Annotated in this window: 49 protein-coding genes (2 of these 49 only partly in view); 15 read left to right on the top strand and 34 right to left on the bottom strand. The window is 68.0% G+C overall.

The annotated features are described in order from the left end of the window. The 8 genes from AC0VYL_RS27690 to AC0VYL_RS27655 all read right to left on the bottom strand — a co-directional run. Positions 1 to 328 carry the beginning of a polyphosphate polymerase domain-containing protein gene (locus tag AC0VYL_RS27690; protein ID WP_475481927.1) on the bottom strand. It extends 509 nt beyond the left edge of the window, so the window shows 328 of its 837 coding nt (coding positions 1–328); the start codon lies at positions 326 to 328; its stop codon lies off the left edge, out of view. Then, on the bottom strand, positions 325 to 933 hold the full coding sequence (locus tag AC0VYL_RS27685) for a DUF4956 domain-containing protein (RefSeq protein WP_475457443.1): 609 nt from the start codon (positions 931 to 933) through the stop codon (positions 325 to 327). The genes AC0VYL_RS27690 and AC0VYL_RS27685 overlap by 4 nt, the downstream gene beginning before the upstream one ends. Positions 934 to 1089: 156 nt before the next feature. Continuing rightward, complete coding sequence (locus AC0VYL_RS27680; RefSeq protein WP_378735522.1) at positions 1090 to 1749, bottom strand: response regulator transcription factor; 660 nt, start codon at positions 1747 to 1749, stop codon at positions 1090 to 1092. After that, positions 1746 to 3446, bottom strand: a complete 1701-nt coding sequence (locus tag AC0VYL_RS27675) for a sensor histidine kinase (protein WP_475481926.1) — start codon at positions 3444 to 3446, stop codon at positions 1746 to 1748. The genes AC0VYL_RS27680 and AC0VYL_RS27675 overlap by 4 nt, the downstream gene beginning before the upstream one ends. After that, on the bottom strand, positions 3436 to 3840 hold the full coding sequence (locus tag AC0VYL_RS27670; protein WP_475481925.1) for a hypothetical protein: 405 nt from the start codon (positions 3838 to 3840) through the stop codon (positions 3436 to 3438). Before AC0VYL_RS27670 ends, AC0VYL_RS27675 begins: the two co-directional genes overlap by 11 nt. A gap of 200 nt (positions 3841 to 4040) precedes the next feature. Continuing rightward, complete coding sequence (locus AC0VYL_RS27665; RefSeq protein ID WP_475481924.1) at positions 4041 to 7310, bottom strand: efflux RND transporter permease subunit; 3270 nt, start codon at positions 7308 to 7310, stop codon at positions 4041 to 4043. A gap of 245 nt (positions 7311 to 7555) precedes the next feature. Continuing rightward, positions 7556 to 8542 carry an aldo/keto reductase gene (locus tag AC0VYL_RS27660; protein ID WP_475481923.1) on the bottom strand — a complete coding sequence of 329 codons (987 nt, stop codon included), beginning with the start codon at positions 8540 to 8542 and terminating at the stop codon, positions 7556 to 7558. 98 nt (positions 8543 to 8640) lie between these two features. Beyond that, complete coding sequence (locus AC0VYL_RS27655) at positions 8641 to 9216, bottom strand: dTDP-4-dehydrorhamnose 3,5-epimerase family protein (RefSeq protein WP_475481922.1); 576 nt, start codon at positions 9214 to 9216, stop codon at positions 8641 to 8643. A gap of 189 nt (positions 9217 to 9405) precedes the next feature. Here AC0VYL_RS27655 and rfbD point away from each other — a divergent pair, with 189 nt between their 5' ends. Next, complete coding sequence (gene rfbD / locus AC0VYL_RS27650; protein WP_475481921.1) at positions 9406 to 10272, top strand: dTDP-4-dehydrorhamnose reductase; 867 nt, start codon at positions 9406 to 9408, stop codon at positions 10270 to 10272. Positions 10273 to 10307: 35 nt separating this feature from the next. On the opposite strand, the gene AC0VYL_RS27645 is transcribed toward rfbD, so the two are convergent. Continuing rightward, positions 10308 to 11054 (bottom strand): SDR family oxidoreductase, encoded by a 747-nt coding sequence (locus AC0VYL_RS27645; RefSeq protein ID WP_475481920.1) that lies wholly within the window; start codon positions 11052 to 11054, stop codon positions 10308 to 10310. Between the two features lie 327 nt (positions 11055 to 11381). Between AC0VYL_RS27645 and AC0VYL_RS27640 the strand changes: the two genes are divergently transcribed. Continuing rightward, the gene (locus AC0VYL_RS27640; RefSeq protein ID WP_475481919.1) at positions 11382 to 11876 is read left to right on the top strand and encodes a GNAT family N-acetyltransferase; all 495 of its coding nucleotides are present in this window, start codon (positions 11382 to 11384) and stop codon (positions 11874 to 11876) included. Positions 11877 to 11972: 96 nt separating this feature from the next. Beyond that, on the top strand, positions 11973 to 12263 hold the full coding sequence (locus tag AC0VYL_RS27635) for a hypothetical protein (RefSeq protein WP_475457424.1): 291 nt from the start codon (positions 11973 to 11975) through the stop codon (positions 12261 to 12263). 17 nt (positions 12264 to 12280) lie between these two features. Here the strand turns inward: AC0VYL_RS27635 and AC0VYL_RS27630 are convergent, their stop codons facing one another. Then, a complete protein-coding gene (locus tag AC0VYL_RS27630) occupies positions 12281 to 13552 on the bottom strand; it encodes a nucleotide disphospho-sugar-binding domain-containing protein (RefSeq protein WP_475457422.1) in 1272 nt (423 codons plus the stop codon). 26 nt (positions 13553 to 13578) lie between these two features. Next, entirely contained in the window at positions 13579 to 14847 is a 1269-nt protein-coding gene (locus AC0VYL_RS27625; RefSeq protein ID WP_475481918.1) for an activator-dependent family glycosyltransferase, read from the bottom strand. A 306-nt stretch (positions 14848 to 15153) separates the two neighbouring features. Here AC0VYL_RS27625 and AC0VYL_RS27620 point away from each other — a divergent pair, with 306 nt between their 5' ends. The 4 genes from AC0VYL_RS27620 (at position 15154) to AC0VYL_RS27605 (ending at position 19782) form a co-directional block, all read left to right on the top strand. Continuing rightward, positions 15154 to 15771: an LmbU family transcriptional regulator gene (locus AC0VYL_RS27620; RefSeq protein ID WP_475457417.1), complete on the top strand. Its 618-nt coding sequence runs from the start codon at positions 15154 to 15156 to the stop codon at positions 15769 to 15771. A gap of 116 nt (positions 15772 to 15887) precedes the next feature. Continuing rightward, positions 15888 to 17000: a DegT/DnrJ/EryC1/StrS family aminotransferase gene (locus AC0VYL_RS27615; RefSeq protein ID WP_475457415.1), complete on the top strand. Its 1113-nt coding sequence runs from the start codon at positions 15888 to 15890 to the stop codon at positions 16998 to 17000. Continuing rightward, positions 16997 to 18367: an NDP-hexose 2,3-dehydratase family protein gene (locus AC0VYL_RS27610; RefSeq protein WP_475481917.1), complete on the top strand. Its 1371-nt coding sequence runs from the start codon at positions 16997 to 16999 to the stop codon at positions 18365 to 18367. Before AC0VYL_RS27615 ends, AC0VYL_RS27610 begins: the two co-directional genes overlap by 4 nt. Before the next feature lie 113 nt (positions 18368 to 18480). Continuing rightward, on the top strand, positions 18481 to 19782 hold the full coding sequence (locus AC0VYL_RS27605; RefSeq protein ID WP_475457410.1) for a nucleotide disphospho-sugar-binding domain-containing protein: 1302 nt from the start codon (positions 18481 to 18483) through the stop codon (positions 19780 to 19782). A 36-nt stretch (positions 19783 to 19818) separates the two neighbouring features. Here AC0VYL_RS27605 and AC0VYL_RS27600 read toward each other — a convergent pair whose 3' ends face one another. The 5 genes from AC0VYL_RS27600 to AC0VYL_RS27580 form a co-directional block, all read right to left on the bottom strand. Then, positions 19819 to 21045, bottom strand: a complete 1227-nt coding sequence (locus tag AC0VYL_RS27600) for a methyltransferase domain-containing protein (protein ID WP_475457408.1) — start codon at positions 21043 to 21045, stop codon at positions 19819 to 19821. 62 nt (positions 21046 to 21107) lie between these two features. Then, positions 21108 to 22094: an NAD-dependent epimerase/dehydratase family protein gene (locus AC0VYL_RS27595; protein ID WP_475457406.1), complete on the bottom strand. Its 987-nt coding sequence runs from the start codon at positions 22092 to 22094 to the stop codon at positions 21108 to 21110. Positions 22095 to 22099: 5 nt separating this feature from the next. Then, positions 22100 to 23452, bottom strand: coding sequence for a nucleotide sugar dehydrogenase (locus AC0VYL_RS27590; RefSeq protein WP_475457404.1), 1353 nt, complete (start codon positions 23450 to 23452; stop codon positions 22100 to 22102). A gap of 1000 nt (positions 23453 to 24452) precedes the next feature. Continuing rightward, positions 24453 to 26510, bottom strand: coding sequence for an AfsR/SARP family transcriptional regulator (locus AC0VYL_RS27585; protein ID WP_475481916.1), 2058 nt, complete (start codon positions 26508 to 26510; stop codon positions 24453 to 24455). Positions 26511 to 26723: 213 nt separating this feature from the next. Next, positions 26724 to 28007: an activator-dependent family glycosyltransferase gene (locus tag AC0VYL_RS27580; RefSeq protein WP_475481915.1), complete on the bottom strand. Its 1284-nt coding sequence runs from the start codon at positions 28005 to 28007 to the stop codon at positions 26724 to 26726. Positions 28008 to 28249: 242 nt separating this feature from the next. On the opposite strand from AC0VYL_RS27580, the gene AC0VYL_RS27575 reads away from it, so the two are divergent. From AC0VYL_RS27575 to AC0VYL_RS27560, 4 genes are all read left to right on the top strand, one after another. Beyond that, the gene (locus AC0VYL_RS27575; RefSeq protein ID WP_475481914.1) at positions 28250 to 29560 is read left to right on the top strand and encodes an activator-dependent family glycosyltransferase; all 1311 of its coding nucleotides are present in this window, start codon (positions 28250 to 28252) and stop codon (positions 29558 to 29560) included. A gap of 218 nt (positions 29561 to 29778) precedes the next feature. Then, on the top strand, positions 29779 to 30651 hold the full coding sequence (locus AC0VYL_RS27570; RefSeq protein ID WP_475457396.1) for an ABC transporter ATP-binding protein: 873 nt from the start codon (positions 29779 to 29781) through the stop codon (positions 30649 to 30651). Between the two features lie 7 nt (positions 30652 to 30658). After that, on the top strand, positions 30659 to 31825 hold the full coding sequence (locus AC0VYL_RS27565) for an ABC transporter permease (protein WP_475481913.1): 1167 nt from the start codon (positions 30659 to 30661) through the stop codon (positions 31823 to 31825). Beyond that, a complete protein-coding gene (locus AC0VYL_RS27560) occupies positions 31822 to 32982 on the top strand; it encodes an ABC transporter permease (protein WP_475481912.1) in 1161 nt (386 codons plus the stop codon). Before AC0VYL_RS27565 ends, AC0VYL_RS27560 begins: the two co-directional genes overlap by 4 nt. Positions 32983 to 33051: 69 nt before the next feature. Here AC0VYL_RS27560 and AC0VYL_RS27555 read toward each other — a convergent pair whose 3' ends face one another. The 11 genes from AC0VYL_RS27555 to rfbA form a co-directional block, all read right to left on the bottom strand. Then, complete coding sequence (locus tag AC0VYL_RS27555; protein ID WP_475457390.1) at positions 33052 to 33924, bottom strand: ABC transporter permease; 873 nt, start codon at positions 33922 to 33924, stop codon at positions 33052 to 33054. Next, on the bottom strand, positions 33921 to 34466 hold the full coding sequence (locus AC0VYL_RS27550) for a GNAT family N-acetyltransferase (RefSeq protein ID WP_475481911.1): 546 nt from the start codon (positions 34464 to 34466) through the stop codon (positions 33921 to 33923). The genes AC0VYL_RS27555 and AC0VYL_RS27550 overlap by 4 nt, the downstream gene beginning before the upstream one ends. Before the next feature lie 58 nt (positions 34467 to 34524). Then, positions 34525 to 34788, bottom strand: a complete 264-nt coding sequence (locus tag AC0VYL_RS27545) for an acyl carrier protein (RefSeq protein ID WP_475457386.1) — start codon at positions 34786 to 34788, stop codon at positions 34525 to 34527. Continuing rightward, a complete protein-coding gene (locus AC0VYL_RS27540) occupies positions 34785 to 36275 on the bottom strand; it encodes an amino acid adenylation domain-containing protein (protein ID WP_475481910.1) in 1491 nt (496 codons plus the stop codon). The genes AC0VYL_RS27545 and AC0VYL_RS27540 overlap by 4 nt, the downstream gene beginning before the upstream one ends. Continuing rightward, on the bottom strand, positions 36272 to 37411 hold the full coding sequence (locus tag AC0VYL_RS27535) for an acyl-CoA dehydrogenase family protein (RefSeq protein WP_475481909.1): 1140 nt from the start codon (positions 37409 to 37411) through the stop codon (positions 36272 to 36274). Before AC0VYL_RS27535 ends, AC0VYL_RS27540 begins: the two co-directional genes overlap by 4 nt. A 5-nt stretch (positions 37412 to 37416) precedes the next feature. Next, the gene (locus AC0VYL_RS27530; protein WP_475481908.1) at positions 37417 to 38463 is read right to left on the bottom strand and encodes a ketoacyl-ACP synthase III family protein; all 1047 of its coding nucleotides are present in this window, start codon (positions 38461 to 38463) and stop codon (positions 37417 to 37419) included. Positions 38464 to 38514: 51 nt separating this feature from the next. Continuing rightward, the gene (locus tag AC0VYL_RS27525) at positions 38515 to 39405 is read right to left on the bottom strand and encodes an SAM-dependent methyltransferase (RefSeq protein WP_475481907.1); all 891 of its coding nucleotides are present in this window, start codon (positions 39403 to 39405) and stop codon (positions 38515 to 38517) included. A gap of 24 nt (positions 39406 to 39429) precedes the next feature. Continuing rightward, entirely contained in the window at positions 39430 to 40968 is a 1539-nt protein-coding gene (locus AC0VYL_RS27520; RefSeq protein ID WP_475481906.1) for an aromatic amino acid lyase, read from the bottom strand. 31 nt (positions 40969 to 40999) lie between these two features. Then, positions 41000 to 42079 (bottom strand): class I adenylate-forming enzyme family protein, encoded by a 1080-nt coding sequence (locus tag AC0VYL_RS27515; protein WP_475457372.1) that lies wholly within the window; start codon positions 42077 to 42079, stop codon positions 41000 to 41002. Positions 42080 to 42191: 112 nt separating this feature from the next. Continuing rightward, positions 42192 to 43202 carry a dTDP-glucose 4,6-dehydratase gene (gene rfbB, locus AC0VYL_RS27510; RefSeq protein WP_475481905.1) on the bottom strand — a complete coding sequence of 337 codons (1011 nt, stop codon included), beginning with the start codon at positions 43200 to 43202 and terminating at the stop codon, positions 42192 to 42194. A gap of 15 nt (positions 43203 to 43217) precedes the next feature. After that, entirely contained in the window at positions 43218 to 44096 is an 879-nt protein-coding gene (gene rfbA, locus AC0VYL_RS27505; RefSeq protein ID WP_475457368.1) for a glucose-1-phosphate thymidylyltransferase RfbA, read from the bottom strand. A 338-nt stretch (positions 44097 to 44434) separates the two neighbouring features. Here rfbA and AC0VYL_RS27500 point away from each other — a divergent pair, with 338 nt between their 5' ends. Together AC0VYL_RS27500 and AC0VYL_RS27495 are read left to right on the top strand one after the other, a co-directional pair. Next, positions 44435 to 45682, top strand: coding sequence for a nucleotide disphospho-sugar-binding domain-containing protein (locus AC0VYL_RS27500; protein ID WP_475457366.1), 1248 nt, complete (start codon positions 44435 to 44437; stop codon positions 45680 to 45682). Between the two features lie 48 nt (positions 45683 to 45730). Beyond that, positions 45731 to 46987 carry an activator-dependent family glycosyltransferase gene (locus tag AC0VYL_RS27495; RefSeq protein ID WP_475481904.1) on the top strand — a complete coding sequence of 419 codons (1257 nt, stop codon included), beginning with the start codon at positions 45731 to 45733 and terminating at the stop codon, positions 46985 to 46987. A 14-nt stretch (positions 46988 to 47001) separates the two neighbouring features. Here AC0VYL_RS27495 and AC0VYL_RS27490 read toward each other — a convergent pair whose 3' ends face one another. The 4 genes from AC0VYL_RS27490 to AC0VYL_RS27475 all read right to left on the bottom strand — a co-directional run bounded on the left by AC0VYL_RS27490 (position 47002) and on the right by AC0VYL_RS27475 (position 50670). Continuing rightward, positions 47002 to 48273, bottom strand: coding sequence for an activator-dependent family glycosyltransferase (locus AC0VYL_RS27490; protein WP_475481903.1), 1272 nt, complete (start codon positions 48271 to 48273; stop codon positions 47002 to 47004). Positions 48274 to 48416: 143 nt separating this feature from the next. Then, positions 48417 to 49379, bottom strand: a complete 963-nt coding sequence (locus AC0VYL_RS27485) for an ATP-binding cassette domain-containing protein (protein WP_475457360.1) — start codon at positions 49377 to 49379, stop codon at positions 48417 to 48419. Continuing rightward, entirely contained in the window at positions 49376 to 50206 is an 831-nt protein-coding gene (locus AC0VYL_RS27480; RefSeq protein WP_475457358.1) for a TylF/MycF family methyltransferase, read from the bottom strand. Before AC0VYL_RS27480 ends, AC0VYL_RS27485 begins: the two co-directional genes overlap by 4 nt. Then, the gene (locus AC0VYL_RS27475) at positions 50203 to 50670 is read right to left on the bottom strand and encodes a GNAT family N-acetyltransferase (protein ID WP_475481902.1); all 468 of its coding nucleotides are present in this window, start codon (positions 50668 to 50670) and stop codon (positions 50203 to 50205) included. The genes AC0VYL_RS27480 and AC0VYL_RS27475 overlap by 4 nt, the downstream gene beginning before the upstream one ends. Positions 50671 to 51122: 452 nt before the next feature. Between AC0VYL_RS27475 and AC0VYL_RS27470 the strand changes: the two genes are divergently transcribed. After that, positions 51123 to 52505 carry a radical SAM protein gene (locus AC0VYL_RS27470; protein ID WP_475481901.1) on the top strand — a complete coding sequence of 461 codons (1383 nt, stop codon included), beginning with the start codon at positions 51123 to 51125 and terminating at the stop codon, positions 52503 to 52505. Between the two features lie 23 nt (positions 52506 to 52528). Beyond that, positions 52529 to 53467 carry a hypothetical protein gene (locus AC0VYL_RS27465; RefSeq protein ID WP_475481900.1) on the top strand — a complete coding sequence of 313 codons (939 nt, stop codon included), beginning with the start codon at positions 52529 to 52531 and terminating at the stop codon, positions 53465 to 53467. A gap of 1078 nt (positions 53468 to 54545) precedes the next feature. On the opposite strand, the gene AC0VYL_RS27460 is transcribed toward AC0VYL_RS27465, so the two are convergent. From AC0VYL_RS27460 to AC0VYL_RS27450, 3 genes are all read right to left on the bottom strand, one after another. Next, complete coding sequence (locus AC0VYL_RS27460) at positions 54546 to 55892, bottom strand: NAD(P)/FAD-dependent oxidoreductase (RefSeq protein WP_475481899.1); 1347 nt, start codon at positions 55890 to 55892, stop codon at positions 54546 to 54548. 147 nt (positions 55893 to 56039) lie between these two features. Beyond that, a complete protein-coding gene (locus AC0VYL_RS27455; RefSeq protein ID WP_475481898.1) occupies positions 56040 to 57326 on the bottom strand; it encodes a cation:proton antiporter in 1287 nt (428 codons plus the stop codon). Positions 57327 to 57440: 114 nt separating this feature from the next. Continuing rightward, positions 57441 to 57671 carry the final stretch of a JmjC domain-containing protein gene (locus AC0VYL_RS27450; RefSeq protein WP_475481897.1) on the bottom strand. 624 nt of this gene lie beyond the right edge of the window, so only the last 231 of its 855 coding nucleotides appear in the window; the start codon falls outside the window, past its right edge — the gene reads right to left on this strand; the stop codon is at positions 57441 to 57443.

Here is a 57671-nt window from a genome sequence, read left to right as displayed (position 1 = left end):
CGGTGTCCACGTAGGAGCGGGTGCGCACCTTGTAGCGCAGCCGCCGCCCCTGCCGGTGGTCGTGGAAGGTCCGCAGCTCCGGGGTGTCCAGGTAGGTGGACGAGTACAGGAACGACGTCCGGCCGTCGATCTCCAGCACCCCGAAGGCGCTCTCGGCGCCGTCGAACAGGGCGGGCACCAGGTCGGCGGGGAGCAGGTACTTGCGGCAGGTGCGGGTGACGAGGGCGGCGCGCTCGTTGATCTCGGCCAGGGAGACCGGGTGCAGCCGGTCCAGCCCGGGCGGCGCCGCGGCGGGGGAGAGGGTGGGGGTGGGGGAGGGGAGTCTCAACGTCCACCCCGCATGGAGGCCAGCGGCTGGCGGCGTCCGGCGGGACGCCCCGGGACCTCGGTCGGCTTCGGTTCCTGGAAACGCACGTCCACCACCATGAGGTCGCGTACGTAGTCCACCTCGGTGACGTCCACGTGCCGCACCCGGCCGCGCAGCCGCCGCTCCAGGTCCTGCCGGAGCGCCAACGGGTCCTCGTGCACCACGTCCAGGGTCATGACCCGGCGCTGGGTGCGGGCCAGCAGCTTCGGGTGCCCGGCCACGTACAGGGAGGACAGCAGGAGCGCGTTCAGGCCGAGCAGCAGCCACGGCGCCGGAGCGGCCACCGCGTTCACCAGGCCGAGGGCGATCGCGATGAAGTAGTAGCCGATCTCCCCCTGGCTGATGAGGTCGGAGCGCAGCCGCAGGATCGACAGCACGCCGAACAGTCCGAAGCCGACCGCCAGGCCGACCTCCTGCTGGGCCAGCATCGACACGACCGCGAAGATACCGACGTTGAGCGCCACGTAGGCGAGCACCAGGTCCCGCCGGCCGTGCCTGCGGAAGTAGAGGACGTAGGACAACAACGTGATCGCGGTCAGGTCGACCGCAAGTGCGAACCAGAACATGTCGACCATAGTGGGCAGCCCCGGTGAGGCGATCATGAGCGCCGCATGAGGGAACCCTCATGTTCGGCCGAGGCTCCCGCACAGGCGTCCCGACCCCGGACGCACGAGGGCCGACCGGCCGAGGAGCTCGGCAGGTCGGCCCACGGGGCGGTCACCTCAGCCGGTCAGCCGGTACCCCATGCCCCGCACCGTGAGGATGCGCTCCGGGCCCACCTTGCGGCGCAGCGCCCGCACGAACACGTCCACCACGTTGGACCCGGGGTCGTAGTCGTAGCCCCACACGTGCGACAGCATCTGCTGACGGGTCATCACCTGCCCCTGGTGCCGCATGAGCAGTTCCAACAGTGCGAACTCCCGGGCGGTGAGGTCCACCGAGTCCTCGCCCACCGCCACCCGGCGGGTCCGCAGGTCCAGGCGGAGCCCGCCCGCGTGCAGCACCGTCAGGTCCGGGGCGCGCTCCGTGCGCATCCGCAGCCGGACCCTGGCCAGCAGCTCCTCGAACCGGAACGGCTTGGTGACGTAGTCGTCCGCGCCGATCTCCAGGCCCGTCACGGTGTCCCGCACCCCGTCCCGGGCGGTCAGGATCACCACGGGGACGTCCACCCCCAGGGCGCGCACCCTGCGGAGCACGTCGAACCCGTCGGTGTCCGGGAGTCCGAGGTCCAGCAGCATGAGGTCGAAGCCGCCGGTGACGGCGTAGTCGACCGCCTCCGCCCCGGTGCCCACCACCGTGGTGGTGAACCCACTGGCGGTCAGTCCCTTCTGGACGAAGGAGGCGATCCGCTCCTCGTCCTCGACGATGAGTACACGGCTCACAGGTGTTCCCTTCCGACGCGGCCGTCAACGGGGGTCAGGGGGATGACGAGGGTGAAGGTGGAGCCCGCGCCGGGCGCCGAGACCAGGTCCACCCGGCCGTGGTGCGCCTCCGCGATGGCGCGGACGATGGCCAGGCCCAGCCCGGCGCCCCGGTCGCCGCGCTCGGTGCGGCCGCCCCGGGAGAAGCGCTCGAAGATGCGGCCGTGCTCCACGGCGGGGATGCCGGGGCCGTGGTCGGCCACCCACAGGCGCACCTCGGAGCCGCTGACGCGCGAACCGGTGCGCAGGGTGGACCCGGGGGCGGTGTGCCGTACGGCGTTGGCGGCCAGCTGCACCATCGCCTGGGTGACGCGCTGGGGGTCCAGGCGCACGGTCTCCTCCGCCAGCGACTCCAGCCGCCAGTCGCGGTCCCCAAGCTGGCGCACCTTGGCGTCGATGTCGCTGCTGAGCTCGGCCAGGGAGACGGGTTCGGCGCGGACGAAGTCGGGCTGCTGAGCCTTGGCGAGCAGCAGCAGGTCCTCCACGATCCGGCCCATCCGGTCCAGCTCGTCGGTGACCAGCCGGACCACCTCGCGGCGCTCCTCGGGGTCGTCGCCCATGAGCTCCAGGTGGCCGCGCACGATCGTGATGGGGGTGCGCAGCTCGTGCCCGGCGTCGTCGACGAACCTGCGCTGCTCGGTGAAGGCGCCCTCCAACCGGTCCAGCATGCTGTTGAACTGCTCGGCCAGCGCCGCGATGTCGTCCCGTCCGGACACCTCGATCCGCTGGGTGAGGTCCTCCTCGGAGATCTGGGCGGCGGTCTGCCGGACCAGCCGGACGGGGGCGAGGATACGGCCCGCCACCCACCAGGCGGCGGTGGCGGCGGCGAGCAGTCCGACCACGCTGACCAGGGCGAGGGTGCCCATGGTCCCGGCGGAGGTGTCGTCGTCGTGGGCGGTGAAGTAGCCGATCACGAACCAGCCCGCCGGGCCGCCGTCGCCCTCCGGGGGCAGCGCGCGGATCTTCTCCCACTCGACCGGACCGGCGGGGGTCTCCAGGACGCCCCGGGCGTCGGGGGTGTCCAGGACCGCCTCGACCATCTCGGGGTCGGCGGACAGGTCGTACGGGGGCTCCTGCCCCTGCCGGATGCGGCCGGTGACGGTCTCGGCCGATCCCCGGTTTCCACGGGAGGCCGACCCCTCGGCGCCCGTCGCGTCCGACTCCGGCTCGTCGACCCAGCCGAAGAGGATCTCGGAGTCCTCGGGGAACTGGCGCTCCAGGTGGACCCGGATGAGGGAGGAGACGTCGGTGAAGGCGGTTCCGGTGCCGGGGTCGACCCCCACCGCCGCGAACTCCTGGAACTCCGCGATCTCCTGGTCCAGGGCGCGGTCCACCCGCTCGTCGGTCCGTGCGGTCAGCGCGCTCCACGTGACCACGTTGACCAGCACGAGGACGCCGGCCATGAGCAGGACCACCCACGCCATGATGAGCAGACGGGCGGGCACCCGGCGGCGCTGGGGGAGTTCGGGCTGGGGGCCGCGCAGCACGAGGGTCGGGAACACGGAGGTGCCGCCCGAGGAGGGGGACCCTCCCGGGGGCGGTGCGTCGTACGCGGGGTCCACGGGTCTGGACCGGCCCGGCGGGACGTTGACGGTGGTGGCGTCGGGATCGGCCGGTCCGTCCGAGCCGTCCGCCCCCCGCTGACGGTCAGTCGTCATCGTCGTCGTCCCCGTTCTCGTACCGCCCGCTCATGCAGGACTCCCACCAGAGCTCCCACTGCTCCTCGCCCCAGGTCTCGTGCCCGGAGCCCCCGTCGAGGCAGTCGAAGGGGAAGCCGGTCGGCGGCTCGGGCGAGGGGCTGGGTGAGGGCTCGGGCTCGGGCGAGGGATCCTCGGAGCCCTCTCCGTCCCGGTCGGTGACCGGGGGAGGAGGGCTGACCACACCGTCGTCGGGGTCGGCGGAGGCGGCGGCCTCGGGGGATTCGCCGAGCACCACCTCGGAGGCGACCCCGGGGTCGGGGTCGCGCAGGAACAGCGCCCACAGCAGGGCGGCGACCGAGACGGCGACGAATGTCAGCGCCCCGACCGCCAGCGGCACCAGAGGTGATCTCATGAGGTCGAGCTTCCCCGAGAGAGACGGCGTCCTGATGAAGCGGACATGAGGAAGTCTTCATTCTCGCAGGTGCGTGGGGACTCGACCGCTCGCACCCAGACCGGCGCCGCGGGTGCCGACGGGACTCCCCGCACACGGAGGCGGAGGGCCCTCGTTCGAGGACCCTCCGCCGTTGACACGTCCTGTCGGGAGACCCGTTCCTAGTCCGCGTCGCCCTCAGGGGTGTGGTCGCTGCCTTCCTTCCCGGCGCCGGAGGCCTCGGCCCTGACGGATCGACGTTCCTCCCGCCGCCGGGTCCTGGCGGCACGTCGTTCCTGCCGACGCTCCGCCTTCGCCTGCCGCCGCTGCGGCTTCGTCGCCCGTCGCTCCGCCCGCCGAAGCTTGCGGTTCTCGACGATGGTGTAGAGGACGGGGACGAAGACCAGGGTCAGGACCGTCGAGGAGACCAGCCCGCCGATGGTGACCACGGCCAGGGGCTGGGTCATGAACGCACCGGCGCTGTCGGTCATCTCCAGGGCCAACGGGAGCAGAGCCGCGATGGTGGACACCGCGGTCATCACGATCGGCCTGAGCCGGTGGATCGAGCCCTCGATGACTGCCTCGCGGAGCTCCATGCCGCCCGCACGATACTGGTTGACCAGGTCCATCAGCACGATGGCGTTGGTGATGACGATGCCGATGAGCATCAGCAGACCGATGAGCGCGGGAACGCCCAGGGGGATGCCGGTGATCAGCAGCAGGCCGATGGACCCGGTCGCCGCGAAGGGCACCGACACCATCAGGACCAGCGGTTGGGCCATGCTGCGGAAGGTCACCACGAGGACCATGTAGGCGATGGCCAGCGCCGCGATCATGGCGTAGAACATCTGCTCGAACGCCTCGTCCTGTTCGGCGCTGACGCCGCCCATCTCGGTCGTGACCCCGTGCGGCAGGTCGAGCGCGTCAAGCTCGTCGGAGATCCGGGCGGTCAGTTGGCCCAGGTCGTCGCCGGTCGGGGAACTCGTGACGGTGACGGTCGCGACGTTGTCGACCCGGAGGCGCTCGGACGGAGTGGTGGTCTCCTCAACGGACGCGACGGTGGAGAGGCGTACCGTCCCGCCTGCGGGTGTGGCGATCCGGATGTCCTCGACGTCGGCCAGGGTGCTCGGTTCGTCGTCCAGGTACAGGAAGATGTCGCGGGTGACGTGGTCGATCGTGGCGCTGCCGACCTCGATCCCCTGGAACGCCTGGTAGACCTCCTGGCCGACGGCTCCCTCCGTCAGACCCCGTTCGGCCGCTTCCTCGCCGTCGACCACGACTTCGTAGGACCTGACGGTCTCGCTCGTGTTGCTGCGCGTGTTCGTCAGGCCGTCGATCCCTTCGAGGGCCTCGACGACCTGTTTCGACGCCTCCTCGGCGATTTCGGGGTCGAGTGCGCTGACGTTGACGGACACCCCGGTGGTGCCGTCCCCGCTGCCGTCGTCCAGGACGACGGGGTACTCGGTGTCCACCGCCGTGAACAGGTCCTCCAGCTGGTCCCAGTACGCTTCCTGGTCTCCGTCGGGGTTCGTGGTGATGTTGTAGGTGGTGTCTCCGGCACCGGCCCCGCCCAGCGAGGCGATCACGGTGTTCCCTCCTACCGTGACCTGGTACGACTCGATCCATGCGGCCCTGGCGAGTTGCTCCTCAACCTTGGCCGCCTCCTCGTCGGCCTCTTCCAGAGTGGCCTCCGCGGGCATTTCCTGGACGGCCTGGTAGGTGTTCGAGGTCTCCTGTCCGATGAAGTCGGTCTTCAGCCAGGGGGACACGGAGATACCGATGGTCAGGGCGACCAGCAGCACCCCGGCCGCCACGGTGAGCGCCCGGTGCGACACGGACCAGACGATGATCGCCCGGTAGGCGCGCTGGAACGGCGTCAGGCGTACGGCGAAGGGCTCCGGTTCGGCGCCCTCGGCTCCGGGTTCCCCCGAGGACCGCGGGACCCGCTTGAGGAAGAAGAGAGCCAGCACGGGGATGACGGTGAGGGCCACCAGGAGGGAGGCGATCAGGGCGAGGATCACGACCGCCGCGAAGGGCCTGAAGACCTCACCGGTGATCCCGGTGACGAACAGCAGTGGGAGGAAGACCAGGAGGGTGACCACGGTGGAGGAGGCCACGGCCGTCGTGATCTCCAGCGTTCCGTCGCGCACCGCGCGGAGTCTGTCCTGCCCTGAGGCCAGATGGCGCTTGATGTTCTCCAGGACGACGATCGAGTCGTCCACCAACCGTCCGACCGTGACCGCGATGGCGCCCAGGGTGACGAGATTCAGGGAGTACCCGATCAGGTGCGTCCCGCCGACGGCCAGCAGCAGGGCCAGGGGGATGGAGACCGCCACGACCACGGTCGAGCGGACGGACAGCAGGAAGAGCAGGATGACGACGAGCGCGAAGGCGATGCCCAGCGCTCCCTCCTCGATCACCGAGGAGACGGAGTCGAGGATCTGGGGCGCCTGGTCGAAGACCACCGTGATCTGCGCGCCTTCGCCCAGGAACGACTCCAACTCGTCGATCTGGTCCCGCACGGCGTCGGAGATCTCGATGGTGTTGCCCTCGGGCGTCTTGGTGATGATCACGCCGAGGCTGGGGGCGCCGTTGGTCCGCGTCAGCGTGGTCTCCGCGTCCGTGACCATATCGACCTCGGCCACGTCACTGAGCCGGACCGGGTCCGGGACGTCGTTCTCCCCGGAGAAGGCGGAGGACGAGATCGCGCTCTGCGGAGTGATCCAGACGTCCTCCACCTCTTCGACCGCGTTCAGGGAGGAGTTCGCGGTGAGGTTGAACGTGCCTCCGTCCTCCTGGATCGGCCCGCCCGGGGTGCTGAGGCCGTTGTCCACAAGCGAGGAGAGCACGTCCGAGGGGTCGAGGTCCGCGTCGTCGAGCGCGTCGGGGTCCACCGTCACCGCGAGGCTCTGGTCCCTGATCCCGTTGACGGTCACCGAACGCACGCCGGGAATGGCTTCCAGCTCGGGGACGACCTGGTGCTCCAGCGGCTGGGCGAGTTCCTGCCCGTCCTCATCGCCGCTGACAGCGAGCATGACGATGGGGATGTCCACGGCGCTGAAGGACTGTGAGAAGGCCTCGACGTCGTCCGGCAGGGTGGACGCGGCCTGGTCGGTCGCCCTCTGGATGCTCTGGAGCACTTCCGCGCTGGACTCGCCGAACTCGAACTCCGCGGTGATCCGCGAGTGTCCCTCGGAGGAGCTGGAGCTGATGGAGCTGACGGTCGGCACCTCGCGGATCGCCTGCTCCAGCGGGATGGTGACCTCCTTCTCCACCGCCTGGGGAGAAGCCCCCGGGTAATGAGCGTCCACCATGACCATGGGCATTTCCATGGACGGCATCAGCTCGCGCTTGGCGGTGTTCACGGAAACGAGTCCGAAAATGACCGCGGTAATCGCCAGCATGATGATGGCGGACTTGTGGCGGATTGAGAAATGGACGAGGCTTTTCACGAGGGGCGCACCTCGCCCGGGATTCTTGGTCCGCAGGTTGTGGCGACCGCTGTCGCTCCTGTCCTCTTTGTCCTTTGTGTCATGGGGTTTCGCTGAGTCCTCTTCGGGGCGGGGGGCTTCTTGCGCGTCCCTGGCTATTCCGGCACGTCAAGCGGATAGGAGATTTTACTCGCACATCGCGGGTGAAACTGTAATAAGGAGAATCCCTGGCGGGCGGCGCGGTACCCGGAAGCCCGTGGGCGGCTTCACCAGGCCCAGGCCTCGGGGCCGGGTCCCCCGTTGCCGACCGGCGGGAACAGCTGCTCCAACTCGTGCGTCAACGCGGGGTCCTGTTCCGCCTGCAGGGTGCGCAGGGCGCTCCTCAGGTGCTTGGAGGTCCGGGGGCCGATGACCGTCGACGTCACGCCCGGACGGGAGAGCACCCACCCCATGGCGACGTCCGCTGGCTCCTGGCCGTGCGCGTCGCAGAGCCTCTCGTACTCCGCGATGGTCGGTCGCAGGGTGGGCAGCGCGTCCATGGCCCGCCCCCGCGCCGTCTTCACCGCGGTCCCCTCCGCCAGTTTGCGCAGGGCACCCCCGAGGAGCCCTCCGTGCAACGGCGACCACGTGACGACGCCGATGCCGTAGGCCTGGGCGGCCGGGATCAGCTCCAGCTCCACGTGGCGGCGTACGAGGTTGTAGCAGGACTGTTCGGAGACGATCCCCAGGAAGTGGCGACGGTTCGCCGCCTCCTGCGCCGCGACAAGGTGCCAACCGGCGAAGTTGGAGGAGCCGACGTAGCGGATCTTGCCCTGTTGGACGAGGGTCTCCATCGCCTGCCACACCTCCTCCCAGGGGGCGTTCCTGTCCACGTGGTGCATCTGGTAGAGGTCGATCCAGTCCGTCCCCAGGCGCCGGAGAGAGGCCTCGCAGGCCGTGATGATGTGCCGGGCCGAGAGGCCGCCGTCGTTCGGCCAGTCGCTCATGGGGGTGAATACCTTGGTGCCCAGCACCACCTTCTCCCGTCGACCGCCCCCCAGGGCGAACCACTCCCCGAGCAGCTCCTCGGTCCAGCCGCGGTGGACCTGCCATCCGTACTGGTCAGCGGTGTCGACGAAGTTGATTCCCTCGTCCAGTGCTTCGTCCAGGAGCGCGAAACTGTCGGGCTTGGGCAGGTTGACACCGAGGTTCAACGTGCCGAAGCACAGTCGGCTCACCTGGAGTGCTGTCCGTCCGAGGCGTGTGTACTGCATGGTCATCCCTGTGGGTTGTCCTGTGCGGGCGATGGGGTCGGAAGCGGGGTGGGTGTGCGGGAACGCGGGGCGGGTCCGGGCACGGGGAGCCCGGGGCCTCAGACCCAGGCGGACTCCAACCTGACGCACTCCGAGTAGAGGGGGAGGACACCCTGGTCCCTCGCCTGCGCCATTGTGGGGGCCTCCAGGTCCCGCCTCGACAGGAGGGGTCTGACATCGCGCGGTATCGGCAGGTCCAGACCGGGGTCGAGCGGCGACAGCGCCATCTCCTGGTCGGGGGCGTAGGTCGTCGACAACAGGTAGGTCATGACCGTGTCCTCTTCGAGGGAGACGAAGGCGTGGCCCACCCCGACCGGAAGGTACAGCGCGCGAAAGGACTCCTGGTCGAGTTCGACCGCGTCCCAGACTCCATAGGAGGGGGACCCGACACGGATGTCCACCACGATGTCGAGCGAGCGCCCGTGTGAGGCGTAGACGTACTTCGCCGCTCCCGGTGGTGCCGACGTGTAATGGATGCCGCGTATCACGTTCGCGCGGGAACGGCTGTGGAGCGTCTGGGCGACCGGGAACAGCCCGCGTCCCACGGCGCCGGTGAAGGGGTCCTTGTGGAAATGCGAGGCGACGACACCGCGGTCGTCGGGAAACACGGTCGTGGTGAATTCGATCGCGCCCACGACGGCTAGTCTTCGTGCCTGCATTCTGGGTACTGCCTCCTGGCCTCTGCGGTCGAACGGGAGTCCTCGACAACCGGGCGACACCTGTGCGGACATGCTCGGAGCGAACAATGCGCAGGGTATTGGCCCGGCGCGCGGCTCACCAGGACGGAACCGGCCAAGAGCGGGCGACCAGGGGAGGAACACGGAATGAGCTGGATGGTCACCGGAGCGGGCGGCAGTCTGGGCAACGACCTGGTGGAAGAGCTGGAACGGGCGGGCGAGGAGGTGTTCGCCCTCCGGCGGGTGGACCTGGACATCACCGACGGCGAGGCCGTGCGCGCCGCGTGCGCGCGGTTCGCCCCTGAGACCGTGGTCAACTGCGCCGCCTACACTGACGTCGACGCCGCTGAGTCCGACTCCGATCAGGCACGCCGGCTCAACGCGCGGGGCCCGGCCCACCTCGCGTCGGCCTGCGCCGGGAACGGTGCGAGGTTGGTGCAGGTGTCGACCGACTACGTCTTCTCCGGATCGGACCGGTCCACTCCCTATCCGGAGGGGCATGCGGCTTCCCCGGGGTCCGTCTACGGGGAGAGCAAGCTGGAGGGCGAGCACGCGGTGCTGCGGACGCTGCCGGACCGCGGGCTCATCCTGCGCACGGCGTGGCTCTACGGGGCGCACGGGCGCAGCTTCGTCGCGACGATGCGGCGGTTGGCGGCGGGTGACGAGCCGGTGGACGTGGTGGACGGCCAGGTCGGCCAGCCCACGTGGACCCGGGACCTCGCTCGCCGGATCGTCCTCCTCGGAGGGCTCCCGCAAGCCAGCGGCGTGTTTCACGGCACCAACGGCGGAGAGGCGACGTGGTTCGCCCTCGCGAGGGAGGTCTTCCGGCTCTCGGGAGCCGATCCGGAGCGGGTGCGGCCCTGCGGTGACGAGAGGTTCCCCCGCGCGGCCGCCCGGCCCGCCTACAGCGTGCTGGGGCAGGACAGGTGGGCGGAACTCGGCCTCAGCCCTCTCCGCCCCTGGGAGGAGGCCCTGGCAGAGGCGATCGGGGAGATGGCCCCGCAGAGGGGGTGAGCCCCTTCCCGGGTGCCCGGGGGGCCGGAAGGAGCTCAAAGGTCGGTGCTGCCGACATAGGCCGTGTACACCTGGCCGGGCGGCAGGAGAGGCGTGTCCGGAGTGGTCACCGCCACGATGCTCTCGGCGAAGTCGGCGGTGTCGGGAAGTTTCCCCACCCGGTCGACCCTCGCCTGGATCCAGCCTGGGTTGAGCCTGTCAAGCATGACGGCGATGGTGCTGTCGGAGATGATGTCACCGCTCACGACGGCCAGGGCGACTCCGCGCACGGCGAGCTCCCGGGCGTACCGTCGCAGGGCCAGTTCTCCCGCGCGCTTGCTGCGGGCCACGTTCGAGTACACGTTCGACTCGTAACGTTCGAGGTGTGCCCAGTGCGAGGTGACGAAAGTGATCCGCGCGCCCACGGGCATCAGGGGCAGGACCAGGTCCACGAGGTCGATCTGGGCGCGGAGGTTGATCCGCATGGCGTAGTCCGGGTCCACCCAGGGTTCGAGCCCCCCGCTCGCGTTGAGTACCAGCCAGTCGACTCTGCCCAACTCATCCCGCAGGGCCTCGACCATCGCCCTGGTCTCGTCCTGGTCGGTCAGGTCGGCCCGGAGGACTCTGGCCTGGCAGTCGGCGGCTTCGACGGAGGCGGCCACCGCGTGCGCCATCCACGACTTGTGCCGGTCACGGTGGTTGATGACGACGGTGCCAACCTCCCCGTGCTTGGCCAGTCGTTGCGCCACCGCGGCACCCACTCCTCGGGAAGCACCGGTAATGAGAGCCACGCCTTGCGCCATCGAACCTCCTAGATTACGCCGGTCGCGCCTGGATCCCGGCAGCTTAAGCGGCTGGTCCTGCACCTTTTCGTCGGACAGGAGGGATCATTATTGCCCCAGGGAGAGGTGCGCTCTCATGTGTCTCGCTGGCGGGACAGTGAATGCGTGTGGGTGACGGCCCTGCGGAATTCGTGGTTTCTTTTGTGTTCTCGCTGCCGGTAGCGTCCCTCTGAAGCTTCCCGCGGAGCGGTGGCGCCATTGTGCTTCCTGCAATGCGGGAATTGAGACCAAGGTTGGTGACCCATGCTCAACGCGCACATCCAGACCAGGCGAGCGAGACTGCACCCGGTGCCCCCGGTCGCAGGGCAGCCCCTGCGGGACCTTCTTACCGAGTACGGCCTTGAGACGCACCCGGACATGGAGACCTTCGTCGCGGCGCATGGTGGGTCACCCGCCGGCACCGAGGCGCAGTTCCTGGTCGAACAGACGGTGGACGGACGCCATCTCGGTCTGGCATCCCTGCGCCATGTCGACGCGCAGACCCGTGAGGGCGAGATCGAAATGCTCGTTCGCGAGGACGATCTCGTCAACGGGCTCGGCATCGAGGCCAACATCCTCCTCATCAACTACCTGTTCGCGGAATGGGACCTGTCCCTCATCCGCTTCTGGCCCGCGGCGGAGTACAGCTCGGACATCGCGTCCTACCCGTCCATGCTCACCGAGGCCTCCGACCTCACCCCCGAACAACAGGAGAGGGCAGCCGGCCGCCGGACCTTCGTGATCCGCCGCGAGGACTGGGAGAGGATCGGCGTGGTCTTCCTCCGGGTTCTCGTGCGAGCCTGACTCCCCTCGGAAGAGGGGAACACCGCGTGTCCGGCGACGAGGGTCGGACTCTTCCCCCAGGAACAATCCAACTCCCTTCGGAAAGGTCTCCAGCAGATGTCCTCCATTGACCGCGAGAAGCTTGTGTCGCAGATCAAGATCCAGGCCATGACCGTGCTGATGTTCACGCACAGCGAGCCGCAGTACGACCTGCCGCAGCCCGAGGCGATGATCGACCTCGGCTCCTTCGCCGTCGTCCAGCTGACCCTCATGATCGAGGACCTCTACGACGTGGAGCTACTTGAGGACATGGTCAATTTCAAGGGCGAGACTTTTGAGGAGTTCGCCGACTTCATCATCCAGCGGATCGAGGATTCCGAGGGCCGGGAGGCCGCGGTCCAGAGCTGAGTGAGGACGCACCCCCGTCACCCCCGCCACTCTTCTGCTGCTTGTTGGAGTTGGGTGGTGGTGTGGTGGGGGGTGGGCATGGTGTGGGCCTGGTCGCGTAGGCGTTGGGCGGCGTTCTTGTGGGTGGGGTCCGTCAGGAGGCGGTGGAGGTGGTCGTGGATGGTGTCGGGGTTCAGGGTGGGTTGGTCGATGGTGAGTGCGGCGCCTTGGAGTGCGGTGTTGTGGGCCAGTAGGGGCTCGTCGTAGACGTAGAGGGGGAGGATGAGCTGGGGGAGGATGAGTTGGGGGACCGCGTGGACCATGGCGGTGCACAGGGTTCCGACTCCTCCGTGGTGGACGACGGCGTCGCAGGTGGGCAGGAGTGTGTGCAGGGGGGTGGGTCCTGCGGGGATGACGTTGGGGGGTACGTCGGTCAGGGTGGCTTGTTGGTCCGGGGCCAGGGCGGTGACGATTTCGGCGCCGGTGCGGGCCAGGGCGTGGACGAGTTGGTTGAGGGTGAGGCCGGTGGTGGGGTGGAGCCGGTCGAGTGCTGTGGCGCCCAGGGTCAGGCAGACGCGGGGGCGTGTGGGGGGTTGGCGGAGCCATGCGGGGAGGGTGGCTGTGCCGTTGTAGGGGATGTAGCGGGTGGGTTGGTGGTTGATGCCGGGGATGGGGTCCAGGCGTAGGGGTTGGGGGAAGGGGTCCAGGGTGAGGTGGCCTTGGGTGAGGCGTTCGGTGTAGGGGACGTCGTGGCGGTGGGCGGTGGCGGTGAGCCAGCTGGTGAGGGGGTCCTGGCGTTGGTGTGGGGGTTGTTGTTGGAGGGTGTTGAGGTAGTGGTGGCGGGTGCGGCCGAGTAGGTCCAGGCCCCAGAGGTGGCGTACGTGGAGGGCTCCCACGGCTTCGGCGGCGATGGGTGCGGCGTAGGTGATGGGTTCCCAGATGACCAGGTCGGGTTTGAAGGAGCGGCAGAACTCCGTCAAACCCGCGACCATCGGCATGTTCACCATGCGCAGCCAGCCCAGGACGAGGTCGCTGTAGGAGTTCCTCATCTCGGGCCACGCCATCTCCCACGGAGCGTGTTTCAGCCTCATCGAGGGGGAGGCCGAGAAGCCCGAGCTGTCCACCGACCTCGCCAGGAGCGACATCACGTGGTCGTTTCCGACGGCGACGGCGGGCAGGCCGGTGGCGGCCACCGTGGGCATCAGCGCGGGCTGGCTGGCCACCACCACCTCGTGCCCCGCCGACCGCAGCGCCCACGCCAACGGCACCATCCCCAGGAAATGCGTCTTCTCCGCATGGGAAGCGATCACTACCCGCATACTCGTCCGTTCCGTGCTCATACCGTCTCCGCCCGGCCCCTGTGGTGTTCGACCAGGTCCTCGACCTGTGCCGCGAACCGTCCCGGAGAGGGCATCGCCGCCATCTCCCCACGCAACCGCCGCGCCGACCGCGCGAACGAACCCTCAGCCAGCACCCGCTCCACCCCCGCACGCACCACCGCACCCGAAACCCGGTCGGCGGGTGTGGTGACGGCGGTACCGAGGTCGGCGAACCTCGTGGCCATGAGCGGTTCGTCCAGGTGGTGTCCGGGCAGGAGGACTTGGGGGACGCCGTGGGACAACCCGGTCAGCAACGTCCCCGGACCACCGTGGTTGACCAACACCGCGCACCCGGGCACCAACGCGTGCAAGGGCACGAAGGGCACCACCCGCACATTGCTCGGCACCCGACCCGAGTACCCCGGCAGAGCCGCCACCACCTCGGCGTCCACACCCGCAACACCCTCCAACACCTCCTCCACCCCCACCGCGTACCCACCCAGACGCTCCACCGCCGAGGTCCCCAACGTCACACACACGCGTGGGCGATCACCCCTGCCCCCACGCAACCACTCCGGCACCACCGCACGCCCGTTGTAGGGCACATACCGCACCGGAACCCGCTCCACCCCCTCCACCGCACCCAGACCCACCCCTTGCGGCAGAGGATCCAGAGTGAAGAAACCCCGGGTCATCCGCTCGGAGAACCCCACCCCCACCCGCTGGGCGCGATCACCCAACCACCGGGCCAGAGGATCCCCCTCCAGACCCCGCCCACCCAGCACCTCCAGAAAACGCCCCCGCATCCGCCCCAGCAGATCCATCCCCCACAACACCCGACCGTGCACCGCCCCCACCGCCTCAGCGGCCACCGCCCCCGCGAAGGACACCGGCTCCCACAACACCAGGTCCGGACGCCACTGACGACAGAACACCGTCAGCTCATCCACCATCGGATCATTGACCACCTTCCACCACAGGGAGACGGCCGAGCCGTAGCCGTCCAGCAGTTCCGCCGCCCCGGTCTCCTCCGGCCACCGTTGCCCGACATCGAACAGCCCGGGTCCGCTGTTCCCGCCCAGACGTTCGGTCCACCGGTTCAGTTCGTAGAGGACGTGGTCGTTTCCGACGGCGACGGCGGGCAGGCCGGTGGCGGCCACCGTGGGCATCAGCTCGGGCTGGCTGGCCACCACCACCTCGTGCCCCGCCGACCGCAGCGCCCACGCCAACGGCACCATCCCCAGGAAATGCGTCTTCTCCGCATACGAAACAAACAACACGCGCATAGTTACGTCTCCTTACTCATTGTTGTCGAGGGCTCGGTTTCTTTTTGTGAACTCGGTCCCGAATTTCGGTTCAGCGTGTCCTGAGCAGCACGGAAGCGGTCGTTCAGTCTCCGTACAGACCTCCTTAAGTGGGCTCTGGTCTACTTTTGTTCGCAATGCTTGACAGTCCTTGAAGCTGACTGGTCTTCTCTGCTCGAAAACACTTCTCCGTTTCATTCGGACAGCTGCGCGTCAAGTGCTTGACAAGCATGGCGTCCTCCTTGGATCGGTTGAAGCTGAAAGTTCATGTGAGGACAAACTATTCCAGTGAGTCGACTTTCCCGATCTACTGTCAACGGCGGCCCCCCCGCTGATTTCGACAGAATAGCTCTGGACCGCTCTGCCGCCACGAGGCGAATTTCCCTTGCCCTGCCCCTCGGGATGCCGCTTCACTCCTGGCAGCGGATCGGAGACCAGATTTTCGTGATCTCCGATGCTTCCGCATGGTGGCTCGGCGACTGGCTCATCTACGGCCAAGAGCACTACCCGGACCGTTACAAGACGGCGATCTCCAAGACTTCCCTGGACTACCAGACCTTGCGCAACTACGCCTGGGTGGCACGGAAGTTCTCCATGCTCCGACGCAGGGAGAAGCTGAGCTTCCAGCACCATGCCGAGGTGGCCAGGCTCCCCGAGTCGGAGCAGGAACTCTGGCTGACGAGAGCGGAACAGTGGAAGTGGTCCCGCAACGAGCTGCGCAGGCAGATTCGGGCGGATATCTCAGGGAGAGAAGAAGTAGACTCCCCGAAAATCCGGCTGACGCTGATCGCAGAACAGCACGATCGCTGGCAGAAGGCTGCTGAGCAAGAGAGTAAGGACCTTCTCGAATGGATCCTCAACACCCTTAACGAGGCAGCCAAGACCGCCCCGCCACTGGAGAGCTGAACGGATGTGGCCGGATCCCTCGGGCCACATCCGGTCCGTGGTACTGCCAGACGGCAGTGCTACGGTGCTTCGCCTGCCCCGTTCTTCTCAGTACAGAACTCGGAAGTGATATCACGATGACCACGTATGTCTGGGGTTACCTCAATGAGTACAACCAGGAACGTGACGATATCCTCGACGCCGTCGACTCGGTCTTCAGTTCGGGGAACCTTGTCTGGGGACCGAGAGTCGGGCAGTTCGAGGAGGATTTCGCCGCCTATCACGGGGTGAGCCACTGCGCGGGCGTCGACAACGGGACGAACGCGATTCTGCTCGCCCTGCTCGCCATGGGGATCGAACCCGGTGACGAGGTGATCACCGTGTCCAACACGGCCGCTCCCACCGTCCTGGCGATCGACCGCGTCGGCGCGATCCCTGTCTTCGTGGACATCGACCCGCGCACCTACCTCATGGACGTCGACCAGGTGGCGGCCGCCATCACCGACCGCACGCGGTGCATCCTCCCCGTCCACCTCTACGGGCAGTGTGTCGACATGGCGCCCCTGGAGAAGCTCGCCCGCCGCCACGACCTCCAGATCCTGGAGGACTGCGCCCAGTCGCACGGGGCCCGCCACCACGGTCGCATCGCCGGTTCGATGGGCCGCGCCGGAGCCTTCTCCTTCTACCCGACCAAGGTCCTGGGCGCCTACGGTCACGGCGGAGCCACGATCACGTCCGACCCCGAGGTGGACGCGGGGCTCCGGCGCCTGCGCTACTACGGGATGGAGGAGGTCGCCTACTACGTGGTGGCTCGAAACGGGCTCAACGCGCGCCTGGACGAGGTGCACGCCGAGATCCTCCGCCGCAAGCTCACCCGCCTGGACGGCTACATCGAGGGGCGCAGGGCCGTGGCCGCCCGGTACGCCGAGGCGCTGGCCGACACCGACCTCGTCCTGCCGGTCACCGCGGAGGGCAACGACCACGTGTACTACGTGTACGTGGTGCAGCACCCCGAGCGCGACCGAATCATCGAGGGGATGAAGGCGTACGACATCTCCCTCAACATCAGCTACCCGTGGCCCGTGCACACCCAGACGGGCTTCTCGCACTTCGGCTACAAGGAAGGCGCGCTGCCCGTCACGGAGGACGCCGCCGGGAGGATCTTCTCCCTGCCGATGTACCCCTCCCTGACCGAGTCCGACCAGGAGCGGATCATCGACTGCCTGCACAAGACCCTGGCCTCCCTGTGACCTTCGAGGATCCGGGGAGCCTCCTCAGCGACGAGGAGTTCCACGCCTGGCTCGCTGACCGGACGGCGTCACGTGTCGCCTCGGTGGAGGAAGTGCCCTTCTCTGAGGCGACGGGCTGGTCCTTCGAGCACGGCACCGGGAACCTGGGCCATCAGAGCGGCAGGTTCTTCACGGTGGAGGGGATCGAGGTCCGCGACGGCTCCTCGACCTGGACACAACCGATCATCGACCAACCCGAGATCGGCATCCTGGGCATTCTCACCGCCGACTTCGACGGGGTACCCCACCTGCTCATGCAGGCGAAGTTCGAGCCGGGCAACGTCAACCTCCTCCAGATGTCGCCCACCGTCCAGGCGACCCGTAGCAACTTCACCGGGGTGCACGGCGGGCGCAGCACTCCGTACGTCGAGTACTTCAACGGGTCGCTTCCACGGAACATCGTGGCCGACGTGCTCCAGTCGGAGCAGGGGCAGTGGTTCTGGCGCAAGCGCAACCGCAACATGGCCGTGCGTGTGGAGCCGGACGTGCCGGTCCTCGACGACTACTGCTGGCTCTCCGTGTACCAGGTGATGCGGTTCCTGCGGACGGACAACCTCATCAACATGGACGCCCGGACCGTGCTGGCGTGCATGGGGTTCGGGCCGCCTCCCGGAGTCGGCGACGGGACCCCGGCAAGGGAGCTCGCGGCGTCCCACGCGGCGACGGAGCCGGACTCCCCGGAGCCCGCACTCCACAGCATGAAGGAGGTGACCACCCACCTCATCGAGGCCAAGACCCGGTGTGGTTGGGGGCCGAGGCTGACACCGCTGAACCGCGTCACCGGATGGACCGCGGGATCCAGCGAGATCGGGGACGACGCGGGCAAGGAGTTCCGTGTCATCGCCGCCAGGGTGAGGGCTGAGACCCGTGAGGTCAGCCAGTGGTCCCAGCCGCTCCTCGAACCGCGCGGACTGGGACTCGCGGTCTTCCTGGTGCGATCGATTTCGGGCGTCCTCCACGTCCTCGCGCACGCCCTGCCCCAGCCGGGCCTCGCCGACGTCGTCGAGTACGCCCCCACGGTCCAGCTCTCCCCGAGTGGTCGCTCGTGGGAGGAGTCGTCGGACACCCCCTTCCTGAAGGAGGCCCTCTCCGACGACGGGGACAGGGTGCTGTACGACACCGTGCTCTCGGAAGAGGGCGGACGCTTCCACCACGCGCAGACCCGCTACAGGATCGTGCGCGTGGATGAGGGGACGCCCGTCCGGGAACCGGAGGGCTACCTCTGGGTGACCCTGGGGCAGTTCACGGAACTGCTCGGACACGCGCACTACCTCAACATCGAGGCCAGGACCCTGGTCGCCTGCGCACACTCCCTTTGGAGTACCTGACCGCGCGCGATCCGGGCACCTCAGGGGGCGCGGGCAGCCGTTCCCCGACGGCCCCGCCCCCGCTTCAGCGTTTCTCAGGTTTTTGACCGTAGAACAGGACGAGTATGCGGGTAGTGATCGCTTCCCATGCGGAGAAGACGCATTTCCTGGGGATGGTGCCGTTGGCGTGGGCGCTGCGGTCGGCGGGGCACGAGGTGGTGGTGGCCAGCCAGCCCGCGCTGATGCCCACGGTGGCCGCCACCGGCCTGCCCGCCGTCGCCGTCGGAAACGACCACATCCTGCACAGCCTTTTCGACCTCCCCGTCCAACCGGGGATGGGGGACAGGGCCGCCGAGCTCCGGAGCGGTGTGCTCGTGCCGGGTGACTCGCCGCCCCACAGGCTCTCCTGGGAGGAACTGGTCGAGGAGGCCAAGTCCTCCGTCCTCCTCTGGTGGAAGCTCATCAACGACCCCATGGTCGCGGGTTTGACGGAGTTCTGCCGCTCCTTCAAACCCGACCTGGTCATCTGGGAACCCATCACCTACGCCGCACCCATCGCCGCCGAAGCCGTGGGAGCCCTCCACGTACGCCACCTCTGGGGCCTGGACCTACTCGGCCGCACCCGCCACCACTACCTCAACACCCTCCAACAACAACCCCCACACCAACGCCAGGACCCCCTCACCAGCTGGCTCACCGCCACCGCCCACCGCCACGACGTCCCCTACACCGAACGCCTCACCCAAGGCCACCTCACCCTGGACCCCTTCCCCCAACCCCTACGCCTGGACCCCATCCCCGGCATCAACCACCAACCCACCCGCTACATCCCCTACAACGGCACAGCCACCCTCCCCGCATGGCTCCGCCAACCCCCCACACGCCCCCGCGTCTGCCTGACCCTGGGCGCCACAGCACTCGACCGGCTCCACCCCACCACCGGCCTCACCCTCAACCAACTCGTCCACGCCCTGGCCCGCACCGGCGCCGAAATCGTCACCGCCCTGGCCCCGGACCAACAAGCCACCCTGACCGACGTACCCCCCAACGTCATCCCCGCAGGACCCACCCCCCTGCACACACTCCTGCCCACCTGCGACGCCGTCGTCCACCACGGAGGAGTCGGAACCCTGTGCACCGCCATGGTCCACGCGGTCCCCCAACTCATCCTCCCCCAGCTCATCCTCCCCCTCTACGTCTACGACGAGCCCCTACTGGCCCACAACACCGCACTCCAAGGCGCCGCACTCACCATCGACCAACCCACCCTGAACCCCGACACCATCCACGACCACCTCCACCGCCTCCTGACGGACCCCACCCACAAGAACGCCGCCCAACGCCTACGCGACCAGGCCCACACCATGCCCACCCCCCACCACACCACCACCCAACTCCAACAAGCAGCAGAAGAACACCAGTCGGAACGCGTCTGAGCGTCCGACCGGTGTCGTGGTCGAGGCAGCCGGCCGTCAGCTCACGCCGACCTCGGGCACGTAGGTGATCCAGCGGCCGCCGGCCTCGCGGAACGCCTGTTCGTTGGCCATGATCTCGTCCGCGTGGTTCCAGGCGAAGAGGAGGGCGTAGTCCGGGTAGTTCCCAGAGAACTCCTCCGGGCCGCGCACCGGGATGTGCCCGCCGGGGGTGAGGCGCCCCTGCTTGGCCGGCGTCGTGTCCGTGACGAACTCGACGAGGCTGTCGTCGATGCCGCAGAAGTTGACGACCGTGGCGCTCTTGGCGGTGGCCCCGTACGCGACGACTCGCTTGCCCTTCGCGCGCAGGTCGCGGAGCAGTTCGACGAGCTGCTCCCTGGAGCGCTCCACGTTCCTGCCGAACTCCCGAAGTGTCGACTCCGAGGCCAGTTCGGTTTCCCGCTCCTCCTCCAGCAGGTCGGCGACCGACGCCGAAGGCTCCCGTGCCCCCGCCTTCGCCAGCGTGTACCGCAGCTCCCCGCCGTGCACGGGGATGCGCTCGACATCCACGAGCTCCAGCCCGAAACGCCCGGCCATCGCCTGAACGGAGCGCACGGTGAAGAGGAAGAAGTGCTCGTCGTAGACCTGGTCGTAGGACGTCTTGCGCACGATGTCCCCGAAGTAGGGGTCCTCGAACACGAACACGCCGCGCGGTGCGAGCAGGGCCTCCACACCGCGCAGGATCGAGCCGATGTAGGGGATGTGGCAGAAGGTGTTCGCGGAGAAGATCACGTCGGCGTGTCCGTGCTGTTCACGAATCTGCTCGGCCACCTCCTCCTCGAAGAAGTCCTTGCGGACCTCGATTCCCAGTGAGGCCGCGATGTCGGCGACACCGCCGGAGGGCTCGACCCCGAGGTGGCGCTGCCCCGCATCGGCGATGGTCCTGAGCATCACGCCGTCGTTGCAGCCGATCTCGACGGTGAACGGGTCGTCGCCGACGAGCTCCGTGCTCAGGAAGCGCTTGGCCACCGACTCGAAGTGGTTCCGCATCCCCGCGGAGCCTGAGGAGAGGTAGGGGTAGTCCTCGTGGAACATGCGCTCCCGGGGCACCTCCTCCATCAACTGCACCATCGTGCACGCCTCGCAGGCGCCCACGGCGAGTCGGAAGAAGAACTCGGGTTCGGTGGCGTCGGGCAGGCGGAAGGCGTCCGACAGGGGCTGACGTCCGAAGTCGAAGAACTCTCGGACCGTGCTGCCGCAGACGCGGCACTCCGACGTGGTGGGCATGGCAGTCATTCCTCGGGAGGTGAGAAGGGGGCCGCTTGGCCGGGACGGGGGATTCGATGGGTTCAGAAAGGTGAGTCGTCCTTCAGTTCCAACCACCACGGGTGCTCGTTCGCCCACTCCACCAAGTGGGCCACACCCTCGCGCAGCCCGGTGTCGCACCGGGCTCCGATGAGCGTCCGGAGTTTGGTGGTGTCCGGAACGCGGCGCCCCAGGTCCTGATAGGTGTCGCCGAAGTCCTTGCCGGTGTCCACCGACGTGATCCCCACCCCGGTGCCGGACAGCTCCACGACGAGCTCCACGGCCTCCTGGACCGTCAGCTCCGTGGAGTTGCCCACGTTGAAGCACTCGCCGGAGGCGGCTTCGCTCGCGCCGATGCGGACGGTGGCCTCGACCGCGTCCCGCACGGACGTGAACGTGCGCGTCTGCTTGCCCTCGTCGTACACGACCGGCGGGAGGTTGTTGAGACAGCGGTGGACGGTCCGGCTGATGAGGAAGGCGGGGCGCTGACGGGGTCCGTACAGGTTGAAGTAGCGGACGATGGACGCGTCCAGCCCGTGCTGGCGGACGAACGCGAAGGTGAGGTGCTCGGCGAGGGCCTTGCTGGAGGAGTAGCTCCACCGGTTGACGGACGTGCTGCCCAGGACGCGTGCGGCGTCCTCGGTCCAGGGGACCGAGGGATTCATGCCCGACACCTCGCTGGTGCTGGCCAGGACGAGCCTGGCGTCCATCTTCGACGCCCGCTCCAGGACGTTCCTGGTACCGGTGAAGTTCGTGTCGATGACGTCGAGGGGTTCGGCGAGGTAGCGGTCGACGCCGACGACGGCGGCCAGGTGGTAGACGACGTCGACGTCCTTGGTGATCACCGGTTCCAGTTCCGCGGGATTGCGTATGTCACCGGTCACGAACCGGGCGGGCACCCGGCGCCTGGCCGCTTGGGCCGCCCGCCCTCCGGTGTCGAAAACGGTCACGTCGTCGCCCTGGGCGATCAACTGGTCGACCAGGTGGCTTCCGACGAACCCTCGCCCTCCGGTCACGACTACACGTGCCATCGCGTCTACCGTCCGATCCCGAGATAGGTGTATCCGAGAGACCACAGGTGGTCGATGGTCTCCCGGGTGAAATAGGCGCGCCCGTCCAGCACGACGCAGTGTGGGGCCGTGTGGTCGCGCAACGAAGCGAAGTCGATCGAGGCGAACTCGCTGTGCCAGGCCGTGACGGCGACGCAGTCAGCGTCGCGCACGGCCTCTTCCGGGGTGCGGCAGAGCGGGAGGCCGAACACCCGCTCGGCGTCCCCGTCGCTCACGAGGGGGTCGTGGAGAGCCACGTCGACTCCGCGGTCCCGCAGTTCCCGGACCAGTGGGGCCACGGGAGTGGACCGTAGGTCCCCCGTGTCGTTCTTGAAGGCCAGGCCGAGGACCGCGACCCGCGAATCCGAGGGCTTCCGGCCCGCCGCCTCCAACGCGGAGACGATGACCTCCGCCGTGTGCCGGGGCATGCCGTCGTTCACGGCGCGCGCGGTGGCGACGGTGGTGAGATCGACGCCGTGGTCCTTGGCGGTGCTCCACACCATCCACGGGTCCTTGGTGAGACAGGAGCCGCCGACGCCGACGCTGGGCAACAGCACGTTCACGTTGCCGCCCCCCTTGGGCAGCCTGTTGGCGGCCTCAGCCACTTCCAGCGTGTCCACGCCGAAGCGGGAGCAGACGAGCGCGAGCTCGTTGGCGAACGCGAGGTTGTGGTCGATCCACCAGTTGCTGGCGATCTTGATCATCTCGGCGGTCTCCAAGGAGGAACACGAGGTGGTCTCGACCCCCAGCACCGTGCGCCAGAAGACCTCCGCGGCCTCCGTGCTGTGGTTGTCGGATCCACCCACCACGACCGGGAGCGTGTTGAGCTCCCGAAGCGCGGCCCCCTGGGACAGGCGCTCGGGTGAGAAGACGACGCCGAAGTCCTCGCCGCAGGTGAGGCCACTGCTCTCCAGGATCGGGATGACCAGGTTCCGGGTCGTCCCCGGCGGAACGGTGCTCTTGAAGATCAGAAGCTGCCCTTTGCGCAGGTGCTGCCCCAGCTCCTTGCAGGCGCTCCTGAGCTGCGTGTCGATGAACGTGCCGGACCCGTCCACCGGCGTTCCCACGACCACGATCACCACGTCCGTCGACGAGACCGCGGCATGGTCGGTGGTGAACCTCAGGGTGGGTAGGTCCCGACAGCTCTCCAGGAGTTCGGCGATCCCGGGCTCCTGGAAGCGGCAGACGCCCTGGCTCAGCTCGCTCACCAGCTCCGCGTTGATGTCCACACCGACGACGTCGACGCCCCTGTGCGCGAGGGCCAGCGAGACGCAGGAGCCCACGTGCCCGAGACCAATGACTGAAACCCGGGATTTTTCCCTCTCACGCAGGAAACGCATATTCGCTCCATTCGAGATTTCTGGTTGGGCGCACTGGTTCCTCGTCCTCGCCATCAAAGCTGTGGTTTTCTTGTCAAGTGCGGCGGCGCATGGAATGAATATTCACGCTGGCGCTGCCAGTGAAAGTTTGACGGGTCCTGCCGAGCGAATCCAAGCATAGGAGTACGCGCTCCGAGCGGCCAGGGCAATAGGCATTGCTGCTCTGTGAGGTGGGCCTTGACGGAAGCGGGCACTTGTCGTGCCCATAAAGCATGCAGGTCCCCTGGAACCCTCGCACCTCTGAGGAACTCCACAACCGTCGGATGCTCGCCGCCACCCTGTTCGAGACCGGAAAGCACCTACGCCGTCCCGCGCCTGGCGGATGCCGGACCCCCTGGCAGGTTCCCGCCGTGCGGGCCGAGGAGCGGGCCGAAGAGGTCGTCGCCCCCTGGCGTCCCCGGTGCGGTCGCGGTCGGAGGAGGAAACACCGCGGTTCGGGGCGGCCGTTCCCTGGGCGCGGTGCGGGCGCGTGAGCTGGTCGATCGGGCGTGGTCCACTCGCGCCCAGATACGCGCCCGAGCCGGATCCGGTCGGGACGCCGTGGTCACACCTGGGAGCTGTTCCGCCGAACCGGGCGTTCAGAAGCCCGGGCGGCTTTGAGGAGGTGATGCGATCCTGACTGCGCTCGGTCGTGCCGCAGTCGGGTTGCTGCGCGGATTCATCCGATCAGTCAGATCGGGCGCCGCCCCCCATTCCGGCAAACTCCTATTCGGAACCCAGTAGCAGGGTGTTCGCATTCGCGGGACACCATACGAGGGAGGTTTTCCGGGCGTTGCGCATCGGTTGGGGGCCGCGGTGTCGGTCCGGGGCGGTCTTCGGCCCCCTTCCGGGGCGGATTTCAGGGTGCCCCCATTTCGGTGCCGACCGGCGTGACCCGGGGATTCGTGGCCGCCAGCGTGCGAGGTGTCTCGCCAGCGAGACACCTCGCACGCTGGCGGCCGCATGCCGACTCCAGACGTGTTCAGCCGGCCCTGGCATCGTGCATGGCGGTCCAGAGCGTCGCTCTCGTGTCCCGCAGCCAGGCGCAGGCGTGTTCGCGCGTCTCGAACCGGGGGAGAGCGCGGTCGTCGGCGACCGGTGTGTCGTCGGATTCGGTGTCGGACGCACCGACCAGGACGCGGGAGGCGCGGGACGCGGCCGAGCGGTAGTGCTCGGCCAGCTGCTTCAGCCAGCGAGTCCGGTTCTCCTCGGGATCACTGGCCAAAGAGGCTTCCCGGGCGTACAACTTCAGGTAGCGCCGCATACTCACCCGGCCGGGACCGCTCTCGTACAGGAGATTGTGATCGGCGAGCCTGACCAGGTGATGGTCGGCGTCGGCCACGTCGGCCCGCAGAACCGCCGAGACCGCCTGGGTGTCGAGAACCTCCGCGTTGGAGAGTCCCACGGCTCGGAACACGAGCGCGGTGTCCGCTGGCAGGAGCCTGTAGGACCAGGAGATCTGATCGGACGCGAACGACTGGTCGTGCCCTTCGGAGAGTAGACGGTCGAGCATGGCCGTGTCCTTCTGTTGGGAAGAGGACACGGCGCGGGCAAGGCGCTCCGCGAGGGCGTGGAGGGGGAGGGGAATCCTGCTGTGGGAGCGACACAGCTCCATGATTTCCGACGAGTCGGGCATGCGCGGAGGTCGGAGGGGATTCTGTTCGGAGAGCGCCCTGGACACCGACTGGAGAACCATGAGCGCGGCGTCCTCGTTGGCGAGGGGGCCGAGCGTTATTCGCTGGGCGCCGTCCCGTATAGCCAGATTGGTCATTCTGGTGCGACTGGTTACGATGACCCCGCATTGGGGGGATCCGGGGAGCAGGGTGCGGACCTGCTCCTCCGACGCGGCGTTGTCCAACATGATCAGGATCCGCTTGGACGAGGTCAGGCTCCGGAACAGTCCGGAGAGGCGCTCGGGCGGCAGGGACCCCGGGGCGCGCTCGCCGAGCCCGAAGAGCAGATCGCCCAGGGCCTGGTCGGAGGTGAGCGGCGGACCCGAGGCAGAGGCGCCTCGGAGGTCGACGTAGAGCTGCCCGTCCGGGAAGGAGGAGGAGATCTCGTGTGCGAAGCGCACCGCCAAGGCGGACTTTCCCGTGCCTGGTGGGCCGTCGATGTGCAGGAACATCGACTTGCGCCGACAGACGGGGTTCTCCGCGAGGGAGTGGAGCGCCTTCAGCTCGGCTTCCCGGCCGACGAGCACGGGGGTGACGCGGGGGAGCTGGAAGGGTGTGGTGGGAGAAGGGCGTGCGGGGGGCTGGTGCGTGCTTTCGGGGAGAGCGACGCATTCCCCGCGGAGTATCTTCAGGTACTTTTTCTGGAGGTCCGGATTGGGTTCGATACCGAGGTGACGGACCAGGTCCTCGCGAAGGGACTGGAACTCCATGAGCGCCTCCGACCTGCGACCCGCCAGGTAGTAGGCCGTGATGAGGAGTCCGCGCAGCTGCTCCCGCAGGGGGTGCTGTCTGGCGAACCTCGACAGGCCGTGCACGGCTTCCTGGTACCGGGAGGTAGCGATGAGCAGGGTGTACCGCTCCTCCAGGGCGGATCGGTGGAGTTCCTCCAGGCGGTGGCGCTCCATCTCCGGGAAGGGACCGGGCACACCGACCAGCGGGCTGTCGACCCACCGCTGGAGGGCGCGGTCGTAGGCGCTGAGGAGATGGTCGGCTGATGCGGTGGTGCGCAGCTTGGCCTGTTCGAGGCAGGACTCGAACAGGTGTGTGTCGATGTTGTCGGTGTCGAGGTTCATCCGGTAGCCCAGCCCGTCGAACTCCAGTGCTTCGCTCGGGCTCCGGGGTTCCCGTTCGGGCTCCAGGGCCCGCCTGATCCTGGCCACGTAGGTGTGTATACTGCTGGTCACGGAGTGTGGCGGGCTGTCCCCCCAGACAGCATCGATGATCTCCTCGCGGCTCACTGTTTTGTTGGCCTGTGAAGCCAGGAAGCTCAGGAAGGCTCGCTGTCGAGCGCCACCAACGTCGGGGTTCTTCCCGTTCACGGACAGGGCCACCCGACCGAAGAGGTGGACGCGTACATCTCTACCCATTTTTACCCCGGTGCTCTCTTCTGGGTGTGGACGCTCGGTCAGTCAAACGTTGCGCAAAGCAATCAGACCAACTCCTGCCAAAGCCCGTCTGATTTTGCGTTATGGCAAGATATCCCAGTTCTAGCCAAAATAAAGGTGGATTGTCCTAGTATGATCCGTTTTGTCACCTCGGCTTAAGTGACGGTTTGGAAACACGGGGCGCATCGGACTAATTCAGTTGCGGTGCGCGGTATCGGCGTGGCGTTGGGTGATGGCCTCGATGTCGGTGGCGATCCGGTTGGGCGTGGGCGCGGACTCCATTTGTGCGCGCAGACGGTAGGCGGCCGAGGTGTAGGCGGGGTCCCTGAGGATGGCCCGCACGGCGCGGGGCACGGTCTCACCGTCGGCCCGCTCCGGAGGCACGTGCACACCCCCTCCTTCGGCTTCCAGTGCCCGGGCCGGGAGGACGTTGTCGAACCAGGTCGGTACGACGACCTGCGGAACGCCCAGCGACGTGGTGCAGAGGAAGGTCCCCCACCCGCCGTGGTTGATGACGGCGGAGCAGGTTTCCGCGAGGGCGTGCAGGGGTGCGAATTCCACGGGGCGGACGTTGGGGGGTAGGGGGCCCAGGCGTTCGCGTTCGGTGCGGGGCAGGGTCGCGATGATCTCGGCGTCCAGATCGGCCAGGCCGTCCAGGATGTCGGCCACGGGCAGGGAGTAGCCGCCCTGGCGTTCTGTGGCGGAGGTGCCCAGGGTGAGGCAGACGCGGGTGCGTTCGGGTGGGGTGCGCAGCCATGCGGGCAGGGTGGAGCGGCCGTTGTAGGGGATGTAGCGCATGGGTTCGTAGCGCACCTGGGCCGGTTCGGGCAGGCGCAGGGCGCTGGGTAGGTAGTCGATCGTGAAGTACCCGCTCGTCATCCGCTCGGTGAACCGCGTTCCGGCGGCACGCGCTCGCTGCTCCAGCCAGTCGCGCAACAGATCCTCCTGCTCTGCGGGGGGCTGTTCCCCGATGAGGCGGCGCAGGTGGCCGCGCATGAGCGCGAAGATGTCGGCGCCCCACAGCAGGCGCGCGTGCACGGCGCCGACGGCCTCGGCCGCGATCGGCGCCGCGAAGCTCAGCGGCTCCCAGATGACCAGGTCCGGCCTCCATTGCCGACACAGGTCCACCAGGTCGTCCGCCATCGGGTCGTTGATGATCTTCCACCACCAGAGAAACGCCTGGCGGTGGCCGTTCCTGACGTAGTCCCACGTGATCTCCCCCGGTGGGAGGGCGGCGCCGCGGACGAAGGGAACCTTGTCCTCTCCTTGACCGGACACCGAATAGGCCCGCATGATGCGCCAGAAGTTGTGGTCGCGTCCGACCGGGACCGAGGGCAGACCGGTGTCGGATGCCGTGGGCATCAGATCGGGTTGGCTGGCTACCCTCACCTCATGGCCCGCCGCACGCAGCGCCCAACCGAGCGGAACCATGCCGAGGAAATGCGGTTTCTCCGCGACTGTGGCCAGGAGTATGCGCATGCTGTTGCCCTTCGAAGGGAGGCGGCGTTGATTTCCCGTGAAGGTACACGCGGAGAATAGGCCACGATGACGGAAACCCCGCGGAGTGTTCCGCGCAGGGGCCCGTGCGGGGCGCCGGTACGGATCCGCCGGTACGGATTCGGCGGTACACGGTCGCGGAGTAGACCACCGACTCGAATATCCGCGGTCGCGGCGGTCGACTCGCCCTGGAAAGGGTGCGACACAAGAATTAGGGAGCCCTGGTGAGAGTCCTCATAGTCTCCGTGGCGGAGAAAACGAACTTCCTGAACATGGTTCCGCTCGGTTGGGCACTCCGTGCGGCGGGCCATGAGGTGAGGGTAGCCAGCCAACCCGATCTGATGCCCACGGCATCCGACACCGGTCTGCCCTCGGTCCCGGTCGGACGCGACCACAACTTCTGGCGCATCATGCGCATGTTCCGGGCCCCGGGGGCGACCGACAGCGAAGTACCCCTCTTCCGCCAGACGGTGGGTCCCCTGAAGGAAATCGGCTGGGAACGCCTCAGAAACGGCTACCGGGAGGTTGTGCCCTGGTGGTGGCGCACCGTCAACGACCCGATGGTGAACGACCTGGTGGACCTGTGTCGGCAATGGAGGCCGGACCTGGTGATCTGGGAGCCCATCGCCCTGGCGGCGCCGATCGCGGCCGAGGCGGTCGGCGTCGTGCACGCGCGTTTCCTGTGGGGTGTGGACCTGTTGGGGGCCATGCGCTCCCGCTACCTCCAGGTCATGGAGCAACAGCCCCCGGGCGAGCGCGAGGACCCGCTCGCCGACTGGTTGGGCTCACACGCGCGCAGGCTCGGCGGAGACTTCACCGAGCGGATGACGAGCGGGTACTTCACGATCGACTACCTACCCAGCGCCCTGCGCCTGCCCGAACCGGCCCAGGTGCGCTACGAACCCATGCGCTACATCCCCTACAACGGCCGCTCCACCCTGCCCGCATGGCTGCGCACCCCACCCGAACGCACCCGCGTCTGCCTCACCCTGGGCACCTCCGCCACAGAACGCCAGGGCGGCTACTCCCTGCCCGTGGCCGACATCCTGGACGGCCTGGCCGATCTCGACGCCGAGATCATCGCGACCCTGCCCCGCACCGAACGCGAACGCCTGGGCCCCCTACCCCCCAACGTCCGCCCCGTGGAATTCGCACCCCTGCACGCCCTCGCGGAAACCTGCTCCGCCGTCATCAACCACGGCGGCGCGGGCACAGTCCTTTCCATGCTCGACCATGGTGTCCCCCAGGTGATCGTGCCCCGGATGCAGTTCGACGAGAAGCTCCTGGCGGCCGGGGTCGGCCGGGCGGGCGCGGCCCGGGTCCTGACCGGTACCGAGGTGGGCGCCGCCGAGGTCCGTACCGCTCTCGACGAGGTCCTCACCGAGCCCGGCCACGCACTCGGCGCGGCCGAGGCCCAACGCGCCATGCGCGCACTCCCCTCGCCCAACGAGATGGTCGAGACACTCGCGGGGATCGTCGCGTGCGGCGGTGGCGCACCGGTCCCGTCGACGCACGCCTCGCACACCGTGGTTTGAACCATTCGCCGGAAACCCCTTTTGTGGAGGCGCCGAAATCGGATAGGAATGGTTCGCCCTGGTCAATGGCGGTGGGCTAAATATTCGGTGTCCGAGCTCTGCTAGGCTGCGCGGATGAAAATGTGGTGCTCGGTTTTCGGGGAGAGGTCATAGTGGAGAAAGTCGTGGAAGTCCTGGGTCTCACTAAGGCCTATCGTGATAAAAAAGTAGTCGACGGCGTGAGTTTCTTCATTTCCCAGGGCGAGGTCTATGGCCTCCTGGGGCCCAACGGTGCAGGTAAGACCACGACGATCTCCATGGTCATGGGCATTCTCGACCGCGATGCAGGGTCAGTGACGATCGGTGGCGCACCCCACGGCCCCACGGAATTGTCGACCAAGGCGCTCATCGGTTTCGTTCCGCAGCAGAACGCCCTGTACGAGGACCTGTCCGTGACCGAGAACCTCCGGTTCTTCGCCGCCCTCTACGGCATCCCCCGTGCGGAGACCGGGCCGCGGGTCGACGAGGTGCTCGCCGCAGTCGGCCTGACCGACCACGCGGACCAGCTCGTGTCGGAGTACTCGGGCGGTATGGCCCGCCGAGCCAACATCGCGGTCGGGCTGCTGAACCGGCCCAAGCTGCTCATCCTCGACGAGCCGACCGCGGGAGTCGACCCCCAGAGCCGCAGCGCCATCCTCGAACGCGTGCGCAAGCTGGCCGACGAGGGAGTCGCGGTCCTCTACACCACGCACTACATGGAGGAGGCCGAGCGGATCTGCGACCGCATCGGCGTGATCGACGGCGGTCTGATGGTCGCGGAGGGCACCCGCCGTGAGCTCGTCGAATCGTTGGGCGAGTTGGACCGGATCGTGCTGGGCCTGGACGGCTCGTCGGCCGATGCCGTTCGCTTCCTCACCCCGCTGCCAGGAGTCCACTCCGCCGCCGCCAACGAGCACGGTGTGGAACTGACGGTGCGCAACGCCTCCGAGCTGTCCCCGCGCATCGTGCGGGAGCTGGCCGAACGCGGACTCGAACTCCGTTCCCTCACCGTGCACGAGCCCGACCTGGAAGCGGTCTTCCTGAGCCTGACCGGCAAGGCACTGAGGGACTGAGGGGCAGATGCGTGTCATAACGATAATCACGGCCAAGGACCTCAGACAACGGCTGAAGGACGGCTCGCTGCTGCTCTTCGGTCTCCTGCTGCCCCTCGGCATGGCGTTCTTCTTCGCCCAGCTCCTGGGCGACACCTCCGACCGGCTCGACATCAGCTACACCGTCGTGGACACGGACCGCGGGGATCTGGGATCCGTCTTCACCGAGGACGTTCTCGGTGCCCTCCAGGACGAGGGCCTCATCTCCTGGGAGACGGCGGCCGACGCCGACGAGGCCGAACGGCTGGTCGATGACGGTGACGTCGACGCCGCCTTCCTCATCCCCGAGGACTTCACCGAGCGGGTCGAGAACGGGGAGAGCGCGTCGATCGAGGTCGTCGGGTCCGCCGACGCCGCCGTCCAGGTCCAGGTCGCCAGGGAGATCGCGGAGTCGTTCGTGGTCGAGACCGGAGTCGCGGGCGCCGCGGTGGGAACCGTCGTGGAGTCCGGTTCGCAGGTCCCCCCGCAGGAACTCGTGGAACGGCTCCAGGCGCAGGACGCCCCCCTGGCCCTGGTCGAGGAGTCGACCTCCGAGTGGCGGGAGCTGGACACCGCCACCTACTACGCGGCCGGCCTGGCCTACTTCTTCCTCTTCTTCGTGGTGATGTCGAGCGTCACCGGCATCCTGGACGAGCGCCGTGACGGTACTCTCGCCCGCCTCCTCGCCGCTCCCATCCAGCGTTCGGCCATCCTCTTCGGCAAGTCCCTGAGCGCCCTCATCGTCGGCATGACGGGACTGCTCGTGCTGGCCTTGGGGTCCGTCCTGCTCCTGGGCGCCTCGTGGGGCCCGCTTCCCGGGGTCATCGCCCTGGTGCTCGCGGGAACGCTGGCCGCAGTGGGGGTCACCGCGCTCGTCACGACCTTCTGCACTTCGTCCGAACAGGCGACGAACCGGATCTCCGTGCTGGCGCTGGGTCTGGGTCTCCTCGGCGGAGGGCTCTTCCCCGTCTCCCATCTCGGCTGGCTTTCGGTACTCAGTTTCGCCACACCCCACCGTTGGTTCCTCCACGGTCTGGCGGAGCTCGCGAGCGGATCCCTCTCAGCGGTTCTCGTCCCGGTCCTGGTCCTGACGGCCATGGCGGCGGTGACGGGAGCACTGTCGCTGCTCAGACTCGGAAGGATGCTGAACGGATGAAGCTCGCCGCGATCGGACTCGTCAACCTGAAACGGGTCTTCAGGACCCGATCCAACATCATCTACATCCTGCTGATCCCCTTCATCATGGTCCTGATGCTCGGCCTGATGTTCGGCGGAGGGGAGGACGGCCAGCGCCTGGGCGTGGTCGAGGAGGGCACCGGAGAGCTCTCCGAACGCCTGGTCGACCGGCTCTCCTCGGGCGATCAACTGAACGCGGTCCCCTACACCGACGAGGACGCCATGCGCCTCGCCGTCGAGCGGGGCGACCTCCAGGCCGGGGTCGTGATCCCCGGCGACTACGACGAGGCGGTGCTGACCGAGGGGGGCGCCGAGGTCGCCTTCGTCGCCAGGGAAGCGGACACGGGAGCGCTCGACCTCGGTACCTGGGCGCGTTCGGTGGTCCGGGACGAGGCCGCCTCGCTCAGGTCCGCGAGCTTCGTCGCCGCCGAGACCGACATCCCCTTCGAGCAGGCGTTGGTCGGGATCGAAGAGGAGGCCGGCTCAGACGAGGCGGTGCGGGTTCGCACCACGGGGGAGGCGGTCTTCCCGCCGGGGATGAACTCCTTCGCGCTGTCCGCTCCGCCGCTCCTGCTGCTGTACACGTTCCTGACCGCCCTCACCACGGCGAGCGCCCTGGTGGGAACCCGGGAGCGGGGCATCGCCCAGCGCATGTACGCGACCCCGACGTCGGCGCGGACGATCCTGCTCGGCGAGATGGCCGGGCGTCTGTTGATCGCCCTGACCCAGGCGCTGGTCATCATGTTCGGCACGTCCCTGGTCTTCGGCGTCAGCTGGGGCGACCCCCTCGGCGCCGCGGCCGTCATGCTCCTGTTCAGCCTCGTCGGCGGAGGCGCGGCACTGCTGCTGGGAGGGATCTGCAGGACGGAGAACGGGGCGGGGTCCCTGGCGCTGTTCTTCGGGCTCGGACTGGGCGTCCTGGGGGGTACCGCCATCCCCCTCGACACCTTCGAGGGGACGATGCGCCAGGTCGCACACCTCACCCCGCACGCGTGGGGCTACGAAGCCTTCTCCGAACTGGTCCGGCACGACGCGGGGATCGGCGACATCCTCCCCCAGCTCGGGGTCCTGGCCGCTTTCGCCGCGGTCCTGCTCACCACAGGCGTCCTGGCCATGCGCCGGGCCATGCTCCGCTGACATGCGAACGCGACTCGGGTGGGGCCGCGCACGGCCCCACCCGAGAGGCCCGGCACGAGCGGACCGGTCTCAGGTGAGCCTGCGGAAGCGGCGCACCGAGAGCCAGAGGAAGAAGGCCGTGGCCGAGGTGACGAGCAGGACCTCCGCGACGACGCCCAGTTTGTGGCCGAACAGGTACATGCCCGGGTTGAACAGCTCGTGGACCGCCGGAGCGGCCGAGACGTGGTCGAAGATCGACTGCCGCATGGGGTCGACCGTGTAGCTGATCGGGTTGAACAGTGTGAGCCGCGCCAGCCAGTCCGGGAGCACCCCCACGGGGAAGAGGGCGCCCGAGAGCATGACCGCCGGCATCACCAGGAGCTGCGAGACGCCGAAGTACGACTGGGTGTTCTGGACCAGCGTGGCCACCCACACCGCGAAGGCGGAGATCGCCAGGGAGCAGAGGAAGGTGAGCAGGACCAACTGCGGGGTCAGGACCGGGTGCAGGGGGACCCCGACGAACCCGCCCAGGCAGATGACCACGGTGCCCTGGGCGGTGGCGAGGATCGCGGTGGACAGGATCTTTCCGAGCGCCAGGGACGCCCGGCTCACCGGGGCCACCAGCATCTCCCTGAGGAAGCCGGAGTCCCGGTCCGCGATCACCGAGGACGCGGAGTACATGGCCGCGATCACGACGGTCATGGTGATGACACCGGGGAACATGGCGGTCGCGAGCCTGACGTCGTCGGGCAGGTTCGGCAGCAGCGCGCCGAAGCCCGCGCTGACCACGAACAGCCAGAGCAGCGACTGGAGGAAGAGGGAGAAGGGCCGCCCCCACTCGTGCAGGGTCCGGATCATCTCGCGCTTGATCATGACGTTGATCGCGCGCAGCCCGTGGGCGTAGCCGTGCGGCGGGAGGAGCCATGCCTCCTCCCGCTCCGTCTGCGCCTTCAGCGCGCTCACGTCGTCTCCCGCTCGTCCATGAGCCCGTCCAGGAAGCCGGCCGCGGCCTGCCAGTCCTCGCGGTCGATCGTGAAGACGGTGAGGTCGCGGTGCCCCGCGCCGTCGGCCACGTATTCGATCAGGGACCCCTCTCTGTGCGCCTTCACCGGCAGGTCCCGGTAGACCCGGGCCTCCTCGTCGACCGTCCACAGGTAGACCTTGCGCACGGGGAACATCGAGAAGGCGTAGTTGACGGTCAGCGCGGCCGTCGCCGCGACGGTCGAGGCATCCGCGGTCGGGGCCAGGTGGATCTCCGCCCGGACGTGACCGCTGGTCAGGTCCAACGTGTGCAGGCCCACGACGCCGACGGTCGTTCCGGTGTCCGGAAGCTCCACCGTGAACTGGGCCGCGTGCGCCTCGGTCCTCTCGGGCAGCAGCTGGGACAGGACGTCGACACTGGGCAGGCCCTCGGGCCCGCCGAGTACCCGGTGCAGCTCTTCGGGGCCCAGGACACGGGACACACGCAGTTCGACACCCGGCACACTGGTGTGGGGTAAAAGCAAGGGGACTCCTCTCGTACGGCCGCTGTCGGGCGGCCTCCGGGTGTACACCGGATCCACATCAACGGGACTCGCACAGCATCGCGCTGATGCTGCGCACATCCTTGAAGCTGGCAGCGCTGATGCGTTCAAGGTTCACCTCGCCGGTGAACTCCCGGTGGATGAAGTTCATGAGGATCGCCGAGTTGAGGGAGTTCAGGACGCCCCACTCGATCAGCGGAGAGTGCTCCCGCAACTCCCCGGCGGGGTCGCCGTCAAGGAACTTCTCCTTGATGAACTCCATGAGCCTGGCGGACACCTCGTCGCGGTTCGGGCCTTCGTTCACGGTGGTCCTCCGTTCGTCGTGACCGCGGCGTCCGTGGACAGCGCGGCGCGGTCGATCTTTCCGTTGCGGTTCAGCGGGAGTCCCCCCACCAGGCGCACCAGATCGGGGACCAGGTGGGGGGCCAGGCGTTCGGCGACGTGGCGCCTGACCGACAGCACGCCGAGGCCGGGCCGGCGCGGGACGACGAAGGCCACCAAGCGCGCGTCGAGGCCGGAACCCGTCCCGACCACCGCCGCCTCCGACACCTGCGGATGCGTGCTGAGCACAGCCTCCACCTCGCCGGGCTCCACACGGTTCCCCCGGATCTTCAGCATGGAGTCGGCCCGGCCGACGAACTCCAGTACCCCGCCGGGCAGGACGCGCACGACGTCTCCCGTCGGGTAGGGGCCGCGGAGCGGCGCGCCCCCCCAGTAGCCGCTCATGAGGGTGGGGCCCTCCACGAACAGTTCACCCTCCTCGCCCGGGGCCGCGAGTCGGCCGTCCGGGAGGCGCACCCACAGGGTGTTCCCACAGCTCGCACGACCGATGGGGACCGCGCGGTCGTGTTCCAGGTCCGCGGGCTCGACCTCGTGGAAGGCGCAGACGTTCGTCTCGGTCGGTCCGTAGAGGTTGAGAAGGCGCGCTCCGGACCACCGGGCCAGCGCCCTGACGCGATCGACGGGGAAGGGCTCTCCGGCGAAGAGGACCGAGCGCAGCGACGGGGGAGGCGGACGGTCCAGCAGGCCCCCGTCGCGCATCATCAGGACCAGCGCCGAGGGAACCGAGTACCAGACGCTGATCTTCTCTCGGTGGAGGAAGTCCACCAGGGCCGCCGGTGTGTGCGCGGACAGTTGCGGAACCATGCTCACGGAGGCCCCGGCCCGGAACGCGGCGTACAGGTCGAGTACCGACAGGTCGAAGCCCAGGGAGGCGTGGTTGGCGAAGACATCGTCCTCCCGGGCGGCCAGCTCGTCGCCTGCCCACGTGACGAAGGCCAGCGCCGCCGAGTGGCTGACCGCCACACCCTTGGGCGCGCCCGTCGAACCCGAGGTGTAGAGCACGTAGGCCAGATCGCCGGGGTCGGGGCTGTGCGCGGTCCGACGCCCGCTCGGCTTCTCGCCCTCGGCGGCGTCGAGGCGGACGAGCCGCGTACCGGGGAGGTCATCCGGGTCGATCGTCCCGTGCAGTTCGGCGGCGGCGATCACGGCGCGTGCCCCGCAGTCACGCGCGATCATGGTGATCCGGCGCCGGGGTGTTCCGGCCGGAGCGGGGACGTAGGCGGCTCCGAGGCGAAGGGCGGCCTGTGTGGCCGCCACCAGGTCCGTGGACTTCTCCGACCACAGGACCACGCGGTCGCCCGGTCGGACCCCCTCCTCAGCGAGGACCTCAGCGAGGACCTCCGCCCGGAGGTCCAGCTCCTCGTAGGTCATCCGACCGTCCGGTGCGGAGACGGCGGTGGCCCCGGGACTGCGCTCGGCGCTTCGCACCACGAGTCCGTCCAGGCTCACAGCCCCAGTCCCTTCGCGATGATCTCCCGCTGGATCTCCGAGGTCCCCGAGAACAACGTGCCGGGCACGGAGTCCCGCAACTGCTGTTCCACGGCGCTTCCGGACAGGTACCCCTCGGCGCCGCGGATCTGCATGGCTGCCACCGAGTTGGCCACCGCCGCCTCGGTGACCGCGAGCTTGGCCGCGGAAGCGGCCGTGTCGGCGGTGTGGTGCTCTCGGTCGAGCAGCCAGCAGGCCCGGTGGAGGAGCAGACGGGCGGACTCGGCCCGCTGATGCATGTCGACGATCCGGTGCGACACGGCCTGGAAGTCGGCCAGCCGGTGGCCGAACTGGCGGCGCTGCCGCGCGTGGGCCACGGCCTCGCGGGTCTGCCGGTTCATCTGACCCAGGTAGACGGCGGGCAGACACGCCCGCTCCCACGTCATCGCTCGCTGGAAGATCGAGGCGCCCTGGCCCTCCGCCCCCATCCGGTGGGAGGCGGGCACACGGCAGTCACGGAACTCCACGGGAGCGGCGGGACACGTACGCAGGCCCACCTTCGAGTGGTCACCTCCGACCTCCACTCCGGTGGTGTGCCTCGGGACCAGGAACGCGGTGGTCCCGAAGGGGCCGCCGTCCTGGTTGGTGCGGGCGTAGACCACGAGGGCGTCGGCGATCGGGGCGTTGCTGACGAACGACTTCGCGCCGTCGATGACGTAGGAGTCCCCGTCCCGTCGGGCCTGGGTGGCCAGATACCCGATGTCGGACCCGGATTCGGCTTCGGTGATGGCGTTGGCCAGCACGATCGAACCGGAGGCGACACCGGGGAGCAGGGACTCCGCGAGGGAGCCCTGGCCGAAGTCCCGGACGACCACCGCCCCGGCCAGGAGGTGGGCGGCGACGGCGAAGGCGAGACCGGTGTCGCCGGACCCCTCGCTGAGTGCCTCCAGGCAGAGCGCGGTGTCCAGGGCGCCCAATCCGGATCCGCCCGCCCCCTCGGGGACACACAGCCCGGCCGCGCCCAGCGCCGCGATCCGGTCCCAGTCCTCTCGGTCGAGAGGAGCGTCCGGAGCCGTCCTCGGCGGACACAGGAGCGCCGCCCCGGCTCGGAGCCCGTCCGTGCGCTCGACCTGTTCCGGAGTGAGATCGAAGTCCACGGCCCTCAGCCCCCGCTCGGCGGTTCGAGGATCTCCACGATCGCGCAGGAGACCGTGACACCCGATCCGATGCCCCCGAGGATCACGTGGTCGCCCGGGTTGACCTCGCCGGTCGTGATGAGGTGGTGGAGGCCGATGAAGGGGTCACTGGCACCGATGTGGCCGATGTTGCGGGCGAAGTCCCATGTGGACTTGGACATCGGCATCGACAGGACCTCCATCCAGCGGTGCTCCAGGTCCTCGGGGCCCAGGCTCGTGAACGCGGCACGGTCCAGGTCCCCGTAGCCGGTCCCCGCCTCGACCATGGTCCGGTTCACGGTCCGGAGCATCTTCTCGTGCAGCTTGAGCCACAGTTCGCTCTCCGTGCCCTGCTCGGCCAGGTACTCGCCGAACCTGTTCTCCCTGGTGGCGAAGTCCACGTGCCCTCCGGCGGTCGGGCCCGGAGGAAAGAGCGGTTCGCCGAAGCGGTGCACCTCCTCCAGATCGGCGAGGACCATCGAGTTCACGGAGAGCACCCGGGCGTACCCGGAGGTGCGGGAGAGCAGCAGGGCGCTGGCGCCGTCGCCGAAGATGGAGGGCGCCGACGTCCAGCGGTCCACCCGTGGCGTCCCGTAGTTGTCCGAGGCCACGATGAGGGCCGAGGGCGCCTCGCCGGGGTCCGCCGCCAGTAGGGGAGCGGCCAGTTCGAGCCCGGCGAAGACGGCGTTGCAGCCCTGGCGGATCTCCAGTGCCAGGGCGTCACGCGTGCCCAGGTGGCGCTGTAGGTAGGACTGCGGGAACCAGCCGTCCGGGCCCTGGTGCCAGGTGTCCGCGTACAGCAGGAGCCTCAGGGCTTCCGGATCGGCGTCTCCGGCGTGGGCCAGTGCCGCCCGGGCCGCTCGCAGCGCCATCTCCGGGGCAGGAAGGTCTCCTGCCACCGCGGCACCGGTCATGTCGCCCTCGTTCTTGCCGACCTCGGGAGGGCACAGGCCGGCGCTGATCGCCGAGTCGACGGTGACGACGTCTGGTACGAACACGCCCAGACCGCTGAGGAAGAGGTCCTTCGTTCGCAAGAGGTGGGTTCGCCTTTCCGGAGGAGTGGGGGTGGTGGGGCAGGCGGGACCTCAGGTGCCCGTGGGGGAGCTGTTGGCGGAGGTTGACCACAGCTTGTGGGCCCGCTCCGTGGCGGCCATGAGAGGGAGCCACTGCCGTGGCACCGGGCGCAGGACGAAGGTCGCGTAGCCCAACGTGTTCCGGTACGAGTCCAACCAGGCTCGCCGGTAGCTGTTGGTCGCCAACAGGATCGAGGGGGTGCTCACCATGGGGGACTGATCCTGGGAGGGCTCGTTCGCCTCGTCCAGGGCCCACCTGGTCAGGCCGTCCACGCAGGCCCAGATGAAGTCGTCCCACTCCTGCTCGGTGCTCTTGTGTCCGTAGATCGGCGCCCAGCCGGAGCCGACGATCGTCTCGACGGTCCCCTCGAAGGTCGTGTGTTCGTCCCGTTCGACATCCAGGACGCGCAGGCACTCCTCGCTCGGCTCCTTCTCCCAGAGGCCCTGACCGATGATCATCGTGCCCGTGGGGTGCAGGTACGGGCGCAGGAACTCCAGCATCTCGGCCAACCCGCCGAAGGCCTCGGAGAGCCCGGTGCAGAGGATGACGTCGAACTTCTCGTCCGGCACGTCCCTGGTGGCGTCACCCACCCGGAAGTCCGTCCGCTCGTCGAGCCCTCTCTGCTTGGCCTCGATCCGGGCCCTCTCGATGAACGACGCCTCCATGTCCACGCCGACGCACGTCGCGTCCGGGCAGAAGTCCAGGAGCGTGAAGATCCAGCTCCCGAGGCCGCAGCCGACGTCGAGCACACGCGGTGCGGTACCGAGGCGCGCGCGGCCCAGAATCCGCCGCACCGACTCGTCGAAGAGGGGGTTCAGGGTCGGGTGGATGTCATGGGTCCGCTTCCACACGGACTCGTTGTCCACGATCTCCGACTGCCAGTCGGACGGTCCTTGCGACATGAGGGTCTCCAAAACTCTGGGTTTTCACGGGGTGTGGTCCGGAACCGTCGTGTCCGAAAGGAGGCGCGTCTCCTCGGCGATCACGGCGAGGGCGGACCTGACCTCGGTCGCCAACGGGCGGTCCTGGGCCAGAGGCGGGCACGCCTCCGACAGGCGCCGCCAGACGCCCTCTGAGGGAACGGGCCGTCCGAGGAGAGCAGCGTATTGAGCGGTGCCCACAGCGAGGGAGCCGATCGCCAACCAGCCCAGCTCAACCGCGTCGGCGACGGCGTTGGCACCGTTGAGCGCCATGGGGACGTGGTCCTGGTTGCCGTTGTTCGTGGGCAGTGCTGTGAGCGACGCGGGGTAGACGAGCTGGCGGATGCGTGAGACGAACGACGTCGCGCTGATCTGCACGCCGGCCAGGCCGCTGTTGTTGCCCGGGGTCGGGGTGAGCATGGGGTTGGCCCGCCCGTTTGTGGTCGGCGCGCACAGGAGCGCCAACTGGCGGTCCGCCAGGTAGGCGATCTGCTGTAGGCACAGTCCGATCTGGTCGGAGGCCAGGGCGACGGGCATGGCGTGGAAGTTGCCGCCGTGCAGGACCTCACCGTCCACGCACACGGGGTTGTCCGTGCAGCCCTGTGCCTCGCGGGCGAGAAACTCGCCCGACGCACCGAGTTGGTCGATGACCGCTCCGACGATCTGGGGCACGCAGCGGATGCTGTAGGGCTCCTGGAGCGGTCGGGAGGTGTCGCGCTCGAACCCCTGCGGGATCTCCTCGCGGACCCAGCGCGCCGCCGTCCGCTGGCCCGCCTGCCCCCGGACGAGGCTGACACCCTCGTGGAAGGCTTCGGGACTGGCCCCCAGGAGGAAGGCGTTACGGCCGGTGAGCATCGCGGTGGCACGTGCCATCCGCATGACTTCCGTCTGGTTGTGGATGCTCTGGGCCAGGCCGACGCTGGTGCCGTTGACGAAGGCGAGCGCCTCGCGCGCCGACCAGGTGACGGGGGCGGCTCCGAGGTCGGCCAGGACCTTCTCCGCCGGACGCGTCCGCCACTCACCGTCCTCGCGTACCCAGGCCTCGCCGCGTCCGGCCAGGGCCAGGGCCGCGTGTGCCAGGGGCTGGAGGTCGCCGCTCGCGCTGACCGAACCGTCACGGGGGATGACGGGGGTGAAACCGCGGTTCCACAGGTCGGCGAGCACCTGCCAGAAGTCGGGGGAGACGGCCGAGTGCCCGCGGCGCATGCTGGACAGGCGCAGCCACACGACGAGTCTGGAGACCTCGGGCGGGACGGGGCGGCCCTGCCCCGAGCCCAGGTGCGCGATCAGACCCGCTCCCTGTTCGACGGACGAGCCGGAGGCGCCGTAGTCCACCAGGGGGCCGAACCCCCGGGTGACGCCGTACACCTCCTCGTCCCGGGCCAGCTTCGCGGCGAGCGTCTCGGCCCCCGCGTTCATCCTCTCCTTGTCCTGGGGGCCGATCTCCAGGCGCGCGTCCCACCCCGCCGAGCGCAGGACCCCGGCGGGGTCGGAGAAGGGCGGAAGATCGGCTTCGCGGCCGTGGGATGTCGGTTGGGGTGTCACGTGTCTTCTCCCAGGATCGTCCTGACAGGGTTCATGTCAGCTTCCGGAGCTTGCCGGTCTCGGATCGGTCAATGCGTTCGACCACGCGAATCCCGCGCGGCCGGACGGGCAGTAGGGAGAGTGCCGCGTCCAGCACGGAAGCGGGAGGCGCACTTCCGGGACCAGCCGCGATGAGCAGCTCGAAGTGCTCTCCCGCCAGTTCGTCGCGCACGGGGACGCATGCCAGGTCCGGGCAGGGCAGTGCCCCGCGCAGCGGTTCCTCCAGGGCGTCGAGGTCCAGCCGGACCCCGTTCACGTTCACCAGTCGCTCGCGCCGCCCGGCGAAGTGGAAGCTCCTGGGGCCGGTGATCCGGACGTGGTCGTCGAGGCGGCACTCACCGGGAGGGCCAGCGCCCTCGGGGAAGGCCAGACGGGGGCTGCGCACGTGCAGGCGGCGGTCCTCGCCCGCGGTGCCGGAGACGAACTCCACGTCTTCGAGAAGGGTCCAGTCCTGGCTCTGCGCGAAGGGGTTCCGCGTGGCCACGCCCCCCGACTCCGTCGAACCGAAGATCTCGGTCAGCACCGCCCGGTCGTGCCCCGCCTGCTCCACCAGCTCCCGGCCGGCGGCCGGGAGGGAGGCGGTGCTGTGGAGGATCGCCAGCCTCTCGGCGGAGCGGATCCAGGCGGGCCGTCGGCGCAGGAGCTGGAACGCCCAGGGGATGGCCATGACGGCCCACCGGCGGTGCGGCCGCTCGGGCGGCATGGAGGCGAACTCGGGGCGGTACCAGACGGGCAGACCCAGCCGGGCGGGGACGAGGACGCTGACCAGGGTCCCGTAGAGGTGGCGCGGGGGGGCGAAGCTGAGGATCGCCTCCGGGGCCTCCCCCCGCACCAGGTCGGCCAGCAGCCCCGCCTCGGCCCACACCTGGGCCCAGGTGCGCTGCCAGGAGTTCCCACCGGGGGACGCGGTCCCGGAGGTACGGAACTCCAGAAGGGGTCCGAGGCCGTCCGCGAGCACCTCCTCGGCGTTCTCTTCCCGGCTCCAGTCCACCGTCCACGCGTCCTTCGTCAGGGCGTCGGAACGCAGTCCCGTTCGGATGAGCTCGCGGGGTTCGAGCTCCTGGTAGGGCATGGGTGTTCCTCCGCCTGTTTCGGACTCGTCGGGGTGGTTGAGGTGGTGCGCGGACAGCCCCTGCGGCCCTGTCTCGCTGGCGGGACACACGGACGCGGCGCGTCCGTTCGGTTCACTCCTGTGTCGGTTCGCCCAGCAGGTCGACGTCCACGCGTTTGCGGAGCGGTTCCCACCAGGCCCTGTTGTCGGCGTACCAGCGGATCGTTTCGCCGAGCCCTTCCTCGAAGGACAGGAGCGGTTCGTAGCCCAGCTCACGGGTGATCTTGGACGAGTCGAGCGAGTACCGCCGGTCGTGCCCCTTGCGGTCCTCCACGTACTCCACTGAGGACCAGCCGGCCCCGAGCGCGTCCAGGAGCGTCTCGGTCATCCGGAGGTTGCTCAGCTCCGTCCTGCCGCCGATGTTGTAGATCTCCCCGGGCACTCCCTGCTCGGCGACGAGCGCGATCCCGCGGCAGTGGTCGTCCACGTGGACCCACTCCCGCACGTACCGCCCGTCCCCGTAGACCGGGACGGTGAGGCCGTCCATCAGGCGGGTGATGAACAGCGGGATCAGCTTCTCGGGGAACTGGTAGGGGCCGTAGTTGTTGGAGCACCGGGTCACGCAGACCGGCAGACCGTAGGTCTGGTGGTAGGCGCGGGCGAAGTGGTCCGAGGCGGCCTTGGAAGCCGCGTACGGGGAGTTCGGAGCGAGCCTCTCGCCCTCGGAGGACGAGCCGTCGGTGACCGAGCCGTACACCTCGTCGGTCGAGACCAGGACCACTTTCTCGACCCCCGCGGCCAGCGCGGCGTCGAGCACGGTGTAGGTCCCGACGACGTTGCTCCTCACGAAATCGTCGCCGTCGGCGATCGAGCGGTCCACGTGGGTCTCGGCCGCGCAGTGCACGACGAGCTGGATTCCCTGGGAGAGCCGTTCCACGAGCGCGCGGTCGCAGACGTCCCCGCGGACGAACTCCAGTCGGGGATCGTCCATGACGGGCGCGAGGCTTGAGAGGTTCCCCGCGTACGTCAGCTTGTCGAGAACGACGATGCTGACCTCGCCCAGGAACGGGTAGGCCTCCGAAAGTGCTTGGCGGACGAAGTGAGAGCCAATGAAACCAGCCCCTCCGGTAACCAGCATTCGCATGAGTATTTACCTTCGCTAAGAGTCGTCCCAGAGTTTGGCAATATTCATTACATACTGACCGTAGGCCGACTGCCGCATCTCCGTGCCCAAGTTGTAGCACGCTTCGGAATCGATAAATCCCATGCGCAGGGCGATCTCCTCGACGCACGCTACTCGGTTTCGCTCCTGCTGCTCCACTGAATGCACGTACTGTGAGGCGGCCAGTAGGGATTCGGGGGTTCCCGTGTCAGCCCATGAGATTCCGGGGGGGAGGACCATAATCGTGGACCTCTTCTCCTCCATATAAGCGATGTTGACGTCGGTGATCTCCACTTCACCGCGTGGGGAGGGCTCCAGGCTCCGGGCGATCTCCGGCGCGTCCTCGTCGTACAGGTAGAGGCCCGTCACGGCGAGATCCGACTTCGGGACCAGGGGTTTCTCCTCCAAGGAGGTGAGGTTTCCCGTGGCGTCGACCTCGGCGATCCCGTACCGGTGGGGGGACGACACGGGGCAGCCGAACAGGACGTTCCCGTCGAGTTTGGCGCGGCCCTCGCTCATGAGGTCCCGCATGTTGGTCCCGTGGAAGAGGTTGTCCCCCAGGATGAGCGCGGAGGGTCGGCCGCCGATGTGCCCCTCACCGAGAACCAGGGCGTCCGCGATGCCGCGGGGTTCGGTCTGCGGCAGGTAGGACAGGTGTATGCCGAAGCGTTCACCGTCTCCGAGGAGTTCGGTGAAGAGCGGGAGGGATTGCGGGGTCGAGATGATCAGGATCTCCCTGATCCCGGCCCACATGAGTGTGGCCAGGGGGTAGTAGATCATCGGCTTGTCGTAGACCGGCAGGAGCTGCTTGGAAATTGATCTGGTGGACGGTAGGAGGCGACTCCCCAAACCGCCTGCCAGGATGATTCCCTTCATTTGGCCTTCCTGGGATGCCTGAGCGGTCGCCAGCCCGGAACGGGATCGGCGAACGGATCGGATTCGACTTTCCCTTGCCCCCGGTATTCGACATGGAGGATTGGGTTCAGGGAGGTATCGGTTCCCCGAGCGAGAGCTTTACATAAATTCCTGCGGGAGTCGCTGTCCATCACGGGGCGACTGAGGTCACCACTCTGATTAACTGGCCGCATTGGGTGCAAGGGGTTTCATCTGCAAGCACTTTTTGGTACCCAGGACCTTCCCCTAGCTGACGAGGAAGCCATCACACCATGCGTGTTCTGATTGCAACGTACGCGGATTCGCCCAGCTTTTCGAGCATGGTGCCCCTGGCTTGGGCACTACGCAACGCCGGCCACGAGGTGCGTGTGGCGAGCCAACCCGCCTTGGTGGAGGACATCGTCACTTCCGGTCTCACCGCCGTTTCCGTGGGTGAGGACCACGAGTTCGGGGCCATGGAGTCCTGGGCGTATGAGGGTGGTGAGTACGCCGAGGAGTACGACGAGGACGAGTTCGACCTTGCGGAGGACCGGTCCGAGGTTCTGACCTGGGACTACCTCAGCAACGGCTTCTCTGAGTCCGTCAACTGGTGGTGGAAGGTGGTCAATGATCCGATGGTCGATGACCTGACGCTGTTCTGCCGTCAGTGGCGTCCGGACCTGGTGCTGTGGGAGCCGGTCTCCTTCGCCGGGGCGGTCGCCGCCGAGGCCGTGGGCGCCGTGCACGGCCGGGTGCTGTGGGGGATGGATCTGCTGGGGCGCATGCGGGGGCGCTTCCTGGACGTGCTGGATGAGCGCGGCCGGGGCGGGGACCCCCTGGCCGAATGGTTGGGTGATCGCGCCCAGCGGGCGGGGGTGGAGTTCTCCGAGCGGATGACGCGCGGGTTCTTCACGGTCGACCCCCTGCCGGAGAGTGTGGGCCTGGGTGCGGTGCCGGGGGTCGATCGTGTCCCGATGCGGTACGTGCCCTACAACGGGTGTGCCGTGGTCCCCGAGTGGCTGCGGGGTGACGGGGACCGCCCGCGGGTGTGCGTGAGCCCCGGATCGGAGCCCGAGCGCATGGGCGGCTACACCATTCCCGTCCCGGAGCTCGTCAGCTGGCTGGGCGAGATCGACGCCGAGGTCCTGGTCGTGATTCCCGAGCGCGTGATCACCCACGTCACCGAGCTCACCGAGGTCCCGGAGAACGTCCGCCTCGTGGACGCGGACACGGTGCCGCTGCACGTCATCCTGCCGCGCTGTTCCGCCCTGGTCAGCCACGGGGCGCCCGACGCGGTCATGGGCGCGCTGGCCAACGGGATCCCCCAGGGGATGTTGCCCCAGCGGTACATCTTCGACTCCCCGCTCCTGGCCAGGACGCTCACGTCCCTGCGAGCCGGGCTGTCGATCGCCTACGAGGACCTGGATGTGGAGCCCGTGCTCGACATGATCCGCAGGCTGCTCACCGATCGCACCCTGGCAGAGGGAGCCCGGCAGGCGCGCGCCCTCATCGAGAAGGAGCCGACCCCGGTCGACGTGGTCGCCGACATCGAGCGCCTGGTGGAGCAGCACGCGGGAAACAGCGCCTGAGCTTGGAAAGTCCGATCGCACCAGCACCCCCATGGCCGTGGAGACCACATGCGCGTGTTGTTTGTTTCGTATGCGGAGAAGACGCATTTCCTGGGGATGGTGCCGTTGGCGTGGGCGCTGCGGTCGGCGGGGCACGAGGTGGTGGTGGCCAGCCAGCCCGAGCTGATGCCCACGGTGGCCGCCACCGGCCTGCCCGCCGTCGCCGTCGGAAACGACCACGTGATGCACGCGGTCAACCAGGCCGTGCGGTCCATGGGAGCCGCATCCGTCCACGGGTTCGACCTCATGGACTCGCGCGAGGAGAGCCTGACCTGGGAACGGCTCCGGGACGGCTACGCGCGGGAGCTTCTGCCCCTGTGGTGGAAGGTGGTCAATGATCCGATGGTGGATGAGCTGACGGTGTTCTGTCGTCAGTGGCGTCCGGACCTGGTGTTGTGGGAGCCGGTGTCCTTCGCGGGGGCGGTGGCCGCTGAGGCGGTGGGGGCGGTGCACGGTCGGGTGTTGTGGGGGATGGATCTGCTGGGGCGGATGCGGGGGCGTTTTCTGGAGGTTTTGGGTGGGCGGGGTCTGGAGGGGGATCCTCTGGCCCGGTGGTTGGGTGATCGTGCTCGGCGGGTGGGGGTGGGGTTCTCCGAGCGGATGACCCGGGGTTTCTTCACTCTGGATCCTCTGCCGGAGGGTGTGGGTCTGGGTGCGGTGGAGGGGGTGGAGCGGGTTCCGGTGCGGTATGTGCCCTACAACGGGCGTGCGGTGGTGCCGGAGTGGTTGCGTGGGGGCAGGGGTGATCGCCCACGCGTGTGTGTGACGTTGGGGACCTCGGCGGTGGAGCGTCTGGGTGGGTACGCGGTGGGGGTGGAGGAGGTGTTGGAGGGTGTTGCGGGTGTGGACGCCGAGGTGGTGGCGGCTCTGCCGGGGTACTCGGGTCGGGTGCCGAGCAATGTGCGGGTGGTGCCCTTCGTGCCCTTGCACGCGTTGGTGCCCGGGTGCGCGGTGTTGGTCAACCACGGTGGTCCGGGGACGTTGCTGACGGGGTTGTCCCACGGCGTCCCCCAAGTCCTCCTGCCGCACGAGCACATGTTCGATGCTCCACTTCTCGCGGACCGCTTCGCGTCGCTGGGCGCGGGTGTGGCGGTCACCGCCGACCGGGTTTCGGGTGCGGTGGTGCGTGCGGGGGTGGAGCGGGTGCTGGCTGAGGGTTCGTTCGCGCGGTCGGCGCGGCGGTTGCGTGGGGAGATGGCGGCGATGCCCTCTCCGGGACGGTTCGCGGCACAGGTCGAGGACCTGGTCGAACACCACGCTGTGTAGGACCGGGCGCGGCGTCAGCCGTGGTGTGCGGCGTCGGCGTGGCGTTGGGTGATGGCCTCGATGTCGGTGGCGATCCGGTTGGGCGTGGGCGCGGACTCCATCTCCCCACGCAGGCGGCGGGTGGCCGCTGTGTGGGCGGGGTCCTTGAGGACCCCGCGCAGGGCACGGGGCACGGTTTCGCCGTCGGCCCGTTCAGGGGGCACGTGCAGTCCCGCGCCCAACTCCTGGAACCGGTCCGCCAGCGGGCGGGTGTCGAACATGCGGGCGTGCGGAACCACGACCTGCGGGACCCCTGACGCCACCGCTGTGAGGAACGTGCCGGACCCTCCCTGGTCGATCACGGCGTCGCAGGTGGGGAGCAGTGCGTGCAGGGGTGCGAATTCCACGGGGCGGACGTTGGGGGGTAGGGGGCCCAGGCGTTCGCGTTCGGTGCGGGGCAGGGTCGCGATGATCTCGGCGTCCAGATCGGCCAGGCCGTCCAGGACCTCCCGCAGCGGAAACGTGAATCCGCCGTACCGTTCGGTGGCGGAGGTGCCCAGGGTGAGGCAGACGCGGGTGCGTTCGGGTGGGGTGCGCAGCCATGCGGGCAGGGTGGAGCGGCCGTTGTAGGGGATGTAGCGCATGGGTTCGTAGCGCACCTGGGCCGGTTCGGGCAGGCGCAGGGCGCTGGGTAGGTAGTCGATGGTGAAGTACCCGCTCGTCATCCGCTCGGTGAAGTCCCCGCCGAGCCTGCGCGCGTGTGAGCCCAACCAGTCGGCGAGCGGGTCCTCGCGCTCGCCCGGGGGCTGTTGCTCCATGACCTGGAGGTACCGGGAGCGCATGGTCCCCAACAGGTCCAGGCTCCAGAGCAGGCGCGCGTGCACGGCGCCGACGGCCTCGGCCGCGATCGGCGCCGCCAGAGCGGTGGGCTCCCAGATCACCAGGTCGGGCCGCCACTCGCGACACAGTCGCACCAGGTCGCCGATCATGGGCTCGTTGATGACCCGAAGCCACCAGGTCACCAGGTTGCGGTGCCCTTGGAGGAGGTGCTCCCATTTCAGAGCGTCGGGTCCGGTGTCGGAGAGATCCAGTTCGGGACCGTTGGAGCCCCGCCGTTCCATCAGCTTCCGCATCCGGTAGTCGCTGCCCGCGGCCACTCCGGTGAGTCCCGCCGAAATGACGGTGTCCATCAACCCGGGCTGGCCAGCCACCATCACGTCGTGTCCGGCGATGCGAAGGGCCCACGTCAGCGGGACCATGCCCAGAAAATGGGTCTTCTCGGTCTGGGCCGCGATCAGGATGCGCACGTGGCCTCCTCTTGTCTCGTCCGGCTCGGGGAACGGTGCTGGGTGCCGCTCCCCGAGCGTTCTTGCCGTGCGGCGGGAGCAGGGTTCTCGGGTGGATCGGGCTCTCACTGGAACGGACGTCCGTCGTGCCCGCACGGAGCCCCTCAGCGGACGAAGACCGCCGGACGATCGCCCTGGGCCGACTCCGCGTCGCGCAGGGAGGATCCCGTGTGGTGAATGAACACGTCGTCCAGGCTGGGCCGGGTCACTCTCAGGGACGTGATCGGTATCCCGGGCTCCGCGAAGAGGCGTGGGATGAACGCCTCGCCCTCGGACACGGTGAAGGTCACCTCGCCGTTCGCGGAGACCGCCTCGATCCCGAACCGTTCCAGCAGGAGCCTGGCCGTGAGCACGGTGTCGGAGGTGCCCAGGAGCACGCGGTCCTTACCCACAGCCGCCTTGAGCTCGGAGGGCGGGGCGAGCGTGACGATCGACCCGGCGTCCATGATGGCGATCCGATCGCAGTTCTCCGCCTCGTCCAGGTAGTGCGTCGTCATGAAGACGGTCACGCCCTCACTCTCGTGCAGCTCGCGCACGTGGTTCCAGATCGCGTTCCGGGTCTGCGGGTCCAGGCCGACCGTCGGCTCGTCCAGGAAGAGCACACGCGGAGAGTGCATCAGGCCCCGGGCGATCTCCAGGCGTCGCCGCATCCCGCCGGAATAGGTGAAGGCCCGGTCGCCCCTGCGGTCCCACAGGCTCACGACATCGAGCACCCGGCGGATCCGCTCCTCCACACGGGAGCGCGGAATCCCGTACAGGTCCGCGTGAAACCTCAGGTTCTGCTCGGCGGTGAGGTACAGGTCCAGGGTCGATGCCTGGAACACCAGACCGATGTTCCTCCGTACCTCGTGGGCGGCGCGCAGGACGTCGTGCCCGGCGATGGCCGCCGTGCCGCCGGTGGGCGGCAGCATCGAGCACAGCATGTTGATCATGGTGGACTTGCCCGCCCCGTTGGGCCCGAGAAGACCGAAGATCTCACCGGACTCCACATCGAGGTCGGTCGCCTTCACGGCTTCGAAGTCGCCGTAGCTCTTGTGCAGACCCCTCACGCTGATGACCGCGCTCATCGGGCCTCCCGCACGGCCGACGGGACCCTCGTGCCCCGGGCCTCCTTGCGCCAGCAGGCTCCGGACCGATCGATCATGCTGATCGGTTCGGTGACCTCGTTGCGCTTGCGGAAGTGGTTGACAGCCAGGCGGCACGACGCCAGGGCGCCGTAGTCGTCGATGATGACGTACCCGCCGGGAGAGAGCCTGGGGTAGAGGTGCGTCAGCGCGTCCATGGTCGACTCGTAGAGGTCGCCGTCCACCCGGAGTACGGCCAGGGAGCGGATCGGTGCCTCCGGGAGGGTGTCGCGGAACCACCCCTCAAGAAACCTGACCTGGTCGTCCAGCAGGTCGTAGCGCCTGAAGTTCTCCTCGACCTCGGACCTGGGCGCGGCGAGGAAGTCGTTCCACAGGTGGAGAGGGGCCCCTCGGTCGGCGGGGTACTTCTCGGTGTCGGGTTCGGGGATGCCCGCGAAGGAGTCCGCGGCCCACACGGTCCGGTCCGTGACACCGTGCGCGCGCAGGACGGCACGCATGAGAATGCTCGCCCCGCCCCGCCACACCCCCGCTTCCAGCAGGTCACCGGGGACTCCGTCGGCGATCACCCGTTCGACACACTGCTGGATGTTGTCCAGCCGCTTACGCCCGATCATGGTGTGCGCGACACTGGGGACATCCATCCCCCACTCACGTTGGACTCCGTCGAACTCGCGGCTCTCCCGCTGTTCGGTCTCGATGGTGCCGGACCAGTCCCCGAACCAGATGCGCGAGTCCTGGTAGATGGTGTTGGAGAGGGTCTTCTTCATGAGGTCCAGGTACAACTGTGACGGTTCCGCGGCAGCGGTCATCTCCTGACTCCCCGTGACGTCGGTCGCGTACCCACCACCAGCCGGTTGACGAACGGTGCTACTTTCTCTTCCCATGTTTTCCTCTGGATCGAGTAGTAGTAGTAATCCCAGTAGCGACCGCGAAAGAAACCATGCTCCTTCAGGGTCATCTCGCGGGGCATGAAAACAAGTTCGGAGTCGAACCGGTCAATGCTTGCGTCGGTCGTGACGCAGTAGACCTTTCGGGTGTTCTCCCACTTGGCAAAGGCGTAGTTGATCTGCAGGATCATCGCATCCGCGCCGACGCCGAGAGCGAGATCGCTCTGGTCGGTGAAAATTGCCGCGTTCACGCATCCGGCCTTGGTCGGACCGCTGAGCGAGCAGCACCCGACAGTCCTGCCGTCCACCTTCTGCTGGATCATGAATGCTGTCACATTCTTCTCCTGCAGCGATGCCATCGACTTCTCGTGGGCCTCCAGGGTCAATGTGCTCTCCAGACCCGAACGGAGAAGGAAGCCATGGAGGTTCCTGTGATCAGAATCTGTGATGGGTAGGAGTCGAATTTTTCGACTCTCCAAGTGCGGAATGAGCACGCCTTCACCTCCGATGAGATTTCACTCTGAACCGCGACGCCCCACTCACACGAGGTGGTCATCCGCCGCCTCAGCCGGCAACCCCCGATCTTCGGGCGGGGAGACTGTTCTAGCATTTGATGCGGCGTGTCGCCCGTGCCGTGTCTCGCTGGCGGGACAGAGTGGAGTTCACGCCGCTTGCGTTTCCCCGTGCCGACGGCAATTCCATTGACGTCCGATCTGCTCTCACCTATGGTCAGGGCGTCGGCGGTCGTGGCAGTGGAACTTATTGGGGTTCTCCCGTTGAATCAGCACTGGTTCTGCCCGGTTCGTAGCCAGAGCACCCTCACTTGTTGGAGGAATCCTTGTCCGCGAACGTTCAGAAGGAAAATTTCAAGCCGTCCAGGTTCAACGTGCTCACGCCGTCCGGCGAAGGCGGCCTCGTGATCTACAACGCGATGCGCGGCAGTGTCTACCAGATCAAACCACCTGCGGACGAGGCTGTACACGCGCTGCTGGGGAACAGGCGCGCGGTGCTGGAGAGGCCTGGGCCGGGTGAAGACACCGGGGACGTCTTCGCTGCCCTGTGCTCCAAGGGGTTTCTGGTTCCCGAGGACGCCGACGAGGACGAACAGGCCGCAGCGGTGAGCGCCCGGCGAAAGCACCGCACGGACGCGCTCGAACTGATCATCATGCCGACCGAGGCATGCAATTTCCGCTGCAACTACTGTTACGAGGACTTCGCCCTCGGCCGGATGCTCACGAGCGTTCGCGAGGGGATCCGTGAGCTGGTGCGAGCACGCCATGCCGAGAACCCCCTCAAGCATTTGTCCGTCTCCTGGTTCGGCGGTGAACCGCTGGTGGCCTTCGAGGTCATCGAGGAACTCAGTGACTTCTTCCTGTCCTTCTGCGCCGAGAACGACGTCAACTACACCGCCGGCATCGTCACCAACGGCTACCTGCTCACCGAGGAGGTCGCGCGGAGCTGCCTCGACATGGGAATCAGCCGTTTCCAGATCACTATTGACGGCCCCCAGGACACGCACGACGCGAGCCGCTATCTCATCGGCGGCGGTGAGACCTACAGCGACATCGTCCGGAACCTGGACGCCATGGCGCTCATGGAGGACGAATTCACGGTCACCCTGCGCACGAACTTCACCGAGGAGAACGGCCGACGCGTCCCCGAACTCATCGACGATCTGGGCAAGCACTTCTCGGGCGACCGGAGGTTCTGCGCGATCTACCGGCCCGTCGGCAGCTGGGGTGGGCCCCAGGACCAGGACACGGGATCGCATTCGGGGAAGGACGCCGAGATCCAGAAGCTCGGTCTGTGCGCCCAGGCGGCTGAGGAGGGCCTGGCCAACGGGGACGCGCGCATGCTCCGTCCCAGCGGCTCGGTCTGCTACGCGGCCTCGCCCTGGTCCTTCGTCATCCGGCCCAACGGCCTGGTCAACAAGTGCACCGTGGCGCTCCGGGACCAGCGCAACGCCGTGGGGAACCTCGACCAGTCGGGTGAGCTCAACCTCGACCAGGAGCGGATGAGTATCTGGGTCGACACCGACGACACCTCTGACACGGGCTGTCAGAGCTGCTTCTTCCAACCCTCGTGCCAGGGTGCCTCCTGCCCGCTGGTTCGGCTGGAGGAAGGGCGTCGTCCCTGCCCGCCGACCAAGGTGTGGATCGGTCCGACCATCGACACCTACGCGCGCATGGCCAAGCGAAGGAAACGGAAGGAGAACGCGTGAGGAGGGCCCCCGGAACGACCCCCTTGGCAGTCGACGTCGATGCCCTGTGGTTCGTATGGACCGCGGCGGACGGGCTCCTGCGCAAGGCCAGGTTCGACACAGAGGAGACCGACATCGAGCGGGAACCGGGGGTGTGGGCCGACGGCGTGCTGCCGACCCTCAGTCCCGCGTGCTTCCTGCTGTTCGAAGGGCGGATCGCGCGATGGTGGTCAGCGGCCGACGGTCTGCTCGGACCCGAACTCACCTTCCCCGAGGGGTTCTCGGGGGCGCTGGACCTGGGATCGCGGGACGTCCGGCGGAGCGGCCCGCACGTCCTGGCCGCGAACGACCGCCGCCTCCTCGTCCACCGAGACGGAAGGTGGGATGACGTCGCCGAGCTCGACTCGGAGCCCTTGACACTGGCCTGGCAGGCCCGGCGCCGTCGCGCCCTCGTCATCACGGCCAGTGGCGCGGTCCACCAGTACGACCCCGGGAGCGGGGACGTTCAGGTCGCACCGGCCCCGGTACCGGGCACCTACTCCGACGCCGTGTACGACGAGGTGCTTGGCGGCGTCTGGCTGCTCTCGGCGGAATCCCCGGACACCGCCCGCTTCACCAGGGTGGAGCCCTGGCCGCCTCGCCCCGTCTACGAGGTCAGGCTGCCGGCCGAAGCGGTCGGACTGGACGTCTCGTGCAGCGGTGAGTGGCTGGTGGTCCGGACTCAGGGCAAGCCCGCCAACTGGCTTTACAACATCAACGGGGCGAGGGCCTTCGTCGCCCCCCGTCGTATGGCTGAGGACGCCTGGCCGGGGGCCTTCACGTTCGCCAACCACCTCGTCGCGGTGAACGGCGACGAGGTCGAGATCGTGGAGATCCCGGCGAGGGCCGACGTCCGGGCTCCGGGAGGGGGCGCTCTGGACATCGACGTCTACTGGGAGGCCAAACCCCTGATGCACAAAGCGAGGAAGGCGAGCGAGTCGTGAACCGGGTCGGCGTCTGCTTCCCGGGCCGGCCTCCGAAGTTCCCTCGCCATGTTTATTCCGTTCATGGTTGAGAAGTCGGAGTATTCGCTTATAGAATTAATTGCCCGGGTTTCTGGGTGAATTCCAAGTAGTGAAGGGAAGTGTTGTGGACGCTTTTGAGGATGTTCTCGAAGAGGCTGACGTCGCTGCCGAGGCCATGGACGTCAACTTCAATTGCTAGAGTCCGCTCTTCGGGGCTAGGCCGCGGTCCGCTTCTTGTGAGCGGGCTGCGGCTGTTTCCTTTTCTGGTGCCGGGTTGGTCGGTGTGAGCGGGTGCGGGTGGTCGGGTGGGGTGGGTGTCGTGGTTTTCGTGTCAGGTTTGTTTGGTGCATGGTTGAGAGTTCGGGATGCTCTATTGTACGATTAATTGCCCGGGTTTCTGGGTGAATTCCATATATCGAAGGGAAGTGTTATGGACGCTTTCGAGGATGTTCTCGAAGAGGCTGACGCCACTGTTGAGTCCATGGACGTCGACTTCGGTTGCTGATGTCCGCTCTTCGGGGCTAGGCCGCGGTCCGCTTCTTGTGAGCGGGCTGCGGCTGTTTCCTTTTCTGGTGCCGGGTTGGTCGGTGTGAGCGGGTGCGGGTGGTCGGGTGGGGTGGGTGTCGTGGTTTTCGTGTCAGGTTTGTTTGGTGCATGGTTGAGAGTTCGGGATGCTCTATTGTACGATTAATTGCCCGGGTTTCTGGGTGAATTCCATATATCGAAGGGAAGTGTTATGGACGCTTTCGAGGATGTTCTCGAAGAGATCGACACCGCTGACTCCATGGACGCCAACTTCGGTTGCTGATGTCCGCTCTTCGGAGCTAGGCCGCAGCCCGCTTCTCGTGAGCGGGCTGCGGCCGCTTCCTTTGCCGAGACGGTTCCGGAGCGCTGATCGCCGAGTGGTCGCCTCACGAGGAAAAGGGCGATGCCGGACGGGTTCCGCACCAGTTCCCGGACGCGCTCCAAGAAGTGCTGCTGTGCTGGACCGGTGTGTTCCACCTGCCAACGGCCGCTCGCACAGCAGCACCGCCCGACACGGGTCAACGACGTACCACTAGAACTGTGGTGCCATCATCGGGGCGCGCAGCGTTCCCAGGAACGGGTGCCAGGGATGCCCGGGGTCTTCCTCCACGGAGGCCAGCACCTCGCGCATCGTCTGGAGGGTCCTGGGCTCCTCCCCGTCGTAGACGTCCCCCTGGAGCATCTTGAGGACGTCGATCCGGTGGCGCGGGTCCTGGACGAACACCGTGAACAGGATGTTCAAACGGTAGTAGATGCTGATGAACTCGTACCAGTAGGACACGGCGCGCCGCAGAGTGCGCTCGTAGTCGGCGAAGGCGGTCTTGGGGTATCCCCCTCCCGCCCTGTGGGCCGCCACAATGTCCCGGCAGGCGATGCGCGCGCTGTTGAGCGCGACGCTGACGCCGCTGGAGAAGATCGGGTCCACGAAGCGGGCGGCGTCGCCGATCAGAACGTACTTGTCCCCGCAGATCTGCCGCATCGCATAGCTGTAGTCGCCCTCAGCCTTGAAGGACCTGATCCGTTTGGCCTTCTTCAGGGCCTCGCTCAGGGCGGGGTGGCTGTCCACGAACTTCCAGAAGAAGCTCTCCCGGTCGGTACCGGCCTCCTTGAACCGCTTCTTCTGCGTGACCACGCCGATGCTGGTGACGGTGTCGGTGATCGGGATCTGCCAGACCCATGTGTCCTTGACCGGTAGGAAGTGGACGAAGATGTTGTCGACCTCGGCGGGGTTCGCGGTGAGCGCCCCCCGGTCCAGCCCTTCGACCCACGTGTGTACCGCGTACTGGTCGAACACCGGGTCGGGCACCTTCATCTTGAGCTGCCTGCCGAGGAGGGTCTGGCGGCCCGACGCGTCCACAACCATCCTGGCGGTCAGACCGACCTCCGCCCGGCCGAGCCTGGCGGTCACGACGGCGTGGTCAGCGGGTTCGAGGTCCACGCCCAGCACCCGCACCCCCGAGAACACCTTGGCGCCCTTGGCCTCGGCGTTCTTCATGAGGAGCAGGTCGAACTCGCCCCGGTCCACGTGGTAGGTGTAATCGCGGTCGACACCCACCTGCTCCCTCTCGACGAACTGCACCTTCGCCGACCAGTCGTGGCTGAGCCCGGAGAAGCCGTTGTGCGGGATGTCCCGCATCTCCGCGGTGGTCCAGGAGGCACCGTACTTGCGGGGGAACCCCGCGGCGTCGATCGCCTCCAGCGCGCCGATCTCCAGCAGGACCGGTGTCGTCGCGGGCACGAGCGATTCCCCGACGTGTGGTCGGGGGAAGACCTCGCTCTCGATGAGTGCGACGGACATCCCCTCCAACGCCAGGTAGGCGGCGGCCGAGGAACCGGCCGGTCCGCCCCCGATGACGATCACGTCATAGTCAGTTTCCATCTGCCGAGACTTCCCTTAGTCCGTATCCGTCGAACGGTGTCGCTCTCCGGATGTCCAATGATGAGTCGTACTGGTTCCCACGGTTCGGAGCGCTCTGCTGCGGCGACCGTGGAAGCATGCGCCCGACCTCGGCACGGCAACCGGGTTTCAGCGCGCGGGCTCCGGGCTGGGCCGCTGTTCCTCCGGTTCCTCGCGCGTGGCCGCGAACCAGTCGAGTGAGGAGAGGAGGGGCCCGGTGACAGCGGTGGTCAGGAGGGCCATGACGACCAGGGCGAGGAAGAGCTGCGGCGTCACCACTCCCGCGTTGTAGCCGATCTGGAGCACGACCAACTCGGTCAGTCCACGGGTGTTCAGCAGAACGCCGACCCGTATGGACACGGGATGCGACCGTCCGCCCAACCTGGCGCCGACGTAACCGCCGAGGACCTTGCCCACGATGGCAAGCCCCGTGGCGACGGCGATGAGCGTCCACGGAGTCGAACCCAGGGGCGAGACGAAGACCGTGATGCCCGTGACGACGAAGAAGACCGGTACGACGGCGCGTCCCACCGAGTTCAGCCACGCGACCACAGGGATCCACGGGCTCTCCGGTGCCGCGGGAATCGCCAGGGCGACCAGAGCGGCCCCGACCGGCAGGGTCAGGCCCGCGTGCTCGGAACCCAGACCGACCGCCACCGCGACGACGCCCAGGAGCGCCGCGACGCTACGGGGGGACCGTGGGCAGAACGGGCTCAGGGCGCGGGAAGAGAGCAGGCGGCGGATGAACAGAGCCAGAGCCAGGCCGACGAGGAACAGGACGAGCATGGTGACGAACGCGCCCGAACCCCCGGTCCGAAGGCCCAGGACCACAGCCAGGAGCAGCCATCCGATGCCGTCGACCACGATCGCGGCGGTGAGCGCCAACCGGCCCGACGACGTGTTCTCCATCCCCCGGTCGGTGAGGATTCTGGCTAGGACCGGTACCGCCGTGATCGTCAGCGCGACGGCCACGAACAGCCCGAGTGCGGGCAGTGGGGCCGTCCCACGCACGTCCGAGCCCTCGAAGTGCAGGATCCACAGGAAGAGCATCAGACCCGTGAACATCGGTGGCACCAACGCCCCGGTGATGACCCAGCCGAGGGTGCCGACGCGGTGTGCCACGCGGCCGACACACCTCAGTTCGTAGACGATGCCGACCAGGAACAGCGCGAGTCCCGCCTGCGCGACAGTGCCCAGGTGGTCCAGTACCGGCCCCGGCAGCACGAGGTCGAAGACACGCGGACCGACCGCCCACATGAGCACAGGGCCCAGGACCAGTCCGGTGGTGACCTCCCCGATCACTCGGGGCTGCCGTAGCGACTGAGCCAGGATTCCGCCGATCCGGCCGAGCACGAGCACGACGATCAGGCACACGGCCACGTGCACGACGAGTTGCGGAACCGAACCCGGATCCATGAATGTCCTTCCTTGCCCGTTCGCGGTCGAACACCCGGATGTGTCGGGTACACGGTCAGGATCGCCGGAGGTGGCGTCGCCTCCGGCGAAGGAGCCCGGCCCCGGGGGCCGGGGCTACCGGAGCGGGGGGTCGACCCTCGGTAGGCGGCCGAAGGCCTCTCCGAGGAGCGCCTCAGCGGGTGTCCCCCCGTGACCAAGGGGGAGCATCTCCCTGAGCGGGTCGTGCTCGACAGAGGTTTCCAGGTGCCGTACGAGGAGGTCTTTCCAGGTGAAGGGAATGATCGCGAAGGAGAGGTGGAGCGAGGGCTCTTCGGTGGCCGCGCCCGAATGGGGGTGGCCACGGGG

This window comes from Nocardiopsis sp. iso_238 (assembly GCF_056173325.1).
The sequence above is the reverse complement of the archived record's forward strand: the minus strand, read 5'-3'. Positions and strand labels throughout refer to the sequence as shown.

Bases quoted from the DNA above. Each gene is read 5' to 3' on its own strand.
- AC0VYL_RS27685 (WP_475457443.1), bottom strand. From the start codon at position 933: ATGTTCTGGTTCGCACTTGCGGTCGACCTGACCGCGATCACGTTGTTG.
- AC0VYL_RS27675 (WP_475481926.1), bottom strand. From the start codon at position 3,446: ATGACGACTGACCGTCAGCGGGGGGCGGACGGCTCGGACGGACCGGCC.
- AC0VYL_RS27670 (WP_475481925.1), bottom strand. From the start codon at position 3,840: ATGAGATCACCTCTGGTGCCGCTGGCGGTCGGGGCGCTGACATTCGTC.
- AC0VYL_RS27660 (WP_475481923.1), bottom strand. From the start codon at position 8,542: ATGCAGTACACACGCCTCGGACGGACAGCACTCCAGGTGAGCCGACTG.
- rfbD (WP_475481921.1), top strand. From the start codon at position 9,406: ATGAGCTGGATGGTCACCGGAGCGGGCGGCAGTCTGGGCAACGACCTG.
- AC0VYL_RS27645 (WP_475481920.1), bottom strand. From the start codon at position 11,054: ATGGCGCAAGGCGTGGCTCTCATTACCGGTGCTTCCCGAGGAGTGGGT.
- AC0VYL_RS27635 (WP_475457424.1), top strand. From the start codon at position 11,973: ATGTCCTCCATTGACCGCGAGAAGCTTGTGTCGCAGATCAAGATCCAG.
- AC0VYL_RS27625 (WP_475481918.1), bottom strand. From the start codon at position 14,847: ATGCGCGTGTTGTTTGTTTCGTATGCGGAGAAGACGCATTTCCTGGGG.
- AC0VYL_RS27615 (WP_475457415.1), top strand. From the start codon at position 15,888: ATGACCACGTATGTCTGGGGTTACCTCAATGAGTACAACCAGGAACGT.
- AC0VYL_RS27600 (WP_475457408.1), bottom strand. From the start codon at position 21,045: ATGCCCACCACGTCGGAGTGCCGCGTCTGCGGCAGCACGGTCCGAGAG.
- AC0VYL_RS27595 (WP_475457406.1), bottom strand. From the start codon at position 22,094: ATGGCACGTGTAGTCGTGACCGGAGGGCGAGGGTTCGTCGGAAGCCAC.
- AC0VYL_RS27590 (WP_475457404.1), bottom strand. From the start codon at position 23,452: ATGCGTTTCCTGCGTGAGAGGGAAAAATCCCGGGTTTCAGTCATTGGT.
- AC0VYL_RS27585 (WP_475481916.1), bottom strand. From the start codon at position 26,510: ATGGGTAGAGATGTACGCGTCCACCTCTTCGGTCGGGTGGCCCTGTCC.
- AC0VYL_RS27580 (WP_475481915.1), bottom strand. From the start codon at position 28,007: ATGCGCATACTCCTGGCCACAGTCGCGGAGAAACCGCATTTCCTCGGC.
- AC0VYL_RS27565 (WP_475481913.1), top strand. From the start codon at position 30,659: ATGCGTGTCATAACGATAATCACGGCCAAGGACCTCAGACAACGGCTG.
- AC0VYL_RS27560 (WP_475481912.1), top strand. From the start codon at position 31,822: ATGAAGCTCGCCGCGATCGGACTCGTCAACCTGAAACGGGTCTTCAGG.
- AC0VYL_RS27525 (WP_475481907.1), bottom strand. From the start codon at position 39,405: ATGTCGCAAGGACCGTCCGACTGGCAGTCGGAGATCGTGGACAACGAG.
- AC0VYL_RS27515 (WP_475457372.1), bottom strand. From the start codon at position 42,079: ATGCCCTACCAGGAGCTCGAACCCCGCGAGCTCATCCGAACGGGACTG.
- rfbB (WP_475481905.1), bottom strand. From the start codon at position 43,202: ATGCGAATGCTGGTTACCGGAGGGGCTGGTTTCATTGGCTCTCACTTC.
- rfbA (WP_475457368.1), bottom strand. From the start codon at position 44,096: ATGAAGGGAATCATCCTGGCAGGCGGTTTGGGGAGTCGCCTCCTACCG.
- AC0VYL_RS27500 (WP_475457366.1), top strand. From the start codon at position 44,435: ATGGTGCCCCTGGCTTGGGCACTACGCAACGCCGGCCACGAGGTGCGT.
- AC0VYL_RS27495 (WP_475481904.1), top strand. From the start codon at position 45,731: ATGCGCGTGTTGTTTGTTTCGTATGCGGAGAAGACGCATTTCCTGGGG.
- AC0VYL_RS27485 (WP_475457360.1), bottom strand. From the start codon at position 49,379: ATGAGCGCGGTCATCAGCGTGAGGGGTCTGCACAAGAGCTACGGCGAC.
- AC0VYL_RS27480 (WP_475457358.1), bottom strand. From the start codon at position 50,206: ATGACCGCTGCCGCGGAACCGTCACAGTTGTACCTGGACCTCATGAAG.
- AC0VYL_RS27460 (WP_475481899.1), bottom strand. From the start codon at position 55,892: ATGGAAACTGACTATGACGTGATCGTCATCGGGGGCGGACCGGCCGGT.
- AC0VYL_RS27455 (WP_475481898.1), bottom strand. From the start codon at position 57,326: ATGGATCCGGGTTCGGTTCCGCAACTCGTCGTGCACGTGGCCGTGTGC.